Below are 54,709 nucleotides of genomic sequence, written 5' to 3'. Positions count from 1 at the left end.
ATGGGACGGCCCAGCACGCCGCCCTTGGCATTGATCTGCTCCACCGCAAGGCGGGCGGTCTTCTCTTCCGTCTGGCCGTAGGCGGCCCAGTCGCCGGTCAGGGCGGCGAGATAGCCGATTTTCACGGGGAGCTTTTCAATGACCGGATTTTTTTGTGAAGGTTGTTTTCCTTCCCCTGTAGAAATTTCATCACTTTTTGCCGGTAAACCTGGAGTTTCCTTGACTTCGGCTTTTCCATTCGGTTCCTTTTCACTCGCAATAGGCGACGAGGAGACGGTGTTTCCCCGCCCAGCCGGCTGGACCGTTTCAGCGGAATTTCTCGTCAGGAAAAAGAAAAGCCCCGCAAAAACGGGAAGGAGCAACAGCAAAATTTTCAAGGGATTTTTTTTCCTGGAAGACAACGGAGCAGCCGGTCCCGGGCTTTCCGCCGGCAGACGGGAGGAAATGGCATTTGGAGAAGAGCTAAAAGGCACACTGTCGTCAGGAATGCCTGTAAGCAGTTCTTTGAATTCCCTCATGCTCTGCGGGCGTTTTCCCGGGAACAGGGAAAGGGAGCGAAGTATGGCTTCGTCCGCATGGGAGGGGAGGCTGATTCCCAATTGACGGGGCGAAGGGAGAATGTCCTCTGCCATCCTGTCAAGAGAATCGGGAGGGGTCACTCCGACAATGGACCTGTAGAGCGTGGCGCCCATGCCGTAGACATCCGTCCAGGGGCCAAGGCTGCCTCGTGTCTGGTACTGTTCCGACGGACTGTATCCTCTTTTTAAAACGATGGAATGGCTTCGATGCTGGAGGAGGGCCATGGCCGTCTTGGACGCGCCGAAGTCAAGCAGTTTGACCTGGCCTGTCCTAGTCAAAAAAATATTGTCCGGACTGATGTCCCTATGGATCAAACCGGAGGCATGGACTTCATCCAGAGCATCCATGAGTGGAACCAGAATATTCAGGGCTTCCTCAAAGGAAATGCGGCCGCCTCTTTCCTCAAGATATTGCAAAAGGGTGCTTCCTTCGAGGTACGTCATCACCATGTAGGCAGTCCCGTTTTCTTCAAAAAAATCCCTTACAGAAACTATGTTCGGGTGGCCCTCGAACCGTGCCAGCACTTTTGCTTCCTCGAGAAATTTCTCCAGGCCTTTCCGGAAATCTTCCTTGAATTCTTCGGAAGCATGAAGAACTGAACGAGACGTACTGTTTCGTGCCGCCACTCCGGCAGGATAGTATTCCTTGATGGCAAGCTTCGTTTCCAGAAGCAGATCAAATCCGAGGTACGTTATGCCGAATCCGCCTTGCCCGAGAGGCCTTCCGACAGCATAGCGTCCATGTACCACCGTTCCGGGCTTAAGCCTGTTCCAGTCTTCATTGTCAGAATTTGGCCGATATCCGCACGCTGGACAAACCTCAGCAGAACCTTTCTCAAAAAAACAGGAGGGGCAAAGATTTGCGAGAACCTTGTGATTATTTTCCATAATTTTCCTCCAAAACCGTCTTATCAAACCCGGAAAGAAGATTTTCTGTGACACAATAAAGACATACGCTCTTCCTGCTCTTCAAGAAGGCAGTCAGAGTATACTTTTTCTTGAAAAGATTGAAGACCAGCTCGGGAAATACGATGGACAATGAATGGGAACAAAAAGGAAACCGACCTTGAGGATCCGGAGGGCAGCATGCCTGATAAAATAAAAGGGTTGGCATATTTGAAAAGGCGCAACAAAGCCGCGTCGCGAGGCATTCTGAGGACCTCCTGAAATTCGACTGACTGGCTTTTGAAGTCTGAATCTTTACTGATGTTTTTGCCAAATTCCACGGCGGGGATTGATTAAAAAAGCCGTGCGGCCTATTCACTCGCAAAGTGAATCATATCATAATCTTCATAATCTTAGTATACTCTGATATAGATAAAACCAATTATCAGCCCACTGATTTTTCTTCGTTTGCACTCATTTCCCCCTTCCAGGAACACCTTTCACGACACCAGCGCCTTCGCCAGCTCCAGGCCCTCCGCAGGCCAGAAGCACTCCGGCCGGGGGCGGCGCACCCGGGGGTTCCCCTTTTCGGGACGGCAGTTGAGAATGCAGTCCAGCCATTGGGCGGGTATTGCCTTCAGCCCGTAGGCGGCTCCCAGGAGGGCTCCGCAGATGGCGGCGTTGGTGTCGGTGTCCCCGCCCCGCATGACCGTGTCCACAACGCCCTCTTCCAGGTTCGGTGCATGAAGAAGCTGCCACAGGGCGTTCTGGAAGGCTATAAGGACCCAGCCTCTCTTTGTGACATAGTCTGCCGGAGGTTCGGATACCGCACTCAGCACGGTCTCCATGAGCGATGGTTCCACCCCGAGCTCTGACGCCCAGCCGCTGACGGCCTGGTAAAGGGACCGGGGATCTGGGCCGGTCTTGACAGCAAAGGCGATGGCCATGGCGAACAGGGCGTTCGCGTCCCGGCAGACCTTGTGGGGATGGGTCAGATCCGCATCCTGCATGGCCCATCCGGCAACCGTTTCAAGGGGATGGCCGGCCCCGAAGATTCCCAGGGGGCTTATGCGCATCAAGGCTCCGTTGGCCTGGCTTTCATGATTTTTGTGTCCTCCGAGGGCTGCGGCTACGGTTCCGCCGTAGTCGAAAGGGTGGGAGTTAAACCAGTATTTGTAGGCTTAGAGGGTAGCCTCCGCATCGTAGGTTTTTCGTTCAACCAGCGTCCGGGCCAGCATCAGGGCCATCTCCGAGTCATCGGTGGGCTGCCCGGCGATGGTGTTGAAGGTGCCGCCGTCGGCCAGTTCCCGCAGGCCTCCCGGATACTTTCGCCGGATACTCTCCGTCGACTCGAACTCCACCAGGCTGCCGAGGGCGTCTCCGGCAAGCTGGCCGATCATGCATCCCCGGGCCCGTTCCAATACCATGGTTTCCATAGTATTCCACCTCCGAAAGAAAGGCTGGAATAGTTTTCACTTCTTTAGTATAGTCCCATTTCTTTGGAAAAATCCGGAAAGGTGAGTTAAACGAAAACTCCGAAACGCTTCTCTGTTTCGCTCTTTAATGGCGGCAGGACCCAAACAAGGGAATACCATGATCCCTCGGAAACAGGAAATTCTGTCCTCAAGACGGAGTACTCAGCCCATGCAGCCATTCACGAACTCCATCGGCACGCCCATACTTCCGGCTGTTTCTTCTACCACGGCATCAGCGCGAACACTCCCCAGCCCAGGTATTCACGGGTGTAGGCAGCGTAGCGCACGGGTTCGGAGGTCAGTTCGGCCCGGACGGTTTCGGCCAGCTCGTCGCCGGGATTGGCTTCCAGCCACCGGCGCATGGTGAGCCACTTTGCCGCTTCGTATCTGTCCCAGCCGTCCTGGTCGGCCAGGACCATTTCAACGACGTCACAGCCGAGGCGGCCGAAAGACGCAATAAGTCCGGGAAGAAGAAGAAAATCGGAGATCGATTGTGCAAGACACCCCCTGGCAACGTCTTCCGAAGGCGGAAGCTGCCGCCAGTAGGGCTCGCCGATGAGAATGATCCCTCCGGCGTCAAGGCTTCGCTTCAGAAGGTCGATGGTGCCGGCGACTCCCCCGCCGATCCAGGTGGCCCCGACACAGGCCGCCACTCCGACCTTCTCGTCAGAGACGTACCCGGCGGCATCACCGTGGATGAACCTGACCTTATCGGCGACACCGAGCTCCAGGGCGCGAAGTTTCGCCTGTTCAGTGAAAAGACTGCTCATGTCGACACCGGTGCCGGTGATGCCGTGATCCCGTGCCCAGGTGCACAGCATTTCCCCCGAACCGCTGCCGAGGTCGAGCACACGGGTTCCCGGTTCCATGCGCAGCGCAGCGCCGAGAACGGCGAGCTTTTCGGGCGTGACCGGGTTGTGGATGCGGTGAGCGCTTTCAGTGATGTTGAATATTCGCGGAATGTCCACTGTAATAACCTCCCTGCGGGCGGAAATAGATCGGGTCATGGCTGACCGGCGGTTAACCTCATCTGCCTGCGGTTCTACAGTATAATGCAAAAAAATTCCAACGGCTGGACAAGACAAAAAAGACGTAGGTTGGGGTGCATCCCAATCTACGTCTTTAAATAAATGGTGGAGCCGGGGGGAATCGAACCCCCGTCCGACAAGGGCCAGCCGTGGAAGCGCTACGGGCGTAGTTCCCGATTTAGTGTCGGCTCAAAACTCCCGGGAACAGGATTTTCTCGCCCAAGCCCCCTTATCTTTTTTCCGGGACCGGAGACACTCCCCGAAAAGCATCCGCCATTTTGTGTCGCCTTACGCAGAAACGGCGGCTGCTGCCGCGTAAGACGTGACTGCATTAAGCAGCCAGTGCGTAGTTATTGTTGTTGACGTTTGTTTTTGTGTCCGCGTTTAACGAGGTTCGGACGACCTCGGCCCGCTCTTCCAGACCCTCCGTCTTGCCGTCGAGACCAGTCGGCCCCATGATTGGCAGTTTACTCGTCCCTGTTTCTGTGCCGGACCGCCCGTTCCATGTCGCGCTTGGCGTCCCGCTCCGCGATGGAGTCCCGCTTGTCGTGAAGCAGCTTTCCCTTGACGAGCGCTAGTTCCACCTTGGCCCGCCTCCCCTCCTTGAGGTACACAGAGAGGGGAACGAGGGTGAGACCTTTTTCCCGGACCTTCGAGAAGAGGCGCAGGATTTCATGCTTCTTCATCAGGAGCTTCCGGTCCCGGAGAGGTTCGTGGTTGTAGTAGCTGCCCTTTTCGTAGGGGGAGATGTGGACCCCCACGAGCCAGAGTTCGCCGTTCCGGATCAGCGCGTAGCCTTCCTTGAGGTTGACCTTGCCGTCCCGGACGGATTTGATCTCCGTGCCCGTGAGGACGATGCCGCATTCAAAGGTCTCAAGGATGAAGTAGTCATGTCGGGCTTTTCTGTTCTGCGCTACTGTCCGGTCAGCCATTTTTTCTCTCCGATGAAAATTTTAGCAAATTAGTCAGGATTAGTCAATCCGATGGTTCGTGAGAAAAAAGAGGTCCCGGCGTGTGCCGGAACCTCTCCTCAGTTCCCAAATGGTCGGGGCGAGAGGATTTGAACCTCCGACCTCCTGGTCCCGAACCAGGCGCGCTTACCAGACTGCGCTACGCCCCGAAACACCGCGCTGCCGGAGATGGTATTCCGGCAACGGCGAAGATTGTAACACCCCCGGGCCTACCTCGTCAAACGGTCGTCCCGTTTTCTTTCGTCTTCTCCAGGTGCCGCTCCGCCCTTCCGGTTGTTCCATATCATCCTGTTGCCTGGCGTGCCGTCGGCGGCGAGGGGTATTTCCGTCCAGCCCCAGGGGGTGACCAGGAGGAAGCGGAAGGCTATTCCCTGGGAGCCGAGGGCCCGGATGTGGGAGATGTACCGGTAGACGTCGCCGATGATGAAGGTGTCGCTGATCATCCACACCCGCCGGCAGAGCTTCCTGTTGAAGAGGGAAGCGTAGTCGATGGCCATGCGGAGGCTGTCCTCGAAATCGGTGGGGCCCACGTTGAGCACGACGGCATCTTCGTGGCCTGAGGGTTTCTTGAGGTTGGGAAGGAGATCGGCGTAGTCGTCCACCCACTCGAGCTGGGTAAAGAGCTTCTCCCCGTCGGCCTCGAGCACGCTGTCAAAGAGCGCGGAGAGTGGATCGCCGTCGTGTTCGGCGGCCTCGGAGGTGAGCGATTCCTCCATCCACTGCTGCAGCTGGGTCACTATTTTCTGGATGTACCGTGGGTGTTCCGTTCCCGCCATGGCTGAAAGAATCTCCCCTACCGTCCATTTTTCTTCATTTCCGCGTTCGAATGTCATAGGATCCTCCGGAACTTCTATTATGGGGGAAGCATACCATATACCCATTCCCGCCACAACAAAAAGCGGGGAGAGAAAATGGGCGGTTTTCAGGCGGAAACGCCCTCGATTTTTCCCCGCCTCATGGAGACGCGCCTTCCGCAGACGCCGTCGAGCCACTGGATGTCGTGGGAGGCGATGAGGGAGACGGTGCCCCATTTTTCCCAGGCTTCCCTGATCACCCGGGCCATCAGAAGGGCGTTTTCTTCGTCCACGTTGGCGGTGGGTTCGTCGAGGAGGAGGACCTTCGTCCGGAGGACGAGGCGGGAGGCCAGGGCCACCCGCCGGGATTCGCCTCCCGAGAGCATGTACCATTCCCGTGCGCCGAAGTCCGGAGAAAGGCCTACCATCTCGAGGGCTTCGGCGACCCGGTCGGCGAGGCGGTTCGTGTCTCCCCGGACCCTGAGGCCGTAGGCCACGTTCTCGAAGACGGAGCGCCGGAGAAGATAGGGCTCCTGGAGGAGGAAGGTCACTTCCCTGCGGAGTTCACTCTCCCGTTCTTCCGTGGGTTCCCCCAGGAAGCGGATGGTACCTGCCGCCGGCTTCAGGAGGAAAGCGAGGGCCTTTAGAAGAGTGCTCTTGCCGCTGCCGTTGTGGCCGACAAAGGCGGTGGGGCCGTCAGGCGGAATGTCCAGCCTGTCGATGTGGAGCACGGGGTCATCCTCGTAGGCGCAGACGAGCGCTTCGATCTCGTAAAGCGGAGCTGATCCCGGACGTCCGGTCTGCCTGTTCATGCTGCCGTCCTCCTTCGGAGAGCCGAAAGGGACCAGTTGAGAACGAAGGAGAGGGCGAGGAGCAGGACTCCGAGGGCGATACCGGTGGAGAATTCTCCCTTGCCCGTTTCCAGGGTGATGGCGGTGGTGATGGTGCGGGTGTGCCACTTGATGTTGCCGCCGATCATCATGGAGACGCCCACTTCGGCGGTGACCCTTCCGTAGGCGGTGACGGCGGCGAGGAGGATCTGGTGCCTGCTCTCCCAGAGAGTGGAAAGGGCGAGGCGTTTTCCCCGGGCGCCCAGGGTGAGGAGGGTGAGGCGAAGCCGTCCGTCGACGCTTTCCACGGCGGACGCCGTGAGGGCGACCACGATGGGGAGGGCCAGGATGGTCTGGCCTATGGCCATGCCGGGAATGCTGAAGAGAAGTCCGTATCCGCCGAGGGGCCCCCTGTTGGAAATGAAGGCATAGACGAAGAGTCCCACCACTACCGTAGGGATGGAGAGCAGCGTGTCCACGGTGATCCGGAGGATCCTGCGCCCCGGGAAGGAGAAGTAGCCGATGATGAAACCCAGGGGAACGCCGATGGTGAGGGTAACGGCCATGGAAAGGAACGAAAGCTTGAGGGTGGTGATCACTGCCGTCCATACTTCCTCGTCCATGGTAAAGATGAGGCCGAGTCCTTGAATGAAACCTTCCGAGAGGTAGTTCACGAAAATCCTCCCTTTCCATAAAAAAATGCCTCTCCCCAAACCGCAGGAAAGGCACGCCGAGCGTCCTTCCCTCCTTGCCGTGCGGGAGGCGCTTCCGTTTCCGGGAGCACCCTGTCGGCCATGAATCCATGGGCTGCCGCCTGTAGGTTTCATGGCTCGGAGGGACTGTCCGCAGGGTATTGTACCCTGCCCCTTTCCCGAAGGCAACCGGAAGGAGCGGTCATGGGGTACAATAACCGGAGAATATGTGCGGAGGTGGATACATGATTCCTTTCAGACTGAGGCGGGAAACTGCCTGCATGGTGATGGTGGACGTCCAGGACCGGCTTCTGCCGGCCATTTCCGGAGCGGAGGAAATCCGCCGGAATACGGTGAAGCTGGCAACGGCGGCGAGAGTGCTCTCCGTTCCCTTTGTGTACACGGAACAGTACCCCAGGGGGCTTGGCCCCACCGACGGGGAAATTCTGGCGGCACTGCCGGAGGGTGCTCCCCGCATGGAAAAGAACACGTTTTCCTGCTGCGACGAAGCCGCTTTTGAAGAGCTCCTGCAGGGAACGGGCCGTTCCGTGACGGTGATCTTCGGCATCGAGACCCATATCTGCATCCTGGCCACCGTGCTCGACCTGCTTGAGAAGGGCCGGAAGGTGGTGCTCGCTTCGGATGCCTGCGGGAGCAGGGACCCCCTGAAGGCCGAGCGGGCCCTTTCGGCGATGGCGGCGGCCGGTGCGCTGGTGGTGCCCGTGGAGTCGGTGATCTACCACCTTATGGGCAGGTCGGGAACGCCTGAGTTCAAGGAGCTTCTCCCCCTCTTCAAGTAAGGACATCCTGACAGGGGCGGATATTCGGGAAGGAGGCAGCGCGACACAGTGAACATCGACAGGGAAAAGGCCCTCCAGCTGCACCGGAAGGCCCGGGGGAAGATCCGGATCTACCCCACGGTGAACATACGGAACGAGGAAGATCTCGGCATGGCCTACGTGCAGGGGGGCGCTTACGCCGCCGCCGGAATCATGGAGGATCCGGATGTCATTTTTGAATATTCGGGCAAGGGCAACCGGCTCGCCCTCATCAGCGACGGCTCGGCTGTCCTGGGCATGGGCAACATCGGCCCCAGGGCGGCTCTGCCGGTGATGGAGGGCAAGTGCCTGCTCTTCAAGAACTTCGGCGACGTGAACGCCATCCCCCTCTGCATCGACGCCCGGAATGCCGATGACATCGTCGCCATGGCTAAAATGGTTGCCCCCACCTTCGGGGCGATCAACATCGAGGACGTGTCGAGCCCCAATTCCTTTACCGTGGTGGAGCGCCTCCAGACAGAGCTGGACATACCCGTCTTCTGCGACGACCAGCACGGCTCGGCGGTGGTTGTGCTGGCCGCACTGATGAACGCCCTGAAGCTGGTGGACAAGGAGCTGCCGGACACTTCCACCGTAATCATGGGTGCGGGGGCGGCGGGAATCTCCGTGGCCCGGCTGCTGCTCAACGCAGGCGCGGGGCGGGTCACGGTGCTGAACAAGTGCGGCATCATCGGGCCCGGCAACGGATGCATGAATTTCGTCCAGGAAGAGCTGGCGAAACGGCTCGGCGAAACCCGGGGAGGAGCCTCCCTGGACGAGGCCGTAAAGGGAGCGGACATCTTCATCGGCCTCTCGTCGAGGGGGAAAATCAGCGCCGCTCACGTGCGCTCCATGAAACCGGGAAGCATCGTCCTCGCCCTCTCCATGCCCGAGCCCGAGATCTCCTGGGAGGAGGCCTCGGAGGCCGGAGCCGCCGTCTTCGCCGAAGGTTTGACGGGAACGTCCAATGCCATGCCGAACCTCCATGCCTACCCCGGAATCGCCAGGGGGCTGCTGGATGTCCGGGCGAAGGGGCTGAACGAAAACATCCTCATGGCGGCCTCCCGGGCCATTGCGGGGGCGGTTGACCGGAGGCGCCTTTCCCGGCGGTGCATCATCCCGGACCTGTTCTCCGACGAAGTGACGCCACGGGTGGCCGAGGCCGTTGCCCAGACGGCCATCGCCGAGGGGCTCGCCTCCCTGAATGTTCCGCCGAAGCAGGTGTACGAAGAAACGTGGCAGAGGCTCTTCGGCGGCATAATGGAAAGAGTGTAGAAAAAAATCGGGGCTCCCTTCAGGGAGCCCCTAATGTTTTTTCGGGAGGCTACAGCGCCCGGAAGAGCAGGAGCACCGTTCCGGCCAATGTGACGAAGACCGAGTGGCGCTCGCTCTTCCAGAGAATGGACAGGTCGAAGGGACCGTCCAGGTCTTCCCCGTTCCACCGCCTTGGGAAGAGGCGCCCGGTCCGCTCCATGTACCGTTCGTACTCCCGGCCGAATTTCTGCCGCAGGAAAGCTTCTTCCCAGGGAATGATGAGCAGGCCGTAGATCACGAGGAAGGCGATTGCGAAGAGTAGAAGGGCCTTCCACCCGGCAAGGAGGCCCCAGCCGGCCCCGATGAGGCCGTTGCCGATGTAGAGAGGGTTCCGGACGAGGGCGTAGGGTCCCCAGGTGACAAGCCGCTCGGCCCCCACCTGTTCACCCCGGTAGCGGGTGATGCACCCGGCGGCCCAGAAGCGGACCCCCTGCCCGAGGGAGACGAGAAGGAGCCCGGCGGTTACGGCACCGGCGGATACCGGTTCGGCCAGGAAGAACACTCCAAGAAAAAGGGCGGTCCAGAGGCCGCCCCTCAGTTTGAACGCTGCCGCCCGGATATCATTCACGGCGGTCACCGGGGTCGTCGGAAAAATCGTTCTCCACGGCTTCTTCCTCCACCGGAGGCTCATGCTCGTAGAGCTCCTCCGTGACGCCCCAGCCAAGCAGCTTCACAGCCACCACCACGCCCATGGCGATGGCGATATATTCGGTGAAAAACCGCCACGCGATGGCCATGACGCCGGCCATGTTCCAGGGAACCAGCAGGCCGAAGAGGGCTGCTCCGCCGCCTTCCGCCACACCGCTGGCCCCGGGCGTGGGGACAAAGTACAGCAGGAACATGAAAACGGCCTGGGCAAGAACCGCCTGAAGGTAGTGGAACGGCAGGTTGACCGACGCGATGAGACAGGGAAGCACGGAGAAGATGAAGAGCAGGTGGAATACGGAAAGAACGATCGCCAGGAGAAAATGCTTGAGCCCGCAGGAAAAGAACATCTGGAAGTTGAGGTTGTAGTTGTCCACCTCGAGGTTGATCCGCTTGACGATTTTGAGCACCCGTTCGGGCTTGACCACCCCGAACCGCTTGAGCCAGAGGGTGAACACCCTGCCCCACCGCTTGATGATCGCGGGCCTTGTGATGCTCAGAACCACGAGCACCCAGGAGATGATGATGAAGGCAAGGACGTAGGAGAAGACTCCCTTGAGGAAGAGGCGTCCCCGGAGGAGTTCCGGTTCGATGAAGACCGCCACGGGAACCACGATCCCCAGTATGAGGATGGTGAGCAGAGTCCGGGTGAGGGTAATGGCGATCCCCTTGCCGAGAGGGACCTTCCGCTTGTAGAGGACGTAGACCTGGAAGGGGCCGCCGCCGCTCTGCATGGGGGTGACGGCGCAGCCGAAATAGTGAAGCCACGTGAGTACCATGCCGAGCTTGAAGTCTATTTTTTCCCCGGCGGCCCGGGCGAGGGCGCAGAATCGGGAAGCATCACAGGCCCACGCAGAGAGGACAAATACGAGGGCAAGCAACAGGAGCCGCTTGTCGGCACGCAGTATGGTGGACCAGGTTTCGCCGTCCACGCTTGACAGGAGTACCACGGCGCTGACTCCAAAGGAGAGCAGCAGGAAAAGCACCAGGCCTTTACGAAGGGTCAATTAAGGAAAAGCCTCCTCTTTCGGCGGAAAAGCCGGACTCCGCTTGTTCTATGATACCTGCTGCAGCGCGGAGATCTTCGGCGACGAAGAACATTGTACCAGATTTTTCGTCCTCCCTGACTGCAGGGAAGGCTGAAATTTCTCTTTCCGTTTCTTTTCCGCGGCCGGTCCGTACCAGCACGAAACGACAGCCGCAGTTGACCGCAAATTCATAGTCGCAGGGGGCGTCCCCGATCATCCAGCTTCTCCGGAGGTCGATGCCCAGTTCTTCCGAGGCCCGTATTCCCATCCCGGGAGCAGGCTTCCGGCACTGACACCCCGGGAAGCCTTCTTCAGACGGGCCGTGGGGGCAGTGATAGAAAGCGTCCACAGAGACCCCTTCCAGGGAAAGCAGTTCAGCGACCCTCCCGTGGATTTCCGGCAGAGCGGTTTCATCGAAAAACCCCCTGGCGATGCCGCTCTGGTTTGTGACCACCACAAGAAGAAATCCCAGGGAGCGCAGCCTCCGGAGGGCTTCCCCGCCGGATGCCGACAGTCTCACCGCCGATGGATCGGAGAGATAGGGAACATTTTCAATGAGCGTGCCGTCGCGGTCGAGAAAAACCGCCCGGGCCATCACTGTACCGTGCTGTCGCCGATGTTCCTCAGGGCGCTGATGTATCCGCCGAGGCTTTCGATGCGGGGGAGAATTCCCGACCGGAGAGTGTAGGCCAGTTCGAGGGGTTTGCCCTCCTCCACGGAGCGGGAGGCCTTCTCGAGTTCCGCGAGCAGGGCCGACTTGACTTCGCCGAGCCCGCCGCCGCCCACCTCGGAGTCGTCCACCCCGAGAAGAATCTGGCTGTTGTGGATTATCTGAAGGACCCACCCGATTCCCTCCGCCGCTTTCCCGACAAGTTCGAGCCCTTCCGGCGTCCTGTCGGCCTCGAGATGGTCCGCAGCTCTGCCAAGGCCTGAGGCGAGACGCTGCTGGTATTCCGAAGCGTCGGCCAGCGTTTCGACAAGGAAATCGCGGACCGGCCGGCTTCCGAACCGGGCTTCCGTGCCGCCGGTCAGGGCGAGGAAGGCTTCCTCGTCCAGCTCCGCCCCGTCGACCTCGATGGAGCGGATCAGCATGCCCTTCTTCCCGAGGGTTTCCTTCACGGAAGTAAGCACGTCCTCTTTCGACGGGCTGTTTTCCGGAAAGGCGATCTCTTCACCGTCAAGATATATTTTCATATGCAGCCCTCCCTGCGTGGAGTTTGCCTTGCAGTTTCTCCGTCCGGGCAAGGAGCCCGGGACGTCGGGTATTCCCGGAAAGCCATTGTATCATGACCGGTGCCCGAACCGGATAGTTTAAGCCGCCCCCCTCTTCAGCCGATAAGAAAGAGAAGCACTATACCCTTTTTTTCAGGGAGATGGTTTCATGGGTGATTACCAGTCCACTTTTTCCATACCCGGCATTTCCTCCAGCATTGACTGGGGGAGCATGGCGGACAAGCTTATAGAAAACGCCCGCAAGTCCCAGGAGCCCCTGATTGCCAAGCAGGATACCCTGGAACTGAAGATCGGCCTGTTCAACGAATTTTCGGCTTCCATGAAGACCATGCGGTCTGCCGTGACGCCTCTGAAGCTGGCATCCACCTTCCAGGCGAAGGCTGCCGAATTCACCGTTCTCTCGGGGGTGAACGCCCAGAGCGTGGTGGCGGCCACTGTCTCAGCCGATGCCGCCGTCAGCCGCCACGAAATAGAGGTTCTGCAGAAAGCCACTGCCCAGAACCGGTTCAGCGCACAGATCAAGACTGCCATGAGCGAGGCGGGACTCGCCTCGGCGCAGAAGTTCTACATCAACGTGGGGGGCCGGAGGGCGGAAATCGAGGTCAAGACCACCGACACCCTTACCACCATAGCCCAGAAGATCAACGACGCGAAGGACATGACCCTTGATCCCGCCACGGGAAAGGCCTACGGGGAAAGCCTCGGCATTACGGCATCGGTGATCGACAACCGGCTGGTCATAAAGAGCGCCAATACGGGCCTCGGGGAGACCACCGACAAGAGCACCATCACCAGGGGCAGCGGCACCCGGGACAAGCTCGGGTTCACCGTGGCGAAGGACGCCCCCTCGAACGGAACCCTCACCATCAAGGCAGGCTCCGTCACCTACGCGGAGGGGACGGATTTCACCGTGGACTCCGGAAGCGACGAGATCACCTGGATCGACGGTCACGGCCCCGCGGCGGGAACCTCCTACGAGGTATCCTACACGGTGAATTCGAGCGTCTTCAGCCTTGACGGAAACGCCGACCTGCTCTCCCTCCTGAAGCTGGACGACGATACGGCAGACCACTACCTTGCCGCCCAGGACGCGGTGGTGAAAATCGACGGACTCACCATCACCAGGTCGTCCAACCAGATCGACGACCTCATCGAAGGGGTAAAGCTGACCGTCAACGGGCCCGGATCAGTGGTCATGGACATCACCCAGGACGCCGAGAAGGCCGTGACGGGCATCCAGGACTATGTCACCGCCTTCAACGATCTCATGGACTGGATCAACATACGCCTGAGCGAGTCTTCGACTGCTTCCAGCTCCCAGAAGGACGACCAGTACAAGAACGACGACTTCTACAAAAAGTTCGGCCTGCTCCATGGAAACTCCCTGCTCTGGCAGACCAAGTCCCAGATCCGGCAGATAATGACGAACCCGGTCACAGCAAAATACAGCCTGAAGACGGGGCGCCCCGTGCAGGGGACCATGGAAAGCGCCGGACAGACGGGAAACTCCACCTTTACGGTGACGGTGGGCGTCCGGACGGCCACCATCGAGGTGACTCCGTCGGATACCCTGCAGACCATAGCGGGCAAGATCAACAGTTCCTACGAAATGAACCACGACCCACAGGGACGGACCTATCCCATCAGGATGGCCAGCGCCAAGGTGGTCAACAACCAGCTCGTGATCGAGGCATCGCCGAACCGGAAGTTCTCCCTCGCCGCGTCGGACGGAGTCCTGGACACCCTGGGGCTCGGCACCCCCTTCAGCCTGCTCTCCCAGATCGGCATCTCCACGGAGAGCACCGACTACGGCAAGAGCGGGAAGCTGGAGTTCAACACCGACAAGTTCATGGACGCCCTGAGGAACGACCCTGACGGCGTGGCCGCCATCATGAACACGGTCATGACACAGATGGACGAGTACGCGGGCAACATGGTGGACGCGTCCCAGGTGGAGGTGGGCAGCACCGTGGTGCCCAAGGGGCGGATCGCCAGCCAGATCACCACGTGGCAGACAGAAATCGCCACCATAGACAAGAGAATTTCCGAATCGGAAGCCCGCCTCGAGCTTCGGGCCCGGGGGCTCTACGAGCAGTTCGCCCAGGCGGAGGTGAACCTGGCGAAGCTGCAGCAGCAGGCCTCATGGCTTGCATCAGTGGTAAGCCAGCTTTCGGGTACGGGATCGAACTCCTGACCTTCCCATAAAGAAGAAGCGGCCGGGGGGCCCCGAAAGGGATCCCCCGGCCGCTTCTTTGTCCTGTCTACCGCTCGACGCTCTCCAGGATGTGGGAGAGTGTTTCCGGCGAAAGCTGGGCGAAGCCGATGCGCCATGCAAGGATGGCCGCCTGAGTCCGATCCCGGAGGTCGAGCTTCTTGAGGACGTGGCTCACGTGGTTCTTCACGGTTTTTTCGGAGAGCACCATCCGGTCGGCCACTTCCGTGTTGCTCAGGCCCTGGGCGAGCCAGTAGAGGATCTCCTTCTCCCTGGGGGTAAGCTCGTAGAGCTGGTCGTTCTCCTCTTTTCTCCTGGAGAAGGAGGTGAGGAGCTTTCCCGCGACCCGGGGATCCACATAGGGCTGCCCCCTGGCCGCCGAGCGGATGGCGGAAAGCAGCTCCACCTTCCCGGAGGCCTTGAGGACGAATCCGAGAACTCCCGCCGCGGAGAGGGCGGAAAGGCAATCCTCGTCGTCGTAGGCGCTTATGGCCACATACCGGGTTTTGTGGGGAATGTTGTTCAGTTCCCGGACAAGCTGGATGCCGTCCACCCGGGGCATGTTGATGTCGAAAAGAAGGATGTCAGGCTCCTTCTCCCTGATGAGCGAGAGGGCTTCTTCGCCGTCGCCTGCCTCTCCGACAACGGCGATATCCGATTCCAGTTCCAGGAGCTTTTTTACTCCGTCACGAAAAAGTTTGTGATCGTCCGCTATGAGCACCCTGATCAGTTCCATTTCCCCACCCCCGTCACGCGGGCCGAAAACGGCCGCAACTCCTTTGAATACGACTATGCTATAGTAGACGCTGCCCCTGAATGTACGGTAAAGGAATTTTTGCCGGCGGCATAGGTCTTAAGAACTATTCTATCACAGATTTCCTGATTTTCAGAGGAGGAGCGCTCTTTGACCCGAACCGCAGTACCCGTCCTTAGCCTGTCCCTGAGAAAAAAAATCGGCCTTGCAGCGGGCCGCTTCCGGATGATATCCCCAGGAGACAGGATCATGATCGGCCTCTCCGGAGGAAAGGACAGTCTTGTTCTGACGCTGGCCCTGGCGGGACTCCGCAGAAGGAGCCCCGTTCCTTTTTCGCTCGCCGCCTGCTTCGTGGACATTACCGGCGGGGAGACGGACGTCTCGTCCCTGCGGGAGTTCTGCGTTTCTCTCGATATTCCCTTTTTCGTCCGCCCCCACCCCATCGTGGGAATCATCGAGGTGCGGAATGAACGGTCGCCATGCAGCCTGTGCGCCAATATCCGGCGTGGCATCCTGAACACGGCGGCGAAGGAGGAAGGGTGCAATCTCCTGGCCCTGGGACACAACCTGGACGACGTGGTGGAGACAGCACTGATGAACCTTTTCAACACAGGCAGGTTCAGGGCCTTCCAGCCCAGGTTTTGGCAGAGCAGGTCCGGCATGACGGTCATCCGTCCCCTGGTGTTCGCGGAAGAGAAGAAGATTCTGAAAGAAGCCCGCCGACTTGGACTGCCGGTGCTGCCCTATGTCTGCCCCTTTTCCCTCGAAACGGAGCGGGTGAGGGCAAAAAGTATACTTGACGGACTGAGTGCCGGGAACCCGAGAATAAAGTACAATATACTACACGCACTTCAGTGCCTGGACGAACGGGACAAATGGTCCGAAGGAGGGGCGGAAGCTGCCGGGTCCCTCCCGGAGGACGAGCCTGAAGGAGAGATGACATGGGGAAAAACGACGAACTGTCTTTAGGGCCCACGCCCTCCGAAAACGGGCGGACGTTTCCCGAAGGGTCCGATTATCCCGGAGCCAACAGCACCGTAACGGAACACTACTTCCGCTGGGATCCTCTTGACGATCCCGATTTTGCCCATCTCATCGTCGGGAAGGGCAGCATCGGCGGCAAGGGAAGGTCGCTGCTTTTTGCCATGGCAAAACTCCGGGACAGCAGGGAGGAGACGCTGAAACGGGTGGTCTTCCCCCCGTCCCTTTTCATTGCCACGGAATCATTTGAATACGTGCTCCGCCAGATTCCCGACCTGGAGGAGCTGAAGAAGGAGGAGCCCGAGGTCATAGAGTACGCCTTCCTCCAGACGAAGCTTCCTGCAGAAGTGAGCGGCGCGGTCCGGAAATTCCTCGAGAAGATCACCGACCCCATCGTGGTGCGGAGCAGCAGTGATCTCGAGGATTCGCTGAAATACTCCTTTGCCGGAAAATACCTCTCCACCTTCGAATTCAACGACGGAGAGACACCCCTGGAGGAGCGGGCTGCCCAGGTGGAACAGGACATCAAGAAAATCTACGCCAGGACATTCTTCCCCGTGGCGGTGGCCTACCGGCTGAAGCACGGCCTGGGGGACGACCGCATGGGGATCATTCTCATGAGGGTCGCCGGGAAGTGGCGGGGACGGTACTACTACCCCACCATGGCCGGCGTGGGCTTCTCGCGATATTACCGGAGGTGGACCACCAGGATCCGTTCCGAGGACGGGATCATCCGCCTTGTCTTCGGCATGGGCACCACCAGCACGAAGCGGGGGTACGCACGGACTTTCGCCCTGACCCTGCCGAGTCTCCGCCCCGAGGGCCAGAACCCCTTCAATATCATGCGCCATGCCCAGGAGCATTTCCAGGTGATCGACCGGGAGCAGAAATCCCTGGTGACGGTAGACGTAAAGCGCATCTGGAAGGACATTTTTCCCTACCACAGCTGTTTCCCCGAATATGCCCAGATCTACAGCCCCGACGACGACGGGGGATATTTCACCCCCATGTCCCGCCACGGCTCCACCATCAGGTCCGGTGAAAAGGTCTGCTTCACCTTCGAAGAGTTTGCCTGCCGGTCGAAGCATTTCTTTGACCGGATGAAAAAACTCCTCGCCCTCCTCGACCGGGAGATGGGCGTGCCCGCAGACGTGGAGTTCGCCTTCCACCCCAGCGAGGACCTGGTGGAGATCGTCCAGGCCCGCCCCCTGTGGCTGAGCGAACAGACCCAGTCTGTGTCGGTTCCCGACCTTGAGAGCCGGAATGTGATACTCAAGGCTGACAGGATGGTGACCCACGGCGTGAAGGAGAACATCCCCTACCTGGTGTACGTGGACCATCATGTGTACGCCCAGGAGACCCGGTTCCACGACGTGGCCAGGGGAATAGGCACGGTGAACGAAGCCCTGAAGGGATCCCGGTTCATTCTCGTGGCCCCGGGCAGGGTGGGTTCCAGCAACCCCCTTCTCGGCGTGCCGGTGCAGTACAACGAGATCACGAGGTGCTCCTGCATCGTGGAAGTGGGCTTCCCCAAGGAGGGGTACATGCCGGAGCTTTCCTTCGGCACCCACTTCTTCACTGACCTGGAGATCGACGGAATCCTCTATATGCCCGTATATGAAGGGGCAAAGAACAACATCTTCGACGAGAGCTTCTTCGACACCGCCCCCTACGCTCTGGGTTCCCACGCCGGCATCCGCATATACTCCGGGTCTTTCTCGGTGTACACCGACGGCGACAGGAATTTCGGCGTCGTGGTGGCTGACAGGGTGGACGAACCGGAGGACGGGTGGGACTAGACCCCGGCCTTCGCCGAACAGAAAACGCCGGCCGCAGGATTGAATCTCCTGCGGCCGGCGTTTTTTCAGGTTATTCTAAACGGATATTTCCCGAAGGGAAAGCTTCTCCGCCAGTTCGGTCACCTCGAGGGCCTGGGCGCTGTAATTGGGTCTCCCCATGAGGCCGTAGGTGTAGTTCTTTCCCTGCTCCACCCCGGGCTGGTCGAAGGGGTTCACGTCCAGGAGGTACCCGGCCAGGGCCGTCACGTGCTCATAGAACTGGATCATGGCACCCAGACGGCGTTCGTCGAGCTTCGGTATCTCGATGGAAACCACCGGCTTACCCGACTTCGCGATGGCTGCCGCCGTCGAAAGGGCCTCATATCGTCGCAGGGAATTCATGGACTGGCCGAAGAGGTAGGAGAGGGAGACCAGTGCTTTTTCCTCCGTCTCGGGAATGGTGATTTCCTCAGCCGGCTCGGCCACGGTCATCACGGTAAAGAGCTTGTCGTCGGGGCCTTCGGTGTAGAGCTGGATCTGGGAGTGCTGGTCGATGGCGCCCAGGGCCCGGACCGGCGTCGATCCCGTTCCGTTCTTCCCCAGGCTTTCGCCCCAGAGCTGGGCGAACCATTCGCAGAACCGCTCCAGGGCATCCTCGTAGGGCATGAGGACCGTCATGTTCCTCCCCTGCCTGTAATGTGCCACGGAGAGGGCGGCCAGCAGCCAGGCCGGGTTTTCGAAAACGGTATTCCTCTCCGCGAGCCTTCTGTCCATCTCGGCCGCTCCTTCGAGCAGCTTCCTGGCCGATATGCCAAGAGCGGCGCCGGAGAGAAGCCCCACCGGAGACAGCACGGAAAAGCGGCCTCCCACATCGGCGGGAAGAACGAGGCGGCGGCAGCCGATCTCGTCGGCGAAGGGCCGGAGGACACCCTTCTCTTCATCGGTGATGACCACCACGTGCTCCGCCGCTTTTTTCGGGCCGAGATCCACCTTGAGGCGGTCCCAGAAGAAAAGGAAGTTCGCCATGGTCTCAGCGGTGCTTCCCGATTTGCTGATGACGGTGAACACGGTCTGCTCCGGATCGATGAGATTCCAAATCATCCGGTTGTCCGCCGGGTCCACGTTGTCTGACATGTAGAACCTCGGACCCTGCCGTTTCGACCGGGGCAGTTCGTTCCAGTAGGGAGGGAGCAGCGCCCCGTGAAGCATGAGGTTTCCGAGGGCGGAGCCGCCGATGCCTACCTGGACCATGGCGTCGAAGCCGGAAATCCACTTCGCCGTTTCCTCGACGCCTGCAATGTCCCGGGCCGGAAGGTTGATCCAGCCCAAGCCGTCACGGCCCTCCGAGGCAGAATCCCGAAGCCAGGCATCCCCGTTCCGGAGAATGTCTTCATACCCCCCGACGGCCTCCATATCCACCGCGCCGCCCGGCACGAGAGAATCACCGCCGCTTACCGCCATTCCATAGGATAACGTGAGCAGTTCCGATACCGTACCCGAACCTCGAGGCACGACGTCAACCCCTTCCTCTCAGGCTACTGTCCCTGATTCGCCAGCTCCGCGTCAATGGCCTCCGGGTTGTACCCGACGATATACTTCTCGCCGATCTGCGTGACGGGCACTCCCATCTGGCCCGTCTTCCGGACCATCTCCATGGCAGCCTCCCGGTTCGCCTGAACATCCACGTTCTCGTAGGCGGCTCCCTTTCCGTCAAGATACTCCTTCACCTTGGTACACCACGGGCACGTCTTCGTCGAAAAGACCTTTATCATCAATCGACACCTCCTTGATATATATACCCATATAGGGTATATAGGAAAATGTCCTTGCAGTCAAGTTCATTATATACCGAATTTCACCGGGAGAGAAAAATTCTGTTCTTGGGAGTATAATGCATACCATATCCGGGGTATTTCACCGAGAATATGCAAGGAGGAAATGGAATGACCATGTCTGCGGCAACCCTTACGCGTTCCGATCTGGAGATCCGTCTCCTCCCTCTCGCGGACCGCTACAGGGGGAAAAAGGGCATTACGATTCCCCTGCTGGCTGATATGCAGAGGGAAATGGGCTACATCGCCCCCGAAGCGGTGGACTTTATTGCGAAAGAGCTGGACATCCCCGCTGCGGAGCTGTTCGGCGTCGCCACCTTCTATGCCATGTTCCGGCTCCAGCCGGAGGGCAGGTACGTGGTCCGGCTCTGCCGGGGGACGGCCTGCCACGTCCAGGGCTCGGCCCGTATCGGGGAGCAGCTTCAGCGTCATCTCGGGGTGCAGGAGGGAGAGACCACGAAGGACGGTCTGTTCACCCTGCAGTTCGTGGCCTGCCTTGGCTGCTGCAGTCTCGCGCCCGTGATGATGGTGGGAGAAGAGGTCCACGGAAGACTGACGCCGGAAAAAGCCGTGGACGTGCTTGAAGCCGTCCGGGCTTCCCAGCCGGAATAGGGAGGTGCGCATCATGCCCAAGACTGTCGTGAAGGTGGGACTGGCGAGCTGCGGAGTGGCGGCGGGAGCCGTTCCCATTTATGAAACCCTCACAGGGATCCTTGCAGGCCGGGAAGACGTGGAAATCAAGAAGGTCGGCTGCATCGGGCTCTGTTATATGGAACCTATCGTGGAAGTGGAGCGGGACGGCAAATCCATCGCCTACGGCAAGGTGGACACCGCCATGGCGCGGGAAATCGCCGAGTCCCACGTGGAGCGGGGAGAAATCGTCCTCCGGGGCGTCATCCTCGACCCGGAGAGCAAGGCCTGCGAGAACGAGCGCATGGACAGCCAGGTCCGCATTGTCCTCCGGAACAGCGGCCTCATCGATCCGGAAAAAATCGAAGAGTATCTCGCCCACGACGGGTACAAGGCCCTTGAAAAAGCACTGTCCATGACGCCCATCCAGGTGATCGACGAAGTCCTCGCCAGCGGGCTCCGCGGCCGCGGGGGAGCAGGCTTCCCCACGGGTCTGAAGTGGAAATTCGCCAACGGGGCGAAGGGGGACAAGAAGTACTTCGTCTGCAACGCCGACGAGGGCGACCCCGGCGCCTTCATGGACCGTTCGGTTCTCGAAAGCGACCCCCACAGCATCATCGAGGGCATGGCCATCGGGGCCTACGCCATCGGGTCCGACGAGGGCATCATCTACTGCCGGGCGGAATACCCCCTGGCCATAAAACACCTGAACGTGGCCCTGGAGCAGGCCCGGAAGAAGGGCTTCCTCGGGAAGAACATCCTTGGGTCCGGATTCTCCTTCGACATTCATATAAAGGAAGGCGCGGGCGCCTTCGTCTGCGGCGAGGAAACCGCCATGATCGCCTCCATCGAGGGACGTCGGGGCATGCCCCGGCCGCGGCCTCCCTTCCCGGCCAACAGCGGCGTGTTCGGCAAGCCCACGAACATCAACAACGTGGAGACCATCGCCAACATCCCCTGGATCATGATGCACGGCGCGGCGAAGTTCGCCGAGTACGGCATCGGCAAGAGCCGGGGCACCAAGGTCTTCGCCCTGGCGGGAAAGATCAAGAAGGGCGGCCTCGCCGAGGTTCCCATGGGAATGCCCCTGCGGGAGGTCATCTTCAGCGTGGCGGGCGGCATCGCCGAGAATAAAAAATTCAAGGCCGTCCAGCTGGGCGGACCCTCGGGAGGCTGCATCCCCGAGTCGCTGCTGGACACGCCTGTGGACTATGAATCCATCAACGCCACGGGAGCCATCATGGGCTCCGGCGGCATGGTGGTCATGGACGAAACCACCTGCATCGTGGACGTGGCCAAGTTCTTCCTGGCCTTCGTCCAGAAGGAGTCCTGCGGCAAATGCCCCTTCTGCCGTATCGGCACCAAGCGGATGCTCGAGATCCTGGAGCGGATCACCGAAGGCAAAGGGGTCATGGAAGACCTGGACACTCTGCTCGACCTGGCCCACCAGGTAAAGGAGGGTTCTCTCTGCGGCCTCGGCCAGACTGCGCCGAACCCGGTGATGACCACGCTGAAATATTTCCGGGAAGAGTACGAGGCCCACATCCGGGATAAAAAGTGCCCCGCCAAGGTATGCACCAGCCTCATCCATTACGTCATCGACCCGGCGGCCTGCATCGGCTGCACGAAATGCGCCCGGAACTGCCCCGTCTCCTGCATCGCGGGAGAAGTGAAGAAACCCCACGTCATCGACGACGAGAAGTGCATCCGCTGCGGCCAGTGCAAAAAGGTCTGCCCCGTGGGCGCCATCTCGGTGGAATAACCTTTCGGGAGGATTTCGAGCTGCCATGAAGAAAAATATAAAGGTCACACTCAACGGAAAAACGGTCTACGGGTACGAGGGGCAGAGAATCCTCGATCTCTGCGCCGACTGCGGCGTGGAAATACCCACCCTCTGCTACGACCCCCACCTGAGCCTCCACGGCGGCTGCTCTGTCTGCCTCGTGGAGGTGGAAGGGGCAAAGACCCTGCTTCGGGCCTGCGCCAACACCATCGCTCCGGGCATGGTCATCAGGACCGAGACGGAACGGGCAGTGAGCGCCCGCCGGACCGCCCTGGAGCTGCTGCTCTCCGACCACGTGGGCGACTGCCGCCCGCCCTGCACCCTCACCTGCCCCGCCAACGGGAATGTGCAGGCCTACATCAACCTGGCCGCCCAGGGAAAATACCAGGAATCCCTTGACGTGCTCCACCACCACGTCACCCTTCCCGCATGCATCGGCCGGGTCTGTCCCGCCCCCTGCGAGAAGAAGTGCCGCAGGAACTTCGTGGACGACGCGCCCGTGTCAATTAAGGAGATCAAGCGCTTCGTAGGCGACTGGGCCATCAATAACGATTCCCCGGGATTCATCCCCGGAATCGAAGACAACGGCAAAACTGTCGCCGTCGTGGGCGGCGGGCCCGCCGGAATCTCCGCGGCCTACTACCTGCGCCTGAAAGGCTACCGGCCCGTCATCTTCGAGAAGGAAGCCCTTCTCGGCGGGATGATGCGCTACGGCATTCCCGACTACCGCCTTCCCCAGGCCGTCCTCCAGAAGGAGATCGACTGGCTCCTCGCCCACGGCGTGGAGGTGCGCACCGGCATGACCCTGGGAAAGAACATCACCCTCGACGAACTCCGCAGGGATTTCGACGGCGTCATCCTGGCCATGGGCTGCTGGAAGTCCTCTCCCATGCGGGTGCCCGGGGAGGACCTGGACGGTGTCCTTGGAGGCATCAACTTCCTCTACGACGTGAAGACCAACCCTGACGTGAAAATCGGCAGAAGGGTAGCCGTGGTGGGAGGAGGCAACACCGCCATGGACGCCTGCCGTTCTGCCCGCCGCCTCGGCGCCGAGGAAGTGTCGGTGCTCTACCGGAGGAGCCGGGAGGAGATGCCCGCCGACGATCTCGAGATCGAGGAGGCCACAGGGGAAGGCGTGAACTTCATCTACCTCGCGGCCCCGAAATCAATCGAGGGGAACGGCAGGGTGGAACGGGTGGTCTGCGAGCGGATGAAGCTCGGGGAACCGGACGCCTCGGGTCGGCGGAGCCCCGTGCCCACCGGTGAGACCTTCGTTCTCGAGGTGGATACGGTCATCGCCGCCGTGGGCCAGGCCATCGACTTCTCGGGAGTGCCCTCGGAACTGCACGACGGCCGGAAGATGAAGGCCGGCCCCGACTACGACACTCCCCTCCCGGGCGTATTTGTATGCGGCGACCAGCAGACGGGCCCGAAGATCGCCATCGAAGCCATCGGCAACGGCCACTGGGCCGCCGACTCCCTCGACCACTACCTGACCCACGGGACACCGAAGAAACCCTTCTTCTACGATATCGTCCGGACGGACCTCGGCCCCGAGGACTTCAGGGACGTGGAAAAAACCGTCCAGGAGCACGTACCCCACGTGAGCGGAGAGACACGGCTCGCAAAGCCTTTCGCCGAGTACAGCCCCGGGCTGACGGAGGAGCAGACCCTCCGGGACGCGAAGAGGTGCATGGAATGCGGCTGCGCCGACGTCTTCGAGTGCAAACTCCGGAAATACGCCACCAGCCACGAGGTGCAGCCGGAGAAGCTTGCCGGCGAGCACATTGCCAAGTTCGAGGACGCGAACCAGTACTATATCCGGAACCTGGACAAGTGCATCCTCTGCTCCAAGTGCGTTCGGGCCTGTGACGAGATCTCCGGCTTCCACGCCATCGACTTCGCGAAGCGGGGCTTCGAGTCGGTGCTGACGCCCCAGTTCTATAACGACATGGAGCACTCGGACTGCACATTCTGCGGTCTCTGCACCCAGGTCTGTCCCGTGGGGGCCCTCATGGAAAAACGGGCCGAACGGTGGCCCCACCTGGAGGAGCCGGAGATCGTCAGGACCACCTGCCAGATGTGCCCCGTGGGCTGCGAACTCGACCTTAACCTGGACCGCAGGCGCTCCCGGATCGTCCGGATCACCACCGACCTGGACAACCCTACGGCCCCCACCTTCGGGTCATGCTGCTTCATGGGACGGTACGGCTTCCGGGACGTGAAGGACTCGGGAAACTTCGACCCGGCAGTGAACGGCGAGTCCGTGTCCCTCGACGAAGCCGTGGCCGCCTTCGACCGCCTTGCGGCAACGAAGGGCGCGGCCTACGTGGCGGGGACGAACCTCACCCTGCAGGAGGCGAAAGCTCTCCGGGACTACGCTGCGCTCCGTACGCCCGAAGCGGTCATTTCGGCGGCCGAGGGAGCGGAATTCCTGCCCTTCCTCGCCGAGGCGGAAAAGAGAAAGGATATTATCCGGGCCTCCTACGCCTCCTTCAGCGAAGGGGACGCCTTCCTGCTTTTGGGGGCGAACACCGACGAAGACCAGCCCGTTCTGACATCGTGGCTCCGGAGGGCCATGCGGCACCGCCAGGCAGCCGTGGTCTGTCTCGGCGGCACCCCCGGCATTCTTGACAGGGGAGACGCCGTGATCCTCGCTCCCGAAGCGGGCAAAGAGGCGGAAGCGATCCGGGCTCTCACTGATGCCGTGAAGGCAGCCAGGGAGAAGGTTCCTGCCGATTTCGCGGCCATGGCAGGGAAAGCGGGCCTGTGCCCCGGATCCCTTGAAAAGGCCGCCGGTCTTCTCGCAGCGGCGAAACACCCCGTCACTCTTCTGGGACCGGGACAGCCTGCGGGTGACTCTTTCAGCCTTGCCGCAACCCTTCAGGGGGGCCGGTACCTCCTCCTCTTCAGGGGAGCGGGAACGGCGGGGCTGCTTTCCGTACTTCCCGGAGTTCTCTCTGCCGGCGAGGCTAAGAAGAACAGGCCGTCGGGGATGCTCTTCATCGGAATCACCCCGGAAGAGGCGGGCTTCTCGGAAGAGGATCTGCGCGGCACCGACTTTGCGGTGCTCTCCGCCGACTCCTCGCCTCTTTCAGAGAAAGCGTCGGTCCTTCTGCCTCTTCTTCCGTGGCCTGAAAAGGAAGGCACCACGGTGAACCTGGAGGGCAGGGAACTCGCCGTCCGGAAGGGACCCCTGGCGAAAAAAACGGGAAGGAACATCTGTGACCTTCTTTCAAGAGCGACTCTTCCATCGGGAGGAAAAATTCCCTCGAACCCTGTAGCCCGCTGAGACTGCAGAAATCCATCATTCACATTTTCAGAGGGCGGCTTCTGCCGCCCTCTGAATTTTTGTTGATTTTTTGTCAGCCTATTGACACGGAGAACAGCCGCCTTTAGACTAAGCGGAAAATTTGCAGGGAGGCGAAATAATGAAACGATATGGTCTGTCTTTTGCAGTTGCGATACTCCTCGCCTTCGGCGCCGCGGCCTGTGCGGCTCCGTCGGGCGAACCCATCAAGATCGGCTACCTGGCCACGCTCACCGGCGACGGCTCAACCTGGGGACAGCATGAACGGGACGGAGCCCTTCTCGCCGTGAAGGAACTGAACGAGGCCGGCGGAGTGCTCGGACGCCCCCTTGAGCTGATCTATTACGACGTGCGCGGACGGCAGGAGGATGCCATCCAGGCGGCACGGCGGCTTGTCCACGAGGACAAGGTGGTGGCCATCGGCGGCACCAACTACAGCGGTCTGAACATCGCCACCGCCTCGGTGGTCACCGCCGCCGGAGTCCCCCAGATCGGTACGGCGAGCACCAACCCAGCCGTGACGGTGGACCCGAAGACAGGGCAGGTACGTCCGTTCACCTTCCGCATGAGCTACACCGACCCCTACCAGGGCAAGGTCATGGCGGACTACCTCATCAACAGGCTGGGGGTCAAGAGCGCTGCGGTCATCACCGACGTGGGCAGCGACTACTCCGAAGGCCTGAAAGAATTCTTCACGGCCCGGTTCGCTGAGCTCAAGGGCGACCTGAAGGGAGTCTGGGGATTCCGGGGCGGCGACGTGGATTTCCGGGCTCAGCTCACGGAGATGAAGGCGACGGGAGCTGAAGCCGTGGCCCTTCCCATCCTCTACAAGGAGATGGGGCTCATAATGAAGCAGGCCGCCGAACTGGACTGGAAGCCCATTTTCATCGGAGGGGACGGCTTCAGCCCCAGCATGCACGAAATAGCCGGAGACGCCATGGAGGGGAGCTACTGGGTCTACAGCATGGACCTGACCAACCCGCAGCTGGTTCTCCTGCTCTCCCGGTTCGAGAAGGAATACGGCAGGCCCGCCGCCGAGCCCTCGAACGTGGCAAACTCCTACGACCTCATCACCTGGGTGGCCGAGGCGATCAAGAAGGCGGGAAAAGCGGATCCCGTGGCGGTCAGGGATGCCATGGAAAACACGAAAGACCTTCGCCTCGTCCATTTTACCCTTACGGTGGACAAGGAGACCCACAATCCGCTGAACAAGCCCGCGGCCATGATGATCTGGAAGGACAGGAGCTTCAACTTCCTCGAGATGTGGGCTCCCCAGGACACGTTCTAACGAACTGCGGCAATACGGCAGGAGGAGCGGGATATTTCCCGCTCCTCCTTTTTTCTTCGACTCCCCTTAGTTTTCCCTCGTTGCTTTGAGCTTCCCTTTTTCGGCGGAGACCAGGATCCGGGACACCCATTCCTCCCGCTCCTCCGGAAAATCGTCCCGGAAGTGGACGCCCCGGCTTTCCTCCCGGAGAAGGGCTGCATGGGCCACCGCCTCGGCTGTACAGGAGAGGCCCTTCATCTCCAGGGCATGGAGGAGATCCATGGGACCTTCCGCCTTCAGGGGCGGGAATGAGCCTTTCCATTCCTCCATGGCTGATAGGCAACGGCGGAGACCTTCGCCGCTCCTGCAGGGGCCCAGCCCTTCCTGGACGATAGCCTGAAGCCGCTCCCTGGCCTCCCGGGGGCGGATACCCCCTTCGGGGGCGAGGAAGGACAGTTCAGCACGGATTTCCGCAATGTCCCCGGTGCTGCCTTCCGCCGCCTCTTCTGCCGCGAATCTGCCGGCCCGGAGGCCGAAGGTGACGATGTTCGTCAGGGCGTTGCCTCCCATGCGGCTGGCACCGTCCACGCCTCCGGTCACCTCTCCGCAGGCGTACAGCCCCGGAAGGGCGGTCCGTCCCCCGGTGTCGATGGGTATTCCTCCAGTGAAATAGTGCTGGATGGGTGAAAGCTCCACCGGCCCGGTCCGGCGCTCCGGGGGAAGGTCAATCATGAGGGATACCCGTACATCAGGAATGGTCAGCATCTCTTCCCCCAAGTCCTCCAGGTGAAGCAGGGTCTTTCCTCCCTGCCGCTCGTGGCGGGAGAGAAAGATGGCGCTTTTGTCCCTTGCGAAGTAGTTCGCCTCCTTCCCCGAGGAGAGCCCCCAGGAAAGAATGGCCTCCCGGAGAAATTCCCTGCCGATGTCGTCGGTGACGGGAATGTAGTCCAGGATGGTGAGCCCCACCATCCACAGGGGGAAGGCGGAGTCTTTCCAGCCCAGGGGGTAGAACTGAACATATTCCATGTCTACGAGACTGAGCCCCGCTTCGAGGGCAAGGGCGTATCCGTCGCCGGTCATCCGTGAGGGGTTGTCCGTCCGGGAATAGATTCTGCCTCCCCCGCCGGAGGCGAGAATGACGGCGGATGCCGGTGACCGGTACTGTTTCCCCGTTTTCCAGTTCACCCACTCCAGTCCTTCCGCCCCTCTCTCCCCAACGAGAATTTTCATCGCGGCACAGTTTTCGAGGATGGAGACTCCTTCCGCCCTCGCGATGGCGGTAAGTTCCCTGGTCAGTCCTCCCCCGCCCATGATCTCCGACGGGGCCGATTTCCGCACTGTGGCATGCCCCGAGTCGCTGATCTTCAGAGTGACGCCCCAGTCCGCCAGGGTCCGCAGACTTTTTTCCGATTCTTCGGCCAGCACCCGGACAAGCTTCTGGTCGTTCACCCCCCGGCCTGTCTCAACAATCCGCCGGAAGTGGTCATCCGGGGTCACCGTTCCGGATGAGAGAGAAAAGAGGCCCCCGGAATAGGCGGTACAGTTCGCATCTCCGCACGCTGTCTTGGAGAGCAGCAGGACTTCTGCGCCTTTTTTGGCCGCCGCGACCGCGGCGGTAAGGCCTGCTCCTCCCGCCCCGACGACGATGATTTTTTTCTTCATGGTTCTCCACCTCCCTATAGGCGGAGCCCCGCGGCTGGCGCGGGGCTCCGGATTCTTTCCGTGATTTCGGGGGACCCTATTCCTCTTCGTCCTCCTGCTTGTGGGCCGCGATGACCTTCTTCGAGATCTCGGCGGGGACGTCCTCATAGTGGTCGTATTCCATGGTGAAGGTTCCCCGGCCGGAGGTCATGGAGCGGAGGATGATGGCGTAGCGGAACATCTCCGCGAGAGGGCACTGTGCCTTGACTACCTGCTGGTGTCCCTTGCTGTCGATGCCGAGGATCCGTCCTCTCCGTCCGTTGAAGTCGCCCATGACGTCGCCGAGATACTCCTCGGGAACGGTGACTTCCACGTTCATGATGGGTTCCAGGAGCACAGGGTTCGCCTCGAGAATGCCCTTCTTGAAGGACAGCCGCGCAGCGAGCTTGAAGGCCATTTCCGAGCTGTCCACGTCATGGTAGGAGCCGAAGAAGAGGGTGGCCTTGAAGTCCACCACGGGGAAACTGGCAAGGGGGCCCTTGACGAGGGCTTCCCGAAGGCCCTTCTCGACGGCGGGAATGAATCCCTTGGGGATGGCGCCGCCGACAATTTTATCCTCAAAGACAAAGCCCTCTCCCCGCTCGAGGGGAGTGTACCGGACGTGGACGTCGCCGTACTGGCCGTGGCCGCCCGTCTGTTTCTTGTGCTTGCCCTGGGCTTCGGCGGTCTTCCGGATGGTCTCCCGGTAGGGAACCTGGGGGGTCTTCGTGTCAAGCTCCACGCCGTAACGCTCCTTGATGCGGGAAAGGACGATGTCGATGTGCATGTCGCCCATTCCGGAGAGAACGCTGTCGTTGGTCTCGGGATTTTTTTCGAAGGTGAGGCTGGGGTCTTCCTCAAGGGTCTTGTGGATGGCGTTGCCCAGCTTGTCTTCGTCGGCCCGGCTCTTGGCGATGATGGCCACGCTGTAGACAGGCTTCGGGAAGTCGATGGGCGGGAAGGTGACGGTGGAGCCCTTCACGGAAAGGCTGTCCCCCACCTGGGTGCTGTGGAGCTTGGGAATGGCGAGGATGTCGCCCACGGTGATCTCCTTGACGTCCTTGCCCTCTTTGCCGGTCATGAACTTGAAGGCGCTGATCCGTTCCTCTTCACCCTTGTTCACGTTGAAAATTGTGTTGTCGGACGTGAGGTTTCCGGAGTTGACCCGGATGAAGGAGAGCTTGCCTACGTAGGGGTCCACCATGACCTTGAAGCAGATGGCCGAGAACTGCCCTGCGGGATCGGGGACGATCTCGACGCTTTCCTGCCCCTTCAGGGCGGGGCGGCTCCTGGAGTCCAGGGGCGAGGGGAAGAAGTCGGCGATGAAGTCGAGGATCTGGTGAACGCCCACGTTCAGGGTAGATGAGCCGGGGAAGACGGGCAGAACAGTGCGGGAAGCGATGGCCTTCCTGAGAGCGGGAAGGAGCTCCTCCACGGGAATGGTCTCGCCGTCGAGGTAGCGCATCATGAGTTCGTCGTCGGCCTCGACAATGGCTTCCACGAGGGATTCCCTTGCCTGGGCGGCCTCGTCGGCCATGTCGGCGGGGATGTCGCCCTCGGTAAATTTGCCGCTGCCGTTGGTTTCATACATATATGCCTTGTTCCCGAGGAGGTCCACCACTCCCTTGAAGGAGGCTTCCGCACCGACGGGCAGAAAGGCCGCCACGGCCTTGTCGCTGTAGTCGGACCGGATATCGTTCAGGACCTTGCCGAAGTCGGCGTTTTCCCGGTCAAGCTTGGAGATGTAGAACGCGGTGGGAAGATTGAATTCACTTCCCGTTTCCCAGGCCTTGTCGGTCTGGACTTCGATGCCGCTGACACCGCTCACGGCGATGAGCAGCGAGTCGGCCACCCGGATGGCGGACCGCATTTCTCCAACGAAGTCGGCGAATCCCGGGGTGTCGAGGACGAAGAGCTGTCTGCCCTTGCGCTCCATGGTGATAAGGGAAGTATTGATCGAGATTTGCCGTTTCTGTTCCTCCTGGCTGAAATCGCTTACGGTGTTGCCGTCCTCGACCTTCCCCAGTCTGGACGTGATGCCGTTATCGAAAAGCATGGCCTCGACGAGGGATGTCTTACCTGCCCCTCCGTGGGCCGCTATTGCGATACTGCGAGTGTTCTCAGGCTGACGGGTTCCCATTCCAACTACCTCCTCCGGCGTCTCGTGCTTTGCCCCGGACTGTTTTCTCAGTCCATTGAGGGCAACTTTAATATCTTACGCATAACGTTTCCGTTCGTCAACAAATGGGGCAGAAAATAAAGAGCGGTATCCTAGCGTTCCTCTCCCAGACGGCGTTCGAGGATACCGGAGACCGCAGCGGCATCTGCCTGGCCCCTGGCCTTCCGCATGACAAGGCCCGCGAGGAACTTGATTTTCTTCCCCTTGGGGTCCCCGCCGGAGCGGATTTCCTCCACCACGTCTCCGTTGGCCAGAAGGACCTGGTCGACCATTTGTTCCACCTCTTCGGCGGACAGGCCTCCGGGAGAAGCTCCGGCCGTCTCGAGCGCGTCCTTGAGGGACCTCCCTTCCGCCAGGCAGGCGAAGACCTCCCGGGCCACCGTGGTGGAGAGCTTTCCTCCGTCCACCAGGGCGACGAGTTCCGCCAGGGCGGATGGCTTCACCGGGAAGGCATCCATGGAGAGGCCCTTCTCGTTCATCACCCGGAAGACCTCGGTGCGGATCCAGTTCGCCGCCCGCAGGGGCGATGCGCCGCCTGCGACGCATTCTTCAAAGTACAGGGCCACGGGAAGGCTCTCCGCCATGAAGGCGGCGTCGGCCTCAGGAAGGCCGTACTCCTCCGCGAACCGCCGCTCCTTGGCCCAGGGCAGTTCCGGCAGGGCATTCCGGGTGCTTTCCAGAAGCTCTTCCGTCACTACGATGGGGGGGATGTCGGGGTCGGGGAAGTAGCGGTAGTCGTTGGCGGCCTCCTTGCTTCTCATGGAGGTGGTGACCCCTTCGCCGTCGTTCCAGTGCCGGGTTTCCCTCTCCAGGGCGCCCCCTCCGGCGAGGACCGCTGTCTGGCGGCGGATTTCATACTGCAGCGCCCGTTCCACGGCCCGCAGGGAGTTCATGTTTTTTATCTCAGTCCGCTCTCCCCAGTACAGTACCTCTCCTGATGTCTCGTCGGTCTTCTTCACCGACACGTTGGCGTCCACCCGGAGTGACCCCCGTTCCATATCGCCGTCGGAAACGCCGAGGTAGCGCACGGTCTGGCGGATACGGGCCACGTACTCCCGAGCCTCCCCGGGGGAGGTGATGTCGGGTTCGGAGACGATCTCCGCCAGGGGAACGCCTCCCCGGTTGTAGTCCACGAAGGAAAGGGCCGCCCCTTCGAGGCGTCCGTCGGCGGCGGAGTGAACCAGTTTTCCGGCGTCTTCCTCGAGGTGGAGCCTGGTGATGCGGATCCGCCGGGGCCGGCCGTCGTCGCCGGGGATGAAGATCTCTCCCCCCTCGGCGAGGGGAAGGTCGTACTGGCTGATCTGGTAGGCCTTGGGCAGGTCGGGGTAGAAATAGTTCTTCCGGTGGAAGACCGTGTGGTTCCTGATGGCGCAGGACAGGGCCAGTCCGGCCCGGACTCCCAGTTCCACCGCCCTTTTGTTGAGCACCGGAAGGCTCCCGGGGAGGCCGAGGCACACGGGGCAGACGTTGGTGTTGGGCTCGGCACCGATGTAGTCCGTGGAACACGGGCAGAAGATTTTCGTGGCCGTGGAAAGCTGCACGTGAATTTCCAGGCCGATGACGGGGATGTACCGGAAAGTCATGAGGCGTTCCCTCCTTCCGTCGCTGTGCCGAGAGACGCTATGGGCGCCTTTCCGAGGCCCCGCTCAAGGACCGCCGCGGCGTTCAGCAGTTCGGGCTCGCCCCACTGGGGAGCGATGAACTGGACACCCACGGGCAGGGGGTTTTCTCCGCCGGTGAATCCCCCGTTGAGGGACAGGGCCGGCAGTTCGGCGAGGTTCACCGGCAGGGTGAACACATCGGCCAGGTACATCCGGACGGGGTCGTCCACCATCTCGCCCTTTTTGAAGGCGGGTGTGGGAGCCGTGGGGAGGGCGATGAGGTCGCACCCTTCGAAGGCCTTCCGGAACTCGGCCTTCATGAGGGAGCGGACTTTCTGGGCTGTGAGATAGTAGGCATCATAGTACCCCGAGCTGAGCACGTAGGTCCCCGTGAGAATCCTCCGCTTCACCTCGGCGCCGAAGCCGGCCCCCCGGGTGGTCAGGTAGAGGTCGAGCAGGGCGTCTTCCCTGCAGGAAAGACCGTACCGGACGCCGTCGAACCGGGCGAGGTTCGAGCTCGCCTCGGCGGGGGCGAGGATGTAGTAGCAGGGCAGGCCGAACTCGAGGGAGACGGGAAGGGAGACCTCCACTATTTCCGCCCCCTCTTCCCGGCAGAGGTTCAGGGTGTTCTCCAGGACGCGGCGTACCTCGGGGTCCACGGAGGACCGCATGGCATCCAGCTCCTTCACCACGGCGATCCTCTTGCCGCGGAGGGAGGCGGCGGCCGGGGGGGCCGTGTAGTCCGGCCGCTCCCTGCGGCTGCAGGTTCCGTCCCGGGCGTCGGGAGCGGCGATGACCGAGAGCAGGAGGGCAAGGTCCTCCACGGTGCGGGCGAAGGGGCCTATCTGGTCGAGGGACGAGGCGAAGGCCACGAGGCCCCACCGGCTCACGAGGCCGTAGGTGGGCTTGAGGCCGTAGAGGCCGCAGTAGGACGCGGGCTGACGGATGGACCCGCCGGTATCACTCCCCAGGGCCAGGGGGGCGTACCCGGCCGCCACTGCGGCGGCGCTTCCCCCGGAGCTGCCCCCGGGGACCCTGCCGATATCCCAGGGATTGGACGTGGGGTGAAAGGCGGAGAACTCCGTGGAACTTCCCATGGCAAACTCGTCCATGTTGGCCTTTCCGGCAAAGACGGCACCGGCACCGGCGAGCAGTTCCGCTACTCCCGCGTCGTAGGGGGGTATCCATCCCTCGAGGATCCTGCTGGCACAGGTGGCCGGAACTCCCCGGAGGCACATGTTGTCCTTCAGGACCACGGGCACTCCGGCAAGGGGCCCCGGATCGTCGCCCCGGGCGATCATTCCGTCCACCCGGGCCGCTTCTTCCCGTCCCCTGGCGGCGGTGAGAGCAAGCAGGGCGGACAGTTCCGGCTCAAGGGCTTCGATCCGGGAAAGGCAGGAGGCGAACACCTCCGACGCTGAATATTCCTTTGCTTTTATGCCGCGGACCATCTCCGCGGCAGAGAGGGCAAAGAGTTCCATGGCCTACTCCTCCTCAAGAATCCGGGGAACGACAAAGAAGCTGTCCTTCCGCTCCGGGGCGGCTTCCAGTACGTCATTCCGGACAGCGGACCGGATGGGCTCGTCCTCCCTCAGGGGAGGGACTTCCCTCTCGGAAAAGAGAAAGGGGTCCACCCCGTCGAGGTTCAGCCGCCCTTCCTCCCGTGCCCGGGAAAGGGTGGCGAAATGGCCCAGGATGGCTTCAAAATGGCGCACGAGGGGCTCTATTTCTTTCTCCTCCACGCGCAGCCGGGCGAGACCGGCCACGTGCCGAACGTCCTTTTCGCTGATCGTCATTGGCTTTTCCTCCTGTTCGACGAAACGACCGGTGGGGTATTTCTTGAAGAGGTCTTCAGGAAGTCCTTCCGCTGCGGATCATTTCGAGAAATTCTTCTTCTCCCACGATACGCACCCCAAGGGCGGCGGCCCTGGCGAGCTTGCTGCCCGCTTCCTTGCCCGCCACCACCAGGGATGTTTTTCCGCTCACACTGGATGAGCACGCAGCGCCCGCCCCCTTCGCGAGGGTTTCTGCCTCGCTCCGGGTCAGGGATTCCAGCTCCCCGGTGAAAACGATGCGCATGCCCTCGAGGAACCGGGATCCCTGCTCCCCGGGCTGTTCTTCCGCTGCGGGAAGGGCGCCCCGGACGCCGAGCTCCGCCAGTTCCTCCAACAGTTTTCTGTTCTGTTCCCGGGCGAAAAAGGACCGGATGGACGCCGCCATGACGGGCCCGATGCCCTCCACCGACGCCAGGATCTCTTCGGGGGCGTTGCTTAGGGTCTGTACGTCCCGGAAGGCCTCCGCCAGGATCTCCGCTCCCCTGGCTCCCACGAACCGGATACCGAGGGCGGCGAGGAGGCGGGAGAAGGGGCGCTCCTTCGACACTGCGACAGCGTTGATGAGATTCTCAGCCGATTTCTGCCCCATTCTGTCCAGGCCGGCAACCGGGTCCGCCTGAAGACGGTACAGGTCGGACACCGTGCGGATGATCCCCTTGTCCACAAGCTGCTCCACCAGCCTTTCGCCCAGGCCCCGGATGTCCATGCCGCCCCGGGAGGCGAAATGACGGATCCCCTCCTTGAGCTGGGCGGGGCAGGAAGCCCTGTTCATGCACCGGAGGGCCGCCTCGCCCTCGAGCCGCACTGCAGGGGAGCCGCAGGACGGGCAGAATTCAGGCATGGCAAACTCCCGCTCGGTTCCGTTCCGGACCTCCGCCACGGCGCCAAGCACCTCGGGGATGATCTCCCCCGCCTTGCGGACCCGGACCAGATCCCCGATCCGGAGGTCCTTCCGGCGGAGTTCGTCCTCGTTGTGGAGGCTCGCCCGCCGGACCACCGTGCCGGAAAGGGTCACGGGCTCGAGGGCGGCCACTGGGGTGAGGGAACCGGTCCTGCCGACGGAGACGAGGATGTCGGTCAGGCGGGTGGTCTTTTCTTCCGGGGGATACTTAAAGGCGACGGCCCACCGGGGTGCGTGGGAGGTGGACCCCATTTCGCTCCATGTGCCGAGGAAGTCGAGTTTCACCACCACGCCGTCGGTGGCGTAGGGAAGGGAAAACCGCCCCTTTTCCCAGGCGGCGATGAACTCCTTCACGGCATCCCCGCAGGGGCAGAACTGCCAGGCCTTCTGGACGGGAAAACCGGACCGGGAGAGCCATTCGAGGATCTCCCTCTGGGAGGCGAGACCAAGCCGTTCGGGGGCAACCACCGAGTAGAGGTAGATGGACAGCCTTCTTCCGGCGGTGACCGCGGGGTCGAGCTGCCGGAGGCTTCCGGCGGCGGCGTTCCGGGGGTTGGCGAAGAGCGGCTCTCCCCGCTCCTCCCGTTCTTCGTTGAGGACGGCGAAGTATTTCCTCTCAAGGAGCACTTCGCCCCGGACCTCCACCCGGCCCCGGGGAAAGTCCGACAGGGTGAGGGGAAGGGTGCGGATGGTCCTGAGGTTGGCGGTGATGTCCTCCCCCACCCGTCCGTCGCCCCGGGTCGTTCCCCGGACGAAGGCGCCGTCCTCGTAGGTGAGGGAAACGGCGAGGCCGTCGATCTTCAGTTCGCAGACATAGCCTCCCGCCGCCCAGGGAGCGGTGCGGTTCAGGAAGCCGTCCAGATCCTCTTCGTTCAGGGCGTTGTCCAGGCTGAGCATGGGCACCGAGAGGGGAACCTTCTCGAACCGTTCGCTCGCCCTGGCACCAACCCGCTTCGTGGGCGACTCGGGGGAGGCGAGCTCCGGCCAGGCGGCCTCGAGTTCGATGAGCTCCCGGTACAGGGCGTCGTATTCGTCGTCGGGTATTTCGGGAGCGTCCTCCACGTAATAGAGGCGCCCGTGGCGGGCGAGCTCCCTTTGCAGGAAAGCCGCCCGCCGCCGGGCATCCTGGGGTATCTCCAGTGTTCGTTCCTCGTCCCGGGGCACGGAGAGCCGCCTCCTACTCCCCGGCGTCCTCTCCGCCGTCCTCCCGTGTCCGGGAAGGCAGGGGCTTCATGGTCGGGAAGAGAATGACGTCCCGGATGGACCTGGAGTCGGTGAGGAACATGACGAGCCGGTCCACGCCGATGCCCAGTCCTCCCGTGGGGGGAAGGCCCGTCTCGATGGCGTTGATGAAGTCCTCGTCGAAATCGTGGGCCTCGTCGTCGCCGGCTTCCTTCTTTTTGAGCTGGTCCTCGAACCGGCCCCGCTGGTCGATGGGGTCGTTCAGCTCGCTGAAGGCGTTGGCCACTTCCTTGCCGCAGATGAAGAGCTCGAACCTGCGGGTGTAGTCGGGGTTTTCCGGGTCCCTCTTGGCGAGGGGGGAGATCTCCGTGGGATGCCCGGTGACGAAGGTAGGCTGGATCAGCTTCTCTTCCACGAAGGTCTCGAACATGAGGTTGAGGACGGTGAACCGGCTCTCGGTCCCCTTGATCTCCACGCCCCTGTCCTTTCCTATCCTCCGGGCCTCGTCGTCGTCGGAAATGTTCCGGAAATCGACGCCCGTGTATTCCGCCACGAGGTCGAGCATGCTCCCCCGCTTGAAGGGTTTGTCGAAGTCGAGGTCCACGTCCTGAAAACGCAGCTTCCTGGGGTTGCCGGCCCCGCAGACCACGTCGGCTGCGTTCCGGATGATCTCCTCGGTGAGGTCCATCATGTCGTGGTAGTCCGCGTAGGCCCAGTACACCTCCATGGCGGTGAACTCCGGGTTGTGCATGGTGTCGAGCCCCTCGTTGCGGAAGTTCTTGCCCATCTCGTATACCCGGCCGAACATGCCCACCACGAGGCGCTTCAGGTAGAGTTCCGTGGCGATGCGGAGGTACATCTCCATGCCCAGGGCGTTGTGGAAGGTCTTGAAGGGCCGCGCGTTGGCGCCTCCCGCAAGGACCGACAGGATCGGGGTCTCCACTTCGATGGTGCCGTGGTCCTCCAGGGTTTTCCGGATGGAGGAGATGATCTTCGACCGCTTCCGGAAGGTCTCCCGTACCTCGGGGTTGGCGATGAGGTCGGTGTACCGCTGCCGGTAGCGGACCTCGGTGTCCTTCAGGCCGTGCCACTTCTCGGGCAGGGGGCGGAGGGCCTTGCAGAGGAGCACGCACTCCCGGACATGGATGGTGAGCTCCCCCCGCTGAGTCCGGAAGGGATGGCCCACGATGCCGACCCAGTCGCCCGAGTCGACCCATTTCTTGGCGAAGGTGTACTTTTCCTCGCCCATGGCGTTGAACTGGAAGTAAAGCTGCAGGTTGTCCGTCTCGTCGGCCAGGTTGGCGAAGGCGGCCTTCCCGTGCTTGCGGAGGGTCATCACCCTGCCTGCGGTGACGATGGTCACCGACTCGTCAAGCTCGTCCTCGGCCAGGTGGCTGAAGTTCTCCCGCACGTAGGCGAGGGAGTGCTTCCGGTCCCACTTCTCCACGAGGTAGGGGTTGTACCCCTCCTCGGCAATCAGCCGTTCGAGCTTGTCCTTCCGCTGGCGGACGATCTCGTCCTCTCCGTCGTTCCCTTGGGGGAGACGGTTCGGGGCGTCCTTTTCATACTGTGCATCCACTGTATTTTTCTCTCCTTTCAAAATACTCACCGCTTTGTTCAATAATTCCCCGGAGATCCGTCCATGAGGACACTGATGCGGCAGCCCTTCGAAGACCGCCCACACCAGCCATGCCTCGAAACAGCCCGGCAAGAATGCGTTTAGCAAAAAGCGCCGCCATCCTTTGCCCGCACAAAGCCGATACGCCGTCGCCGAAATCGAGCAACAACAGTATCTGAAAATCCGGGGATGGATTTCCGTAGATATTATGCACGTCATAGCCGAGAAACGCCAGGGTCCGGGCAAAAAGGAAAGGGTCCGCCACGGCACCCCTCGCAAGGAGCACGGACGAACATCCAGCATCAAGGTAAAAAGAGATGTCCCTGGGAGAATAGACATCACCGCTTGCGCATATTTTCCCGGGGAACATTTTAGCCATCCGTGCGACGATATCCCTGTCCGCTTCCCCGGCATACCGCTGGGCGGGGGTCCGTCCGTGAAGGCAGACCAGGGAAGCGCCGGCGTCCAGAAGCCCCCGGCAGAACTCCTCCGTGGTCAGGGGGTAGCCGGGAGGACATTTGCGTATCTTCGGCCATACAGGGAAACCGAAGCGTGTAAGGGCCTTCACCATGGCAAAAGCGGTGTCAGGGTTCTCCAGGAGGCGGGCTCCCGCTCCTTTTTTCAGCACCTTCGGCATGGGGCAGGCCATGTTTATGCCCACGGCACGAAACAATGTCCCCTCCGCCAGCGCCGTTTCAGCTCCTTTCGAGAGCGTATCCGGGTCTCCGGCAAAAAGCTGCACGATGACAGGACCCTCTCCGGGAAGCACCTGCAGCATACCCGCAGTTTTCCGGTTTGTCCTGATCAGCCCTGCGCAGCTGATCATCTCTGTATGGGTCGCTGAAGCCCCGAGGCGGGAATAAAAAAGCCGCACGGGGGGGATGGTGACCCCTGCGAGAGGGGCGAGCATCAGGGGGGAATCGAGAACCAGCCCCCCAGTCTCCCATCCGGGCCGGGAAGGTGACGTAAGAACGGGAGGGAAACGGGTCACCTTGGGCGGTTCCTCTCGTGGATGAGCCGGAGCCCCTCCAGGGTGAGCCACGGGTCCACGGCGGTGATGGTTTCGGAAATGGAGGCGATGGCGGCCGCGTGGCCCCCGGTGGCTGCCACCGGCGTTCTGCAGCCCAGCTCGTCCCAGGTCTTCCTGACGAGAAAATCCACGAGCCCCGCGTTGCCGAAGAGGATACCCGCCTGGATGGAGCCGATGGTGTTGTTCCCGATGACGCTCTTCGGCGGCTCCAGGGAGACCTGGGGCAGCTTCGCCGTGCGCCCGAAGAGGGCCTCCATGCCGGTCACCAGTCCGGGGGAGATGGTCCCGCCGAGGTAGGCGCCCTCGGAGTTCAGGATGTCGAGGGTGATGGCCGTGCCGAAGTCCACCACGATGAGGGGGGCGCCGTACCTGGCCTTCCCCGCCACGGAGTTCACGAGCCGGTCGGCCCCCACTTCATGCCTGGGCGAATAGGCGATCTCGATGCCGAGGTCAAGGGATGGCGTTACCTTGACCGGATCCACGGAAAGGTATTCCCTCAGGCCTTCGGAGAGGGCCATGTCGAGGGAGGGAACGACGCTCGAGTAGATGGCCCCGTCGATGGACGCCCGGGGGATGCCGCAGATATCCAGCAGGTTCAGCAGGTATATGCCCAGTTCGTCGGAGGTGTGCCTCTCCGACATGAGCCTCCAGTGCTTCACCAGGGTCTCGCCGTCGTAGATGCCGATGACCGTGGTGGTGTTTCCGACGTCAAGGACGAGAAGCATGGTACCGTCCTCCTCTTTGAAGGATTTCAACATCAGGATATTATACCCTGTCGGAAGGGAAATTTCGTCCCTTTTGCGGGGAGCGGACCTCCGTGAAGGAGAAATCTGTCAGGCCGGCCGACAGTCGCTGTTTGCAGGGATCTGAAATGCCTGAACCGGCAAAGACACCATACAAGCAAAAGAATGACCAAAACAGGCAAATTTAAGAGCTGATAGAAAGAAACCGAGAAGTAAACGGCATATCGTGTCTTTCCCTGACGTACAATGAAGATGTTCAAAGATCTTTCATTTTTTCCCACAGCCGGAGGATGCCCGCCATGCGCATCATGTCCAATATTTCCGCTCTGTTTGCCGTCAATGCAGCCAAAGGACTGGAGCAAAGCTCCGCCCGAGCCATGCGCCGCCTCGCGGAAGGACTTCGCATCACCAGCTCCGCCGATGATGCCGCAGGACTGGCCATTTCGGAAAAACTCCGCGCCCAGGTGCGGGGCCTTGACCAGGCGGTCCGGAATGCCCAGGACGGCGTCTCCCTGCTGCAGACGGCCGAAGGCGGGCTGAACGAGACCCACGCCCTTCTCCAGCGCATGCGACAGCTTTCCGTGCAGGCAGCCAACGATACCCTCACCCTCCAGGACAGGACCTACCTTCAGCAGGAGATTGATCAGCTTAAGGAACAGATCACCCTCATCTCGTCCACTACGCAGTTCAACCGCAAACAGCTGCTCTCCGGAGATGCCTCCGTACTCTGGAGCACCGATTCCCCCCATATCAGAGTGTTCGTGGACGGTTCGCTCCGCTCCAGGGACGCCTTCGGCCAGAACGTGGTGGGCGAGGGAAATTTCAGGCTGAGCATCACCCCCACCGCAGGGGAGGGAGAGGTGCAAAAGACGAACATCTTCTATCTGAAACATGGTACGGTGTCGGAGAATGTGCAGTTCTCCCCCGAGAGCGGGGCGTTCTCCGGCCTCGGCAACCTGCGGAGCCTCCACCTCATCGACGGCGACTACAGGCTGGAGACCCGGGAGGTTCCCTTCGGAGGCATCTCCTACCACGAAGCCGACGGCACGGAAACAACCACCCCTGCGGCGGACCTCGGGGTGCTCAGCCTTGAGGCCAGCGCCCTGCCGGACATCCTTCCCTACGGCGAATACCAGGTACGCATTGCGGACGAAGTGCCGTTCATGGCGTACTTCGGGGGAGAATCCGGAGGCGTGTCGGGAACGGACGTGATCGACCGCGTGGACCCCATGGGGCGCTCCGGCGTGGACCTTTCCATGTCGGCGTCAACCTCCGGCGGAGCGGTGAATTCGCAGACGCGCCTCGCCTGGACGGACATCGGCGGCGCGGGCGGCGGGACTGTGAATATAGGCGCAGGCGGCGGCGACGTTGATTTCCAGACGGATCCGAACTTCGGGACAAACCTGTGGACCCATTTCAGGGTAAATTCCGTCGACCGCCGGGATGTCCTTTCCTCCGACGTGAACCTGGTCACCTCCTATTATTCAGAGGCGGTGTCAACGGCAAATCTTGAGTTCACCTACCAGGCTGCCGCTGCTGAAAATGTCACTCTGCAGACGACGTTCAGGACAGCCGCCGGAAGTTCGTTTTCCATCACCCGGGACGGCATAACCCACAGCCTCGATGTTTCGAACCTGGACATGCAAGCGGCGGCGGCAACGATCAACACGGCTCTGACGGGATGGGGATGGGGTTCGGCGTCCGCCGTGGACGAGGGAGGCGGGCTGTGGCGGATCGACCTTGTCAACGGCAGCGGAGACGACCTCGACATTGCCGGGGCCGGAGGAGCCGCAGACCTCGGACTGGCCGGCGTCATCGCCGACGGAGGCACGGCCACGGGCACGGCACGGGATTTCCAGAGAGAACACACCGTCGACGTAGGCGGGTTGGACATTGTTTCCGCCGCGGCTGCCCTTGACGGGGACCTTGCGGCGTACAACATCGACTTTGCCGCGTCGGATCTCGGCGGAGGCAGACGACGGCTTCAGATAAACAACAATTCGTCAGGGGCGGGAGGTATTTCGGGCTCGTACATGGTGCAAGTCCTGGCCGACGGCGGAGCAGAGTCCTTCGAGCAGGAACTGGGAATCGGCGGCACCATGCTGTTGGCCGGGAGCTCGGCAAGCTCGCACCGTGTATTGCACGAATACACAACATCATTTTCCGTGGGCAGCAGGGATATCAACAATGTGCAGGCGGCCCTCCAGGCCGCGGCGAACAGCGCTTTCGGCCAGGACGATCTCGCCGACCCCTCGGGGCCTGTTTTTGAACTGGTCACGGGAGGAGGCACCGGGCAGATCAATCTCCGGACCTCGACGGTGACCTCCAGGTACAGGATTTCGCTTTCCGAGGGTGCAGGCAGCACCATTACCGAACTCTTCGGAGGGAACCAGACCCTTGACCGCTCCTCCGGCGACGTGAGCGGACTTTCCAGAGACTACGGCAGAGCCTACGCCACCCTTTCCGCCGGACGGAACATCGAGGAACTCCGGGCGGACCTGGACGGACTGGACATCCTCGATGCGGATTGGACCGACGCGGCCAGTACTCCGGGGTATGACGGGACTCATCATAACGGAAGGCTCCGCATCACGAACACGGACGGCTCTCCGGAGCGGCGCCGCGTTCAGTTCCTTCCGAGCACCGGGACGTCGCAGCTTATGAGCGGACCGGTCTCAATTACCGCAGGAGCGGCAGCGAACAGCACCACGTGGCAGGCCCGCGACCGGGCATCGGTCACCACCACCTACACCGGGATCGACAGGAACGGAAACGCCGTGAACGGATCCCGGTCCGACGTGTGGTGGGAGGGCGACGCAGGCACGTCGAACCCCCTGACCGGCATCGGGGCGCTCCCTTTCACCTCCGTCTTTATTCCCGACAGCACGACCGGAATGGACCTCGCCGCCGGAGACTCCTGGGCCCTCTTCACCTCGGCGGCGTCAGCCGGGGCGCACGACAGGCTGGACTTCCGCATCCGGGACGGTGCGACCGGGTCCACCTACGACTCCGCCTCCCTTGGTTCGCCGAATTCCGGCACAAATACCTACGGCGGCGGCTCCATGATTTTCAACAACGGAGTACTGGACGGTGCCGGAGGAACCTTCGCCCTTCCCCACCTCTTCCGGACGGGGGTCGGTACCTTCGGCTCCGATGTCTCACGGGTATCCTTCATCCAGAACGGCCTTGACGGCGTGAACACCTTCACCGATATTCTCCGTACATCGGAACGCTACGGCGCGGCCGGCGCGGGGTGGGACACGGCGGGTCAGGCAAACGACCGGTGGTACGCCCAAACCTGGTACGGAGAAGAGACGTCCTACTACCTCGCAGGAAAGGATCCCGGGACGGTTCTTCCTCCGGGGGCCATAGAAGTGTGGCGGCAGGAAGACGTGAACGCATCCATCCTCTTCACCGTGACGGGACAGAACCTGTACAACGTCCGGGCGAAAGGCTACACCCGCGACGGAACCAGTGTGGAATTCGAGGAAAACATCGACCTGAACGGCCACGGGACAGTGAGCGCAGCAAACACGCTGATCCTGAACGCCGGCGGCGGGGCCGCGGAAATCCGGTTCGACGCGTTTTCACCCCTAGAGCTCGAAACGGACGACCGTTTTGTGGTCAACATCGCCGCCCGGGCCGGGGGCACGTACGAGAACAGCAATCCGGGCGTTTCGGGCGCGTTTCTCTCCGACTCCATCGTCACTATCGACGCCAATCCGTGGGGGCTGGGCGGTTCCCCCTCCCGCACCATGGAATACCGCTTCGATGCGGGGGTTGAAGACGGCATGGCGATGCGCCTCCTGGGTTTTTTCGTCGATCCGGGAAACAGCAACATCACGACGAACGCCGCCACAGGCGAACTGCTGCTGAACGTGGCGGGAGGAGGCTTCGCCGCCGGGACGCGGGCAGGCGAAGGTGCAGGATGGATGCCCTATATCACGGCGGAAGTGAACTACCAGGGGAGGACGTCTCCCGAAGCGGGAGCCCTGGTCAACAGCTTTTTCTTCCAGGATATGGAATCCGGCGAGGGGGAACGGGACTTCCTGGAGCGGATTGAATATGCCCCGGACGAAACACGGAACGCAATGCTGCTGTTCGACGTGCTCGAGGTGATGAACGGCAGCGCACGATTCCGCATCCAGGGGCACATCATGGATCGGGACGGCGGGTACCGCTACGTGGAGTCCGAAGTATACGGGCTCAACGAGAGCAACACCGACGTGATCCTCCGTTTCTCGCCCGACTTCGACGGACTGCGGTTCAATTTCTTCGACTTCACTGACATCAGCCGCCTTCGGGAGGGAGACCGCTTCACACTCTCGCTGGTTGCCGACGGCCGCTCCGACATGGACCCGGTTACGAACCGATATGCCGTGGATGAAATCAATCTTTTCGGCGGCAATACGGACTCGGGGCTCTACCCGATGAGCTGGCGCTTTGATGAAGGGGTGCTGGACAACCGCCAAACCGTTCTGCACACCTACCAGACAGGACCGTCCCCGTTCAGTTACGGCATGAACAGCGTTCCCGGGGGCAAGGTGTACGATGGGACGGTCTCTCTCAGCTTCGGTGATTTCCATGGAGGAACCCCGACGGGCATACCCGGGACGGACGATACTCCCAGGGTCGTCCGCGACGCCGCCGTGTTCTCTTCCGTCTACCGGGAAGGCATTGACGGCGGGGTGGCCCACCGCTACTCAAGACTGGAGGATATGGAACAGTTCTGGGATGCCAACGGCAAGTTCCTCCTTGACGAGCCTGCGACAATCCTCATCCGCCAGGGGAACAGGGAGGCAGGACTGACGCTGTACGGAAACGACGAAATCCACACGGTTCTGGACCGCCTCAACAATCTCATTTACAGTGAACTCGGCGACGGAACGATGAAGCACCTGATGTCGTCCTCCGACAAGAACAAGTTCGCCACCTTCACGGGACCTCTTGCGGGGATGAACCGGATAGATGCCGTAGAGGGGACAATGATCCTCCGGTCCGCCCTTTCCGGCGCCGGGGGAGCCTATAAATTCCATGGAGACGAGAGGATCCTGAATGCCCTGGGGATGACGGTCATCAACGAAGCGAAAGAAACCATGTTCACCGTCGCCGTCACAGATGCCCACTCGGGCCGTACAGTCGCTCACGGCCTGAAGATCGAAGGCGGCAAGGAACTCGGCGGTATCTGGGGCGATGCGATCCGGCTCGGGTTCGACTCCTTTCTCGGCGTCCTGGGAATCCGGTACAGCAGGGAGAGCGGGCGGTTCATCACCGGAATGAGCTCCCAGGTCTTTCGGACGGTGCACCTCGCGGACAACTCCACAGTTCTGCAGATAGGGGCGAACCAGGGTGAAGATCTGCTGCTCTCCCTGGGAGCCATGGATGCGGAAACCCTTGGAGTGGCCGACCTGCGGGTTACTGACAGAGACAGCGCCGGGCGGGCGATGACGATTCTCGACAGGGCCATTGACAGGGTGTCCCGGCAGCGGGCGAGGATCGGGGCACTGACCAACCGCCTGGGGCACGCCGCTTCTGCTCTGGCTGTGGCTTCGGAGAACCTGACGGCGGCGGATTCCCGCCTTCGGGACCTGGACTTCGGAAAAGAAATGATGAACTACGTCCGGATTTCCATTCTGACGCAGGCGAACATGGCGATGATGACCCAGGCGAATCAGGCCCCCCGGAACGTGCTGAACCTGCTGGGGCAGTAAACCTCCCCCTGCGGGGGCATCCGGGAAATATCGGATCTTTCTTCGGCGCTCTCCCCGGGGGAGCGCTTTTCGTTTCCGGGAGCACTGCCGGGAAAGAACGGGTCCGCCTGTTGACGGCAGAGGTTCAGAAAAAAAACATCCCGGCGAGGAGCACAAGCAGCGTTCCCCCGAAGGTCCGGAGTCCCGGCCGGAAGAGGCCGAGGGCGAGGACGGCAAGAAAGGCGGCGCTTCCCGCTGCCGCAACCGCGGGCGACCAGGAAGCCGACCACGGGATGAATGACGTGAGAGCATCCGCCGTCCATTGCCAGAGCAGGAAGAGCCCCTCGGCGGCTCCGGCGAGGTAATACCCTCCGGGTATCCCGGCCAGGGCGGGTATGGAGAGCACCGCGGCGAAGGGGTAGAGGAAGGCGAAGACCGGGAGGGCCACCATGTTGACCAGAATGCCGGAGAGGGGGACCGCGCCGAAGGCTGCGGCGGTCTGGGGGTAGGTGGCAAGCCAGACGAGGGGGCTCGCGGCGAGGGCTGTCCTCCAGCCCGCGCCCCGTTCGGCAAGGGCGGACAGAAGAAGGGCTGCCGTGACGGACAGCCTCCATCCGAGGTCTGCGTACCACTCGGGCCTCCAGAGAAGGAGAAGAAGTCCCGCCAGTGAGACGGCGTTCAGGGGGCTCCCCTTCCGCCCGAGGGCATAGCCGAGGAGAACGGACTGGATCATGAGGGCCGCCCGGAGGGCGCTGGGAGCTCCGCCCGCCATCAGGGCGTAAGCCCAGAGCATGAGGCTCGCCGCGAGGATCCGTCCGCGGAAGGACAGCCTCCGGCGAAGGGCGCCCAGGGAGAGAAGTTTGCAGGCGGCCGCGGCGGCAAGCCCCACGTGGAAGCCGGAGACGGCGAGGAGGTGGGCCGTCCCCCAGGTTCTGTGGTCGTCGGCGAGAGAGGGATCCCGCACGCCGAGAAAGGCGGCGAGAAGGTACCCCCTGGTGGCGGGAGGAAGGTTGAGAAGGATATTTCTGCGAAGGGCCGTCCGGAGGGAGGGCAGGCCGAAGACTCCCTCCCGCCGGGAGAGCAGTTCGTCGGGGATGACCTCGGCTGACACGCCCCGGGCTCTCCAGTACAGGTCTTCCCGAAAAGGTGAGTCCTCCCTGACCCTGAAGGGAACGGCCTCGCCAACAAAGGTGAGGGTCTCCCCTTCCATGACGGACTGGTCCGGCCGGAGCCGAAGAAGGTACCGTCCCGCCGCGCCGTCCACCACCACGGCCCTCGAGGATCCCCACGGACGTTCAAGGATCACCTCGCCGCCGTCGAGAACCCTCTCCCGGGATACGAAAAAGCTCTGAATTCTCCAGTTTGAAAGGAAGGAACACAGGAACGCCAGAAGGGTCAGGGCAAGGCAGTAGGAGAGAAACCGGGCCGGCCTGCGGCCGGAAAGAAGGAGAAGGATCCCGAGACACAGCAGGGACGCGGCAGCTCCGGCCGCGGAGGGAGACATTCCCCTGTCCCCGAGGGCGAGGGCCGTGAAGACCGCTCCGAGAAGGAAAAGGAGGGGCGCTCTGGCGATGCCCTCGTTCTGTCCCGGAAGGGGGATCATCTCAGGTCGACGTGGTCTCTGAGGCTCTCCAGCTTCTTCGGTCCGATTCCGCTCACTTTCAGCAGGTCCTGGAGGGAAGTGAACCTGCCTTTCCGGGTCCGGTACTCAAGGATGGCCCGGGCAATGGACGGCCCGACCCCGGGAAGACGCTGGAGTTCTTCCAGGGATGCGGTGTTCACTCTCACGGCACCGCCGCCGCTGCCCCCCGGGATTGCGGGCGGACGGAGGAAGCCGCTGTCCTGAGGTGCCGAAGGAACCGGGATGTCGTTCTTTCCGCCGACCTCACCCGCCAGGGGGACATGGACGTGCACCCCGTCCGCCAGGGGAGCGGCCAGGTTGACCTTCACCGGATCAGCGTTCGGCAGCAGTCCTCCTGCGGCGTCCACAAGGTTGTGAACCCTGCTCCCCGGAGGGAGGGAGTAGACTCCCGGCGATGCCACGCCGCCGGTGATGTAGAGCACCCACTCTTTCGCCTCCGGAGGTTCCGGAGCGGGCCGGGAAATCTCTCCCGACGGCGGTCCGGAAGGCTTGTCCGCAGGCACGGTTATGGAGAGGGCGGGACCCGCCTTCGCTCCCGATGGACGGTCCACAAAGCGACCCGAGAAAAGGAACACAAGTATTCCCGCAAGGGCAAAGCACCCTATTCCCAGGGCGAAGAAGGCAAGCCCCTGGTATTTCGGATCGGAGAGAAACCCCTTCCTCACTGACCATTCCCCCTATTTCCCGTTTTCGACGATCCGGCCGGAGAGGCACCAGTTGTCCGCCCGGGTGATCTCCACCCGGACAAACCGGCCGAGCATTTCCTCCTCCGCTTCCACGAGCACCACTTTGTCGGAGGGAGTCCGCCCCTGCAGGAGTCCCTCTCCCCGGGGAGCGAAGTCGTCCAGCAGCACAGGAAAGACGCTGCCCACCAGTGATTCGTTGATTTCCCGGGCAATCCTGGACTGGAGGATGTTCACTTCGTTCAACCGGGCCATTTTTTCCCGGTGGGGAACCTGGTCCTCCCGGCGTGCCGCCGCGGTGCCCTCCCGGGGAGAGTAAGCGGCGGAGTGAACCAGGTCGAACCGGAATTCCTCCAGCACCTTCAGAGATTCCCTGTAATCATCCTCAGTCTCGCCTGGGTGGCCTACGATGAGGTCCGTGGTGAGGCCGACCCCGGGCAGGCGGCTTCGTATGGATGAGACCGCAGTCCGGTACTGCGCCACCGTGTATCCCCTGTTCATGAGGGCAAGAATGCGGTCGCTCCCGGACTGGATGGGCAGGTTGATGGAGGGGCAGATCACCGGTGAATGCTCCGCCATAGTCTCCACGATGTCCGGAGTGAAGTCCCTGGGATGGGAGGTGGCGAACCGGAGGAGCCGGACTCCCGTCTTCAGGGCGCCGTCCCTCAAAAGGTTCGCGAAGGTGTAGCCGTCGGAAAAGTCGCTTCCGTAGCTGTTCACGTTCTGGCCCAGCAGGGTGATTTCCAGGACTCCGTCGGCCGCGAGGGTTCTCATCTCCTCCAGGATGTCCTCGGGAGGACGGGAGACGAAGCGGCCCCGGACGTAGGGGACGATGCAGTAGGAGCAGAAGTTATCGCAGCCGTGGGCAATGGTGACGAAGGCCTTCCAGGGGTTGACCCGTTCCACGGGGGCCCCGGGCAGGTCGATAAAGGCCCTGGGGTCGTCGTCGAGAAACAGGAAGGTTTCGCCCGGAGAGGCCAGGAGCTTCTCCAGGCCGTCAGGCACGGCACCGATGTGCCTGGGGCCCGATACGAAGCGGACCCAGGGGAACCGGGCGGCCATTTTGCGGCCCACGTTCTGGGCCACGCAGCCCGTCACGGCCACGAAGGGCTTCCGTTCTTTCTCCCAGCGGGGGGCGAACCTGCCGAGGTCGCTCCAGACTTTCTGTTCGGCCTTGTCGCGGATGCTGCATCCGTTGAGGATGACCACATCGGCCTCCTCTTCGGCTGTTTCGGTCCATCCCCGTTCTTTCAGCGCTGTTTTCATTTTGTCGCCGTCATATACGTTCATCTGACAGCCGTAGACTTTCAGGGCGAATCGGTACACGGAAGAACTCCTCCCGGCGGTTTTGAATTGAAGACACTCGGTCAGGGAGTCATTATACCCCGTATCGGGGAGATTGAAAAATTTGGTTCGCCCCTGTAGTAGAATAGAGGAAAACGGCCGAGGGGGTTTTGAACGTGAAGCGTTTTCGTTTCTCCGGACTGGTTCTTCCGGTTCTCCTGATTATCCTGGCCCTTCCGGGCCCTGCTGCGGCATGGACTCTTCCCGACATTCCCGGCTTCACCGGGGGCGAAGTACAGCGGACTCCGCTGGAGGCTCCTTCGGGCACTTTCGGCGAATGGCTCGTTCGGGTCTACCGAACAGGCGGAGGACGGACTCTGAAGGCCACCCTGATGACCGGTCCGGGGGCCGGAGAGCTCCGCACTCCCCCTGAAGGCTTACAAACCGATGACCGGCCTCTCGGTTTCGGTTCTTCTTACGAGGGGCTCACCGTCGAAGGAAAGCGGGCCCTCCTGGAAGAAGTCCCCACGGTGGGGCTGGCCCTGGCGGTGGCTCTGGCCGACGACGCCACTCTCACCCTCGAGTCGTCTTCCCTGTCCCGGGAGGACCTCCTCAGGGCGGCTTCAGCCTTCATTCAGGCTGAATAAAAAAGGGAGGCCCTTCGGCCTCCCTTTTTTATTTCGTTTTTTATTCCTCGGGTTCGAACATATCCTTACCCACGGCGCAGACCGGGCAGACCCAATCATCGGGAATGTCTTCAAAAGCTGTTCCGGGGGCCACTCCCGAATCGGGATCGCCCTCGGCGGGGTCGTAGACATAGCCGCACACGGTGCACACGTACTTTTTCATGAGATATCCCCCTTCTGGTGTTCTTCGTGATTGTGTTTCCTGAAACTCATTATATCTATTTCCGGCAAGAAAAGGCAACCTTGGGAACGGATTCTCCGGAATCTCCTCCAGGCATCACAGGGCGGGGGCTTCCCTCCCCTTCCCGCCGGAGAGGCAGACCGCGCCGCCGGCGGTGACGAGGTAGTCGTCCTCGATCCTCATGCCGCCCCAGCCCTGGATGTAGATGCCCGGCTCCACGGTGACCACGTCCCCTTCCTCGAGAACGTCCCTTGAGTGGGGAGAGAGCCTCGGCGCCTCGTGAACCTCCAGGCCGAGACCGTGTCCGAGGCCGTGAGGGAAATGCTTTCCCCATCCCCGCCGGGTGACCACATCCCTGGCCACAGCATCCACGGCCCTGCATTCCGCGCCGGGACGGATGGCTTCCGCAGCCCGCAGATGGGCTTCCAGGAGGGTGTCCTGGATATCCCTGCCCTGAGGGGAGAGGGGACCGAGAGAAAAGTTTCTGGTCAGGTCGGACATATACCCCTCCACCGTGGCTCCGAAATCCACGGTGACGATGTCACCCTTCCGGAAAGCCCTTCCGGTGGGCACCCCGTGGGGCAGGGCGCTCCGCTCGCCGGAGGCGACGATGAAGCTGTTGTTCTTCCATCCTCCTTCGGCGCCGTTTTTCCTCAGGTTGTATTCAAGCAGGGCATTGAACTCCTTTTCCGTCATACCCTCCCGTACTGTCTCCAGGACCTCCCTGTAGGTATCGTAGGCCAGGTCGGCAGCCTTCCGGATGATGGCCGCTTCCCCTTCGTCCTTCCTTCGGCGGAGTGCCGGCAGCAGACCGGAACAGTCCTTCCAGGCAGGCACCGACGGTTCGAGAGCGCTGAAAAAGGACACAGAGAGCCGCTCCGCTTCAAAACCGGCGGTTTTCCACCCTCCCTGGCGCAGGATCTCGGCCGTTTTGTCCTGCAGGGATCCGCCGTCGAGGATGATACTGTCGAAAGGCGATTCAGCCCGGGCCTGGAGGGCGTAGCGGCCGTCGGTGAGCAGGTAGTTCCTGTCCTCCGACACGACGAGGGCGCCGCTGCTCCCCCGGAAGCCGCTCAGGTAGCCCATGGACTCGCCGTTGTACCGCTCCGTCACCACAAGGACGAAGACGTCAGCTCCTTCCCGCCGGAGACGCTCCCGGAGACGGGCAACCCGTCCGGGAATTCCTTCCCTGTTCATGGAGTCATTCTTCCCTCGGCCGGCCGAGCAGGCTCCACAATTCCTCGGCGACGCTGTCAGGGCAGTTCCCCGGCCCCTGGACGAACCGTCCTGCCGAAGCGGCGGGAATGCCTTTCTTCTCCAGTCTCGCAAGGGCTTCTTCTTCGTGTTCGGGAGCCACCACCGCCAGGAGGACCCCGGAGGAGATAAGATGAAAGGGATCGAACCCCAGGCCCTGCCGTGCCCGCTCCGTCAGGGGCGAGAGGGGGATTTTCCCGTAGTCCAGCTCCGCGCCGAGACCGCTGAGCCGCATGATCTCCGCAATGCCGCCCCCTATGCCGCCCTCGGTTGGGTCGTGGAGAAACCTGGCGAGGTCCCGGAGGCACTTCGCTTCCTCGAGGACAGAGATGGCGTTCAGCCAGCCGGCGGCTTCACGGACACCATCAGGGCCGATGAAGGGCTCCAGGAGGTCGGGCCTGTCCGAAGCGAGGATGGCCATGCCCTCGAGGCCGGCATGTTTCGTGAGAATCAGCCTGTCCCCGGGAAGGATGTCCGTGGCCCGGTGGACGTATTCCGTGGGGCCCATCATGGTCCCCACGAGAACAGGCTGGTCGTAGCGGTCCGTAAGTTCCGTGTGGCCGCCCACCACTGCCGCCCCTATGGAGAGACATGCCTCGTGGATCTCCCTCATGAGCCCCTCTACCATGGAAATGCCCTGCCTGGAGGGAATGAGGAGGGTAACCACGAAAAATGAAGGATCCCCTCCCTTGCAGGCGATGTCGTTGGCATTGATGTGGACGAGAAATTTCCCCGCCCCGGCGGACGCGCCGACGATGGGGTCGGAGGCCACGGCCACGTACTTTCCGTCCGGCCACCTGATGAGCGCGGCGTCCTCCCCTATGCCGGGACCGATAAGCACCTCCGGACGGGATGCACCGCAGAACCGGAAAATGCTTCCTTCAAGCTGACCCGGGGGAAGTTTCCCCACCGGAGACTGATTCATGTGCTTCACCTCTTCGCAGGCTGAAAATGCAGCCGCAGTAGGACTGCCTGTAGAGACCAAGCTCCTTCGACATGGCGACGGAGCGGACAAAACCGTTTTGTTTCCGGAAGACCCTCGGAAGCCACCGGAGGCCGAAGGAGCGGGCCGTTTCCTCCCCGATGGCGTTGATGAGTGCGGCGTCCTTGTGGGGGCTGATGGTCAGGGTGGTGCAGAGCCGCTGGATCCCCTCCCTGACGGCCGCCCGGGCCGCTCCCTCGAGCTGGAGCCTGAAGCAGAGGGCGCACCGCTTCCCTCCTTCCGGTTCCGCTCCAAGGGGCGCGGCCGCCTCCATCCACGAAGGGATGAAAAGATTCTCCACTATGACCGGCACTCTCCCTGCCGCAAGGGAGCCGAGGGCTCCCTTGCGTTTTTCTTCTTCTCCTGCAGGGTGGATATTGGCACCGTACCAGTAGAGCGTCACGGCATACCCCTCTTCCGCAAGATCGGCGAGGGGCACCGTGGCGTCCGGGGCGCAGCATGCGTGGAGAAGAAGCCGATGCTCCACGGGACGGCTATTTTCCCGGCAGGGACTCGAAGACTTTCGCCAGGGATACCTCGTCGAGCCCCATGGCGGAGATGACGTCGGGGGAGCTGCCGGACTCCCCGTAGGTGTGCACTCCCACGGCCCTGAAGGATGCGCTGAGGCCAAGTTCCGTCATCCGGGCGGCGAGAATGGACCCCATGCCGCTGTTCACCGAGTGATCCTCGCAGGTGAGAATGCGGCCTGTGCCCGCCGCTTCCCGCAGGGCTTCGTCGTCCGGCACGAGAGGGCTGGAAACACAGTACACCGCCACCTCCATACCGTGATTTTCCCGGAGAATGTCCCGGGCCTTCACGGCCCGCTCCGTCATGGCGCCGAGGGCGAAAATGGCACCGTCCTTCCCGGGTCTCACCCGGACAGCTTCTCCGTAGCGGAAGCGGTACTCCCCGCCGAAGAGAGGGTCTCCTTTTTCATCGGCCAGAACTCCGAGCTTGCTCCGGCCCATGGCGATGCAGACGCACCCCGCCTCGCCGAGGGCCCAGCGGGTGGCCCTGTCAGTCTGGTTGGGGTCTCCGGGCACCACGAGCTTCCAGCCGAAGGTGTTCCGGAGCAGCCCCACGTAATCTATGGCCTGGTGGGTCTTGCCGTCCTCGCCCACGTCGAGGCCCACGTGGGTGAGCACTGTCTTGAGGTTCGCCGAGTTTATGTCGTTCAGTCGCTGCTGGTTGTAGGCTTCCGAAAGACCGAAGACGCCGAAATCGGCCCACAGGGAGACCACTCCCGCCGTGGAGGCGGCCCCTGCGGCGGTGGCGGTGGAATGTTCCTGGATGCCCGCCTGGATGAACCAGTCGGGGCACTTCTTCGCGAAATCCCCTGTCTTCACCGATCCGGCAAGGTCGCAGTCGAAGACGAGAAGGGGTGTCCTTCCTTCACTTTCGTAATTCTTCTCCCCGATGTCAGCGAGGGCCGTGCCGAAGGCGGAGCGGTTGTCCGTCTTCTTGTCCGTTCCGTAGGTGACGGGCTCGCCCAGGTCGAGATCAGCCCTGGCGGGCTCCACGTGCCTTCCTGCGGGGACCGGTGCAGACTCACGGAGTTTCCTCGCTTCGTCGAGAAGGGACGGGTCGCCGCCGAGCTCTTTCATGGCCTGGACGTACAGCTCCGTCCGGGGAGCCTTGCCGTGGAATTCCGGAGTGTTCTCCATAAAGGATACTCCCCTGCCCATGACGGTGCGGCACAGGATCACCGTGGGCCGGTCACAGGACGCGCTCAGGCGGAGGGCGGCGTAAAGTTCCCGGAAGGAGTGCCCGTCGCATTCCAGCACGTTCCATCCGTCGGCTTTCCAGAGAGCGGGGATGTCAGCAGGCATGACCGTTTCCAGGGTGCCGGAGATCTGGATATTGTTCCAGTCCACCAGGGCGGTGATATTGGCGAGATTTTCCTTGACGGCGATCCGCCGGGCTTCGGCGCTCTGCCCTTTGGTCTGGCCCCCGTCCCCCATGAGGACGTAGGTTCGCTTGCCGTTCCCGCGGGCTTTCTGGGCGAGGGCAAACCCCACGCCTGCGGAAAGCCCCTGCCCCAGGTTGCCGCTTCCCCAGTCGATGCCCGGCACGTCCCGCTCCACGTGACCCTGGAAGGGGGAACCGCAGCGCCGGAAATGGGCTATGGCCTCCATGGCCGGGAAGAAGCCCCATTCCGCGAGGGCGGCGTAGGCTCCCGGCGATGTATGGCCGTGGCTGACGGAAACATAGTCCCGGTCAAGTCCCGAACAGTTTTCCGGCGTCAGGTCCGCCACACCGTAGACGGTGAGGTACATTTCCGTGCTCGAGAGGGAACCGGCAGGGTGGCCGCTGTCGGCAAGAGTGACCATGGTGACGGCGTTTCGTCTGCAGCGTGCTGCGGCTTCCTCGAGGGCGCGGACCATGGCGTCATCGAGGGAGCCGGCGGGAAAATTCCTCAGTACGGGAAGTTTCATTTCCTTATCGCCTCCTTGAATTGTGACAGGACTGATTATACCCAAGCCGGGGGAAAAAGTCAGGAAAAGAGCGGCCTTCCAAATCCGCAGACAGCAGAGAGCGTCGCTGACGGTACAAAGGACCGCCGGCGACGCTCCCCGCTGCATCGGAAAATTTGCGTTTCCGGTCCCTAGGAGCCTGTCGGACTGGCCTTCAAAACTCCGTCTCATGAGCTCCATCTGCTCCGGAGTTCATAACTTCCAGGATACGAAAGCGTCATTTTAA

Annotated in this window: 41 protein-coding genes, 1 tRNA gene, 1 other RNA gene, 2 pseudogenes and 1 riboswitch; of the genes and pseudogenes, 11 read left to right on the top strand and 34 right to left on the bottom strand. The window is 61.8% G+C overall.

What is annotated here, in order from left to right:
* From C8D99_RS15600 to C8D99_RS12700, 10 genes and pseudogenes are all read right to left on the bottom strand, one after another.
* A partial coding sequence (locus tag C8D99_RS15600) for an ABC transporter substrate-binding protein (protein WP_243833936.1) occupies positions 1-518 on the bottom strand: 518 nt, incomplete at its 3' end.
* Between the two features lie 186 nt (positions 519-704).
* Positions 705-1,466 (bottom strand): annotated as a pseudogene (locus C8D99_RS15800) (serine/threonine protein kinase); the annotation flags it as partial.
* A gap of 497 nt (positions 1,467-1,963) precedes the next feature.
* Positions 1,964-2,863, bottom strand: a pseudogene (locus C8D99_RS12735) (ADP-ribosylglycohydrolase family protein).
* A gap of 296 nt (positions 2,864-3,159) precedes the next feature.
* A complete protein-coding gene (locus C8D99_RS12730) occupies positions 3,160-3,945 on the bottom strand; it encodes an SAM-dependent methyltransferase (protein ID WP_243833934.1) in 786 nt (261 codons plus the stop codon).
* A gap of 124 nt (positions 3,946-4,069) precedes the next feature.
* Positions 4,070-4,421: a transfer-messenger RNA gene (gene ssrA / locus C8D99_RS12725) on the bottom strand.
* 12 nt (positions 4,422-4,433) lie between these two features.
* Positions 4,434-4,898: an SsrA-binding protein SmpB gene (smpB, locus tag C8D99_RS12720; RefSeq protein ID WP_133958883.1), complete on the bottom strand. Its 465-nt coding sequence runs from the start codon at positions 4,896-4,898 to the stop codon at positions 4,434-4,436.
* Between the two features lie 110 nt (positions 4,899-5,008).
* Positions 5,009-5,086 (bottom strand) — tRNA-Pro (locus tag C8D99_RS12715).
* 60 nt (positions 5,087-5,146) lie between these two features.
* Positions 5,147-5,770 carry a hypothetical protein gene (locus C8D99_RS12710; protein ID WP_133958882.1) on the bottom strand — a complete coding sequence of 208 codons (624 nt, stop codon included), beginning with the start codon at positions 5,768-5,770 and terminating at the stop codon, positions 5,147-5,149.
* Between the two features lie 89 nt (positions 5,771-5,859).
* Complete coding sequence (locus tag C8D99_RS12705; protein ID WP_133958881.1) at positions 5,860-6,543, bottom strand: ATP-binding cassette domain-containing protein; 684 nt, start codon at positions 6,541-6,543, stop codon at positions 5,860-5,862.
* Positions 6,540-7,235 (bottom strand): ABC transporter permease, encoded by a 696-nt coding sequence (locus C8D99_RS12700; RefSeq protein ID WP_133958880.1) that lies wholly within the window; start codon positions 7,233-7,235, stop codon positions 6,540-6,542. Before C8D99_RS12700 ends, C8D99_RS12705 begins: the two co-directional genes overlap by 4 nt.
* Before the next feature lie 55 nt (positions 7,236-7,290).
* A riboswitch (molybdenum cofactor riboswitch) is annotated at positions 7,291-7,409 on the bottom strand.
* 89 nt (positions 7,410-7,498) lie between these two features.
* On the opposite strand from C8D99_RS12700, the gene C8D99_RS12695 reads away from it, so the two are divergent.
* On the top strand, positions 7,499-8,053 hold the full coding sequence (locus C8D99_RS12695) for an isochorismatase family protein (RefSeq protein WP_133958879.1): 555 nt from the start codon (positions 7,499-7,501) through the stop codon (positions 8,051-8,053).
* 48 nt (positions 8,054-8,101) lie between these two features.
* Complete coding sequence (locus C8D99_RS12690) at positions 8,102-9,346, top strand: NAD(P)-dependent malic enzyme (protein ID WP_133958878.1); 1,245 nt, start codon at positions 8,102-8,104, stop codon at positions 9,344-9,346.
* A gap of 49 nt (positions 9,347-9,395) precedes the next feature.
* On the opposite strand, the gene C8D99_RS12685 is transcribed toward C8D99_RS12690, so the two are convergent.
* From C8D99_RS12685 to C8D99_RS12670, 4 genes are read right to left on the bottom strand one after another with little or no spacing between them, the layout of a single operon-like run.
* On the bottom strand, positions 9,396-9,962 hold the full coding sequence (locus C8D99_RS12685; RefSeq protein ID WP_243833933.1) for a methyltransferase family protein: 567 nt from the start codon (positions 9,960-9,962) through the stop codon (positions 9,396-9,398).
* Entirely contained in the window at positions 9,946-11,037 is a 1,092-nt protein-coding gene (locus tag C8D99_RS12680) for a lysylphosphatidylglycerol synthase transmembrane domain-containing protein (RefSeq protein ID WP_133958876.1), read from the bottom strand. The genes C8D99_RS12685 and C8D99_RS12680 overlap by 17 nt, the downstream gene beginning before the upstream one ends.
* Entirely contained in the window at positions 11,024-11,653 is a 630-nt protein-coding gene (locus C8D99_RS12675) for a D-glycero-alpha-D-manno-heptose-1,7-bisphosphate 7-phosphatase (RefSeq protein WP_133958875.1), read from the bottom strand. The genes C8D99_RS12680 and C8D99_RS12675 overlap by 14 nt, the downstream gene beginning before the upstream one ends.
* The gene (locus tag C8D99_RS12670) at positions 11,653-12,252 is read right to left on the bottom strand and encodes a hypothetical protein (RefSeq protein ID WP_133958874.1); all 600 of its coding nucleotides are present in this window, start codon (positions 12,250-12,252) and stop codon (positions 11,653-11,655) included. Before C8D99_RS12670 ends, C8D99_RS12675 begins: the two co-directional genes overlap by 1 nt.
* A gap of 187 nt (positions 12,253-12,439) precedes the next feature.
* Here C8D99_RS12670 and fliD point away from each other — a divergent pair, with 187 nt between their 5' ends.
* On the top strand, positions 12,440-14,485 hold the full coding sequence (gene fliD, locus C8D99_RS12665; RefSeq protein WP_133958873.1) for a flagellar filament capping protein FliD: 2,046 nt from the start codon (positions 12,440-12,442) through the stop codon (positions 14,483-14,485).
* 67 nt (positions 14,486-14,552) lie between these two features.
* Here fliD and C8D99_RS12660 read toward each other — a convergent pair whose 3' ends face one another.
* The gene (locus tag C8D99_RS12660) at positions 14,553-15,239 is read right to left on the bottom strand and encodes a response regulator (RefSeq protein WP_133958872.1); all 687 of its coding nucleotides are present in this window, start codon (positions 15,237-15,239) and stop codon (positions 14,553-14,555) included.
* 243 nt (positions 15,240-15,482) lie between these two features.
* On the opposite strand from C8D99_RS12660, the gene C8D99_RS12655 reads away from it, so the two are divergent.
* The gene (locus C8D99_RS12655; RefSeq protein ID WP_133958887.1) at positions 15,483-16,226 is read left to right on the top strand and encodes a tRNA 2-thiocytidine biosynthesis TtcA family protein; all 744 of its coding nucleotides are present in this window, start codon (positions 15,483-15,485) and stop codon (positions 16,224-16,226) included.
* Complete coding sequence (locus C8D99_RS12650; RefSeq protein ID WP_133958871.1) at positions 16,199-18,037, top strand: PEP/pyruvate-binding domain-containing protein; 1,839 nt, start codon at positions 16,199-16,201, stop codon at positions 18,035-18,037. Before C8D99_RS12655 ends, C8D99_RS12650 begins: the two co-directional genes overlap by 28 nt.
* Positions 18,038-18,112: 75 nt before the next feature.
* On the opposite strand, the gene C8D99_RS12645 is transcribed toward C8D99_RS12650, so the two are convergent.
* Both C8D99_RS12645 and C8D99_RS12640 read right to left on the bottom strand, forming a co-directional pair.
* A complete protein-coding gene (locus tag C8D99_RS12645; RefSeq protein WP_208321185.1) occupies positions 18,113-19,477 on the bottom strand; it encodes a glucose-6-phosphate isomerase in 1,365 nt (454 codons plus the stop codon).
* A gap of 74 nt (positions 19,478-19,551) precedes the next feature.
* Positions 19,552-19,791 carry a glutaredoxin domain-containing protein gene (locus tag C8D99_RS12640; protein WP_166670182.1) on the bottom strand — a complete coding sequence of 80 codons (240 nt, stop codon included), beginning with the start codon at positions 19,789-19,791 and terminating at the stop codon, positions 19,552-19,554.
* 168 nt (positions 19,792-19,959) lie between these two features.
* Between C8D99_RS12640 and nuoE the strand changes: the two genes are divergently transcribed.
* The 4 genes from nuoE (at position 19,960) to C8D99_RS12620 (ending at position 26,859) form a co-directional block, all read left to right on the top strand.
* Positions 19,960-20,460 carry an NADH-quinone oxidoreductase subunit NuoE gene (nuoE, locus tag C8D99_RS12635; protein ID WP_243833932.1) on the top strand — a complete coding sequence of 167 codons (501 nt, stop codon included), beginning with the start codon at positions 19,960-19,962 and terminating at the stop codon, positions 20,458-20,460.
* 13 nt (positions 20,461-20,473) lie between these two features.
* Positions 20,474-22,240, top strand: a complete 1,767-nt coding sequence (locus C8D99_RS12630) for an NADH-ubiquinone oxidoreductase-F iron-sulfur binding region domain-containing protein (RefSeq protein ID WP_133958868.1) — start codon at positions 20,474-20,476, stop codon at positions 22,238-22,240.
* Positions 22,241-22,265: 25 nt separating this feature from the next.
* The gene (locus C8D99_RS12625; protein WP_133958867.1) at positions 22,266-25,553 is read left to right on the top strand and encodes an FAD-dependent oxidoreductase; all 3,288 of its coding nucleotides are present in this window, start codon (positions 22,266-22,268) and stop codon (positions 25,551-25,553) included.
* A gap of 139 nt (positions 25,554-25,692) precedes the next feature.
* Complete coding sequence (locus C8D99_RS12620; protein WP_133958866.1) at positions 25,693-26,859, top strand: ABC transporter substrate-binding protein; 1,167 nt, start codon at positions 25,693-25,695, stop codon at positions 26,857-26,859.
* Positions 26,860-26,925: 66 nt separating this feature from the next.
* Here the strand turns inward: C8D99_RS12620 and C8D99_RS12615 are convergent, their stop codons facing one another.
* The 9 genes from C8D99_RS12615 to C8D99_RS12575 all read right to left on the bottom strand — a co-directional run bounded on the left by C8D99_RS12615 (position 26,926) and on the right by C8D99_RS12575 (position 39,589).
* Positions 26,926-28,500, bottom strand: coding sequence for an FAD-binding protein (locus C8D99_RS12615; RefSeq protein ID WP_166670181.1), 1,575 nt, complete (start codon positions 28,498-28,500; stop codon positions 26,926-26,928).
* A gap of 76 nt (positions 28,501-28,576) precedes the next feature.
* The gene (gene fusA, locus C8D99_RS12610) at positions 28,577-30,658 is read right to left on the bottom strand and encodes an elongation factor G (RefSeq protein WP_133958862.1); all 2,082 of its coding nucleotides are present in this window, start codon (positions 30,656-30,658) and stop codon (positions 28,577-28,579) included.
* Between the two features lie 131 nt (positions 30,659-30,789).
* On the bottom strand, positions 30,790-32,280 hold the full coding sequence (gene gatB, locus C8D99_RS12605) for an Asp-tRNA(Asn)/Glu-tRNA(Gln) amidotransferase subunit GatB (RefSeq protein WP_133958860.1): 1,491 nt from the start codon (positions 32,278-32,280) through the stop codon (positions 30,790-30,792).
* Positions 32,277-33,779 (bottom strand): Asp-tRNA(Asn)/Glu-tRNA(Gln) amidotransferase subunit GatA, encoded by a 1,503-nt coding sequence (gatA, locus tag C8D99_RS12600; RefSeq protein ID WP_133958858.1) that lies wholly within the window; start codon positions 33,777-33,779, stop codon positions 32,277-32,279. Before gatA ends, gatB begins: the two co-directional genes overlap by 4 nt.
* A gap of 3 nt (positions 33,780-33,782) precedes the next feature.
* Positions 33,783-34,094, bottom strand: coding sequence for an Asp-tRNA(Asn)/Glu-tRNA(Gln) amidotransferase subunit GatC (gene gatC, locus C8D99_RS12595; protein ID WP_133958856.1), 312 nt, complete (start codon positions 34,092-34,094; stop codon positions 33,783-33,785).
* 55 nt (positions 34,095-34,149) lie between these two features.
* The gene (gene ligA, locus C8D99_RS12590) at positions 34,150-36,198 is read right to left on the bottom strand and encodes an NAD-dependent DNA ligase LigA (protein WP_243833931.1); all 2,049 of its coding nucleotides are present in this window, start codon (positions 36,196-36,198) and stop codon (positions 34,150-34,152) included.
* Between the two features lie 13 nt (positions 36,199-36,211).
* The gene (gene lysS, locus C8D99_RS12585) at positions 36,212-37,795 is read right to left on the bottom strand and encodes a lysine--tRNA ligase (RefSeq protein ID WP_243833930.1); all 1,584 of its coding nucleotides are present in this window, start codon (positions 37,793-37,795) and stop codon (positions 36,212-36,214) included.
* Complete coding sequence (locus C8D99_RS15590) at positions 37,779-38,825, bottom strand: tRNA dihydrouridine synthase (RefSeq protein ID WP_133958851.1); 1,047 nt, start codon at positions 38,823-38,825, stop codon at positions 37,779-37,781. Before C8D99_RS15590 ends, lysS begins: the two co-directional genes overlap by 17 nt.
* Positions 38,822-39,589: a type III pantothenate kinase gene (locus C8D99_RS12575; RefSeq protein ID WP_133958849.1), complete on the bottom strand. Its 768-nt coding sequence runs from the start codon at positions 39,587-39,589 to the stop codon at positions 38,822-38,824. Before C8D99_RS12575 ends, C8D99_RS15590 begins: the two co-directional genes overlap by 4 nt.
* A 317-nt stretch (positions 39,590-39,906) precedes the next feature.
* Between C8D99_RS12575 and C8D99_RS12570 the strand changes: the two genes are divergently transcribed.
* Positions 39,907-45,318, top strand: a complete 5,412-nt coding sequence (locus C8D99_RS12570; protein ID WP_133958846.1) for a flagellin N-terminal helical domain-containing protein — start codon at positions 39,907-39,909, stop codon at positions 45,316-45,318.
* Positions 45,319-45,442: 124 nt separating this feature from the next.
* Here the strand turns inward: C8D99_RS12570 and C8D99_RS12565 are convergent, their stop codons facing one another.
* Genes C8D99_RS12565 through miaB form a run of 3 tightly spaced genes read right to left on the bottom strand, consistent with a single transcriptional unit; the run spans position 45,443 to position 48,948 of the window.
* Entirely contained in the window at positions 45,443-46,900 is a 1,458-nt protein-coding gene (locus C8D99_RS12565) for a ComEC/Rec2 family competence protein (protein WP_133958844.1), read from the bottom strand.
* Positions 46,897-47,604, bottom strand: coding sequence for a ComEA family DNA-binding protein (locus tag C8D99_RS12560; protein WP_133958842.1), 708 nt, complete (start codon positions 47,602-47,604; stop codon positions 46,897-46,899). Before C8D99_RS12560 ends, C8D99_RS12565 begins: the two co-directional genes overlap by 4 nt.
* 12 nt (positions 47,605-47,616) lie before the next feature.
* Positions 47,617-48,948: a tRNA (N6-isopentenyl adenosine(37)-C2)-methylthiotransferase MiaB gene (gene miaB / locus C8D99_RS12555; RefSeq protein WP_133958840.1), complete on the bottom strand. Its 1,332-nt coding sequence runs from the start codon at positions 48,946-48,948 to the stop codon at positions 47,617-47,619.
* A 134-nt stretch (positions 48,949-49,082) separates the two neighbouring features.
* Here miaB and C8D99_RS12550 point away from each other — a divergent pair, with 134 nt between their 5' ends.
* Positions 49,083-49,553, top strand: coding sequence for a hypothetical protein (locus C8D99_RS12550; RefSeq protein ID WP_133958837.1), 471 nt, complete (start codon positions 49,083-49,085; stop codon positions 49,551-49,553).
* A 40-nt stretch (positions 49,554-49,593) separates the two neighbouring features.
* Here the strand turns inward: C8D99_RS12550 and rd are convergent, their stop codons facing one another.
* The 5 genes from rd to C8D99_RS12525 form a co-directional block, all read right to left on the bottom strand.
* Positions 49,594-49,755 carry a rubredoxin gene (gene rd, locus C8D99_RS12545; RefSeq protein WP_133958835.1) on the bottom strand — a complete coding sequence of 54 codons (162 nt, stop codon included), beginning with the start codon at positions 49,753-49,755 and terminating at the stop codon, positions 49,594-49,596.
* 114 nt (positions 49,756-49,869) lie between these two features.
* Positions 49,870-50,970: an aminopeptidase P family protein gene (locus C8D99_RS12540; protein ID WP_133958833.1), complete on the bottom strand. Its 1,101-nt coding sequence runs from the start codon at positions 50,968-50,970 to the stop codon at positions 49,870-49,872.
* Between the two features lie 4 nt (positions 50,971-50,974).
* Positions 50,975-51,952: an AIR synthase-related protein gene (locus tag C8D99_RS12535; RefSeq protein WP_133958831.1), complete on the bottom strand. Its 978-nt coding sequence runs from the start codon at positions 51,950-51,952 to the stop codon at positions 50,975-50,977.
* Positions 51,909-52,496, bottom strand: a complete 588-nt coding sequence (locus C8D99_RS12530; RefSeq protein ID WP_133958829.1) for an epoxyqueuosine reductase QueH — start codon at positions 52,494-52,496, stop codon at positions 51,909-51,911. The genes C8D99_RS12535 and C8D99_RS12530 overlap by 44 nt, the downstream gene beginning before the upstream one ends.
* A gap of 7 nt (positions 52,497-52,503) precedes the next feature.
* Positions 52,504-54,444 (bottom strand): transketolase, encoded by a 1,941-nt coding sequence (locus C8D99_RS12525; protein WP_133958827.1) that lies wholly within the window; start codon positions 54,442-54,444, stop codon positions 52,504-52,506.
* Positions 54,445-54,709 lie beyond the last annotated feature (265 nt).

The sequence above is a fragment of the Aminivibrio pyruvatiphilus genome, from assembly GCF_004366815.1.
In the GTDB taxonomy this organism is placed as follows: domain Bacteria; phylum Synergistota; class Synergistia; order Synergistales; family Aminobacteriaceae; genus Aminivibrio; species Aminivibrio pyruvatiphilus.
The sequence above is the reverse complement of the archived record's forward strand: the minus strand, read 5'-3'. Positions and strand labels throughout refer to the sequence as shown.

Excerpts from the sequence above, each read along its gene's own strand:
- smpB (WP_133958883.1), bottom strand. The coding sequence starts at position 4,898 with ATGGCTGACCGGACAGTAGCGCAGAACAGAAAAGCCCGACATGACTAC.
- gatA (WP_133958858.1), bottom strand. The coding sequence starts at position 33,779 with ATGGAACTCTTTGCCCTCTCTGCCGCGGAGATGGTCCGCGGCATAAAA.
- C8D99_RS12630 (WP_133958868.1), top strand. The coding sequence starts at position 20,474 with ATGCCCAAGACTGTCGTGAAGGTGGGACTGGCGAGCTGCGGAGTGGCG.
- gatC (WP_133958856.1), bottom strand. The coding sequence starts at position 34,094 with ATGACGATCAGCGAAAAGGACGTTCGGCACGTGGCCGGTCTCGCCCGG.
- C8D99_RS12645 (WP_208321185.1), bottom strand. The coding sequence starts at position 19,477 with ATGGCGGTAAGCGGCGGTGATTCTCTCGTGCCGGGCGGCGCGGTGGAT.
- C8D99_RS12625 (WP_133958867.1), top strand. The coding sequence starts at position 22,266 with ATGAAGAAAAATATAAAGGTCACACTCAACGGAAAAACGGTCTACGGG.
- C8D99_RS12695 (WP_133958879.1), top strand. The coding sequence starts at position 7,499 with ATGATTCCTTTCAGACTGAGGCGGGAAACTGCCTGCATGGTGATGGTG.
- rd (WP_133958835.1), bottom strand. The coding sequence starts at position 49,755 with ATGAAAAAGTACGTGTGCACCGTGTGCGGCTATGTCTACGACCCCGCC.
- C8D99_RS12670 (WP_133958874.1), bottom strand. The coding sequence starts at position 12,252 with ATGAAAATATATCTTGACGGTGAAGAGATCGCCTTTCCGGAAAACAGC.
- C8D99_RS12620 (WP_133958866.1), top strand. The coding sequence starts at position 25,693 with ATGAAACGATATGGTCTGTCTTTTGCAGTTGCGATACTCCTCGCCTTC.
- C8D99_RS12525 (WP_133958827.1), bottom strand. The coding sequence starts at position 54,444 with ATGAAACTTCCCGTACTGAGGAATTTTCCCGCCGGCTCCCTCGATGAC.
- C8D99_RS12650 (WP_133958871.1), top strand. The coding sequence starts at position 16,199 with ATGGGGAAAAACGACGAACTGTCTTTAGGGCCCACGCCCTCCGAAAAC.
- fliD (WP_133958873.1), top strand. The coding sequence starts at position 12,440 with ATGGGTGATTACCAGTCCACTTTTTCCATACCCGGCATTTCCTCCAGC.
- C8D99_RS12535 (WP_133958831.1), bottom strand. The coding sequence starts at position 51,952 with ATGAATCAGTCTCCGGTGGGGAAACTTCCCCCGGGTCAGCTTGAAGGA.
- C8D99_RS12575 (WP_133958849.1), bottom strand. The coding sequence starts at position 39,589 with ATGCTTCTCGTCCTTGACGTCGGAAACACCACCACGGTCATCGGCATC.
- gatB (WP_133958860.1), bottom strand. The coding sequence starts at position 32,280 with ATGACTTTCCGGTACATCCCCGTCATCGGCCTGGAAATTCACGTGCAG.
- C8D99_RS12675 (WP_133958875.1), bottom strand. The coding sequence starts at position 11,653 with ATGGCCCGGGCGGTTTTTCTCGACCGCGACGGCACGCTCATTGAAAAT.
- nuoE (WP_243833932.1), top strand. The coding sequence starts at position 19,960 with ATGACCATGTCTGCGGCAACCCTTACGCGTTCCGATCTGGAGATCCGT.
- C8D99_RS12710 (WP_133958882.1), bottom strand. The coding sequence starts at position 5,770 with ATGACATTCGAACGCGGAAATGAAGAAAAATGGACGGTAGGGGAGATT.
- C8D99_RS12660 (WP_133958872.1), bottom strand. The coding sequence starts at position 15,239 with ATGGAACTGATCAGGGTGCTCATAGCGGACGATCACAAACTTTTTCGT.
- C8D99_RS12570 (WP_133958846.1), top strand. The coding sequence starts at position 39,907 with ATGCGCATCATGTCCAATATTTCCGCTCTGTTTGCCGTCAATGCAGCC.
- C8D99_RS12705 (WP_133958881.1), bottom strand. The coding sequence starts at position 6,543 with ATGAACAGGCAGACCGGACGTCCGGGATCAGCTCCGCTTTACGAGATC.
- C8D99_RS12565 (WP_133958844.1), bottom strand. The coding sequence starts at position 46,900 with ATGATCCCCCTTCCGGGACAGAACGAGGGCATCGCCAGAGCGCCCCTC.
- fusA (WP_133958862.1), bottom strand. The coding sequence starts at position 30,658 with ATGGGAACCCGTCAGCCTGAGAACACTCGCAGTATCGCAATAGCGGCC.
- C8D99_RS12540 (WP_133958833.1), bottom strand. The coding sequence starts at position 50,970 with ATGAACAGGGAAGGAATTCCCGGACGGGTTGCCCGTCTCCGGGAGCGT.
- C8D99_RS12655 (WP_133958887.1), top strand. The coding sequence starts at position 15,483 with ATGATATCCCCAGGAGACAGGATCATGATCGGCCTCTCCGGAGGAAAG.
- C8D99_RS12730 (WP_243833934.1), bottom strand. The coding sequence starts at position 3,945 with ATGACCCGATCTATTTCCGCCCGCAGGGAGGTTATTACAGTGGACATT.
- C8D99_RS12615 (WP_166670181.1), bottom strand. The coding sequence starts at position 28,500 with ATGAAGAAAAAAATCATCGTCGTCGGGGCGGGAGGAGCAGGCCTTACC.